46 protein-coding genes (1 of these 46 only partly in view) are annotated in these 57,671 nt (G+C 38.6%); 17 read left to right on the top strand and 29 right to left on the bottom strand.

The annotated features are described in order from the left end of the window. Positions 1-127 precede the first annotated feature (127 nt). From RIB54_RS15715 to RIB54_RS15670, 10 genes are all read left to right on the top strand, one after another. Positions 128-730 (top strand): HD domain-containing protein, encoded by a 603-nt coding sequence (locus tag RIB54_RS15715; protein WP_350101777.1) that lies wholly within the window; start codon positions 128-130, stop codon positions 728-730. Further along, on the top strand, positions 727-1,470 hold the full coding sequence (locus RIB54_RS15710) for a glycosyltransferase (RefSeq protein ID WP_350069288.1): 744 nt from the start codon (positions 727-729) through the stop codon (positions 1,468-1,470). The genes RIB54_RS15715 and RIB54_RS15710 overlap by 4 nt, the downstream gene beginning before the upstream one ends. Next, the gene (locus RIB54_RS15705; protein WP_350101776.1) at positions 1,470-2,120 is read left to right on the top strand and encodes a lipid-A-disaccharide synthase N-terminal domain-containing protein; all 651 of its coding nucleotides are present in this window, start codon (positions 1,470-1,472) and stop codon (positions 2,118-2,120) included. The genes RIB54_RS15710 and RIB54_RS15705 overlap by 1 nt, the downstream gene beginning before the upstream one ends. Next, entirely contained in the window at positions 2,117-3,097 is a 981-nt protein-coding gene (locus RIB54_RS15700; protein WP_350101775.1) for an NAD-dependent epimerase/dehydratase family protein, read from the top strand. Before RIB54_RS15705 ends, RIB54_RS15700 begins: the two co-directional genes overlap by 4 nt. Then, positions 3,081-4,685: an ArnT family glycosyltransferase gene (locus RIB54_RS15695; RefSeq protein ID WP_350101774.1), complete on the top strand. Its 1,605-nt coding sequence runs from the start codon at positions 3,081-3,083 to the stop codon at positions 4,683-4,685. The genes RIB54_RS15700 and RIB54_RS15695 overlap by 17 nt, the downstream gene beginning before the upstream one ends. A gap of 240 nt (positions 4,686-4,925) precedes the next feature. Beyond that, positions 4,926-5,594 carry a response regulator transcription factor gene (locus RIB54_RS15690; protein ID WP_350069299.1) on the top strand — a complete coding sequence of 223 codons (669 nt, stop codon included), beginning with the start codon at positions 4,926-4,928 and terminating at the stop codon, positions 5,592-5,594. Then, entirely contained in the window at positions 5,591-6,967 is a 1,377-nt protein-coding gene (locus tag RIB54_RS15685) for a sensor histidine kinase (RefSeq protein ID WP_350101773.1), read from the top strand. Before RIB54_RS15690 ends, RIB54_RS15685 begins: the two co-directional genes overlap by 4 nt. A gap of 75 nt (positions 6,968-7,042) precedes the next feature. After that, entirely contained in the window at positions 7,043-11,371 is a 4,329-nt protein-coding gene (locus RIB54_RS15680) for a CusA/CzcA family heavy metal efflux RND transporter (RefSeq protein ID WP_350101772.1), read from the top strand. Between the two features lie 2 nt (positions 11,372-11,373). Then, a complete protein-coding gene (locus tag RIB54_RS15675; RefSeq protein ID WP_350101771.1) occupies positions 11,374-12,549 on the top strand; it encodes an efflux RND transporter periplasmic adaptor subunit in 1,176 nt (391 codons plus the stop codon). Between the two features lie 2 nt (positions 12,550-12,551). Beyond that, a complete protein-coding gene (locus tag RIB54_RS15670) occupies positions 12,552-13,028 on the top strand; it encodes a hypothetical protein (RefSeq protein WP_350071318.1) in 477 nt (158 codons plus the stop codon). A 148-nt stretch (positions 13,029-13,176) separates the two neighbouring features. Here RIB54_RS15670 and RIB54_RS15665 read toward each other — a convergent pair whose 3' ends face one another. The 15 genes from RIB54_RS15665 to RIB54_RS15595 form a co-directional block, all read right to left on the bottom strand. Further along, entirely contained in the window at positions 13,177-14,106 is a 930-nt protein-coding gene (locus RIB54_RS15665; RefSeq protein ID WP_350101770.1) for a DUF6607 family protein, read from the bottom strand. Further along, complete coding sequence (locus RIB54_RS15660) at positions 14,106-14,540, bottom strand: DoxX family membrane protein (RefSeq protein ID WP_350101768.1); 435 nt, start codon at positions 14,538-14,540, stop codon at positions 14,106-14,108. Before RIB54_RS15660 ends, RIB54_RS15665 begins: the two co-directional genes overlap by 1 nt. Before the next feature lies 1 nt (position 14,541). Beyond that, a complete protein-coding gene (locus RIB54_RS15655; protein WP_350101767.1) occupies positions 14,542-15,921 on the bottom strand; it encodes an HmuY family protein in 1,380 nt (459 codons plus the stop codon). Then, entirely contained in the window at positions 15,918-18,176 is a 2,259-nt protein-coding gene (locus RIB54_RS15650; RefSeq protein WP_350101766.1) for a TonB-dependent receptor plug domain-containing protein, read from the bottom strand. The genes RIB54_RS15655 and RIB54_RS15650 overlap by 4 nt, the downstream gene beginning before the upstream one ends. A 360-nt stretch (positions 18,177-18,536) precedes the next feature. Beyond that, the gene (locus RIB54_RS15645) at positions 18,537-18,722 is read right to left on the bottom strand and encodes a hypothetical protein (RefSeq protein ID WP_350071333.1); all 186 of its coding nucleotides are present in this window, start codon (positions 18,720-18,722) and stop codon (positions 18,537-18,539) included. Beyond that, entirely contained in the window at positions 18,719-20,440 is a 1,722-nt protein-coding gene (locus RIB54_RS15640) for a hypothetical protein (protein ID WP_350101765.1), read from the bottom strand. Before RIB54_RS15640 ends, RIB54_RS15645 begins: the two co-directional genes overlap by 4 nt. Further along, positions 20,433-22,670, bottom strand: a complete 2,238-nt coding sequence (locus RIB54_RS15635; RefSeq protein WP_350101764.1) for a hypothetical protein — start codon at positions 22,668-22,670, stop codon at positions 20,433-20,435. Before RIB54_RS15635 ends, RIB54_RS15640 begins: the two co-directional genes overlap by 8 nt. Beyond that, the gene (locus RIB54_RS15630) at positions 22,667-23,920 is read right to left on the bottom strand and encodes a BatA domain-containing protein (RefSeq protein ID WP_350101763.1); all 1,254 of its coding nucleotides are present in this window, start codon (positions 23,918-23,920) and stop codon (positions 22,667-22,669) included. The genes RIB54_RS15635 and RIB54_RS15630 overlap by 4 nt, the downstream gene beginning before the upstream one ends. Then, positions 23,920-24,816, bottom strand: a complete 897-nt coding sequence (locus tag RIB54_RS15625; RefSeq protein WP_350101762.1) for a DUF58 domain-containing protein — start codon at positions 24,814-24,816, stop codon at positions 23,920-23,922. Before RIB54_RS15625 ends, RIB54_RS15630 begins: the two co-directional genes overlap by 1 nt. Positions 24,817-24,824: 8 nt before the next feature. Beyond that, positions 24,825-25,838: an AAA family ATPase gene (locus tag RIB54_RS15620; RefSeq protein ID WP_350065859.1), complete on the bottom strand. Its 1,014-nt coding sequence runs from the start codon at positions 25,836-25,838 to the stop codon at positions 24,825-24,827. After that, on the bottom strand, positions 25,835-26,287 hold the full coding sequence (locus RIB54_RS15615) for a GNAT family N-acetyltransferase (RefSeq protein WP_350101761.1): 453 nt from the start codon (positions 26,285-26,287) through the stop codon (positions 25,835-25,837). The genes RIB54_RS15620 and RIB54_RS15615 overlap by 4 nt, the downstream gene beginning before the upstream one ends. 11 nt (positions 26,288-26,298) lie before the next feature. Then, positions 26,299-26,445: a hypothetical protein gene (locus RIB54_RS15610; protein WP_350101760.1), complete on the bottom strand. Its 147-nt coding sequence runs from the start codon at positions 26,443-26,445 to the stop codon at positions 26,299-26,301. A 3-nt stretch (positions 26,446-26,448) separates the two neighbouring features. After that, positions 26,449-27,081: a DUF4159 domain-containing protein gene (locus RIB54_RS15605; RefSeq protein WP_350101759.1), complete on the bottom strand. Its 633-nt coding sequence runs from the start codon at positions 27,079-27,081 to the stop codon at positions 26,449-26,451. A gap of 254 nt (positions 27,082-27,335) precedes the next feature. Beyond that, entirely contained in the window at positions 27,336-28,652 is a 1,317-nt protein-coding gene (locus tag RIB54_RS15600; RefSeq protein WP_350101758.1) for a TldD/PmbA family protein, read from the bottom strand. Positions 28,653-28,684: 32 nt separating this feature from the next. Beyond that, positions 28,685-30,325, bottom strand: coding sequence for a TldD/PmbA family protein (locus RIB54_RS15595; RefSeq protein WP_350101757.1), 1,641 nt, complete (start codon positions 30,323-30,325; stop codon positions 28,685-28,687). A 147-nt stretch (positions 30,326-30,472) separates the two neighbouring features. Between RIB54_RS15595 and dinB the strand changes: the two genes are divergently transcribed. The 3 genes from dinB to RIB54_RS15580 all read left to right on the top strand — a co-directional run bounded on the left by dinB (position 30,473) and on the right by RIB54_RS15580 (position 33,925). Continuing rightward, complete coding sequence (gene dinB / locus RIB54_RS15590) at positions 30,473-31,546, top strand: DNA polymerase IV (RefSeq protein ID WP_350101756.1); 1,074 nt, start codon at positions 30,473-30,475, stop codon at positions 31,544-31,546. Between the two features lie 19 nt (positions 31,547-31,565). Beyond that, on the top strand, positions 31,566-33,368 hold the full coding sequence (locus RIB54_RS15585) for a hypothetical protein (RefSeq protein WP_350101755.1): 1,803 nt from the start codon (positions 31,566-31,568) through the stop codon (positions 33,366-33,368). Positions 33,369-33,481: 113 nt separating this feature from the next. Continuing rightward, complete coding sequence (locus tag RIB54_RS15580; protein ID WP_350101754.1) at positions 33,482-33,925, top strand: hypothetical protein; 444 nt, start codon at positions 33,482-33,484, stop codon at positions 33,923-33,925. A gap of 52 nt (positions 33,926-33,977) precedes the next feature. Here RIB54_RS15580 and RIB54_RS15575 read toward each other — a convergent pair whose 3' ends face one another. The 3 genes from RIB54_RS15575 to RIB54_RS15565 are packed head-to-tail and all read right to left on the bottom strand — an operon-like array spanning position 33,978 to position 35,639. Further along, positions 33,978-34,439 (bottom strand): GNAT family N-acetyltransferase, encoded by a 462-nt coding sequence (locus RIB54_RS15575; protein ID WP_350101753.1) that lies wholly within the window; start codon positions 34,437-34,439, stop codon positions 33,978-33,980. Next, positions 34,436-35,167 (bottom strand): class I SAM-dependent methyltransferase, encoded by a 732-nt coding sequence (locus RIB54_RS15570; protein ID WP_350101752.1) that lies wholly within the window; start codon positions 35,165-35,167, stop codon positions 34,436-34,438. The genes RIB54_RS15575 and RIB54_RS15570 overlap by 4 nt, the downstream gene beginning before the upstream one ends. Then, positions 35,157-35,639 (bottom strand): DUF4442 domain-containing protein, encoded by a 483-nt coding sequence (locus RIB54_RS15565; RefSeq protein WP_350065878.1) that lies wholly within the window; start codon positions 35,637-35,639, stop codon positions 35,157-35,159. Before RIB54_RS15565 ends, RIB54_RS15570 begins: the two co-directional genes overlap by 11 nt. A gap of 80 nt (positions 35,640-35,719) precedes the next feature. On the opposite strand from RIB54_RS15565, the gene RIB54_RS15560 reads away from it, so the two are divergent. The 4 genes from RIB54_RS15560 to RIB54_RS15545 all read left to right on the top strand — a co-directional run bounded on the left by RIB54_RS15560 (position 35,720) and on the right by RIB54_RS15545 (position 41,723). Next, on the top strand, positions 35,720-36,154 hold the full coding sequence (locus RIB54_RS15560; RefSeq protein ID WP_350101751.1) for a peptidylprolyl isomerase: 435 nt from the start codon (positions 35,720-35,722) through the stop codon (positions 36,152-36,154). Positions 36,155-36,293: 139 nt separating this feature from the next. Further along, complete coding sequence (locus RIB54_RS15555) at positions 36,294-37,367, top strand: efflux RND transporter periplasmic adaptor subunit (protein WP_350101750.1); 1,074 nt, start codon at positions 36,294-36,296, stop codon at positions 37,365-37,367. Position 37,368: 1 nt separating this feature from the next. Further along, positions 37,369-40,428 carry an efflux RND transporter permease subunit gene (locus tag RIB54_RS15550; RefSeq protein WP_350101749.1) on the top strand — a complete coding sequence of 1,020 codons (3,060 nt, stop codon included), beginning with the start codon at positions 37,369-37,371 and terminating at the stop codon, positions 40,426-40,428. 5 nt (positions 40,429-40,433) lie between these two features. Further along, complete coding sequence (locus tag RIB54_RS15545; protein ID WP_350101748.1) at positions 40,434-41,723, top strand: TolC family protein; 1,290 nt, start codon at positions 40,434-40,436, stop codon at positions 41,721-41,723. A gap of 348 nt (positions 41,724-42,071) precedes the next feature. Here RIB54_RS15545 and RIB54_RS15540 read toward each other — a convergent pair whose 3' ends face one another. From RIB54_RS15540 to RIB54_RS15490, 11 genes are all read right to left on the bottom strand, one after another. After that, the gene (locus tag RIB54_RS15540; RefSeq protein WP_350065888.1) at positions 42,072-42,212 is read right to left on the bottom strand and encodes a hypothetical protein; all 141 of its coding nucleotides are present in this window, start codon (positions 42,210-42,212) and stop codon (positions 42,072-42,074) included. Positions 42,213-42,353: 141 nt separating this feature from the next. After that, a complete protein-coding gene (locus RIB54_RS15535; RefSeq protein WP_350101747.1) occupies positions 42,354-42,962 on the bottom strand; it encodes a hypothetical protein in 609 nt (202 codons plus the stop codon). Positions 42,963-43,085: 123 nt separating this feature from the next. Then, positions 43,086-46,682, bottom strand: coding sequence for a DUF7149 domain-containing protein (locus tag RIB54_RS15530; protein WP_350101746.1), 3,597 nt, complete (start codon positions 46,680-46,682; stop codon positions 43,086-43,088). An 811-nt stretch (positions 46,683-47,493) separates the two neighbouring features. Beyond that, positions 47,494-47,841: a 50S ribosomal protein L20 gene (rplT, locus tag RIB54_RS15525; protein WP_155183478.1), complete on the bottom strand. Its 348-nt coding sequence runs from the start codon at positions 47,839-47,841 to the stop codon at positions 47,494-47,496. Between the two features lie 94 nt (positions 47,842-47,935). Continuing rightward, positions 47,936-48,130: a 50S ribosomal protein L35 gene (gene rpmI, locus RIB54_RS15520; protein WP_350065892.1), complete on the bottom strand. Its 195-nt coding sequence runs from the start codon at positions 48,128-48,130 to the stop codon at positions 47,936-47,938. 26 nt (positions 48,131-48,156) lie between these two features. Then, positions 48,157-48,720, bottom strand: a complete 564-nt coding sequence (infC, locus tag RIB54_RS15515) for a translation initiation factor IF-3 (RefSeq protein WP_350065902.1) — start codon at positions 48,718-48,720, stop codon at positions 48,157-48,159. A 115-nt stretch (positions 48,721-48,835) separates the two neighbouring features. Continuing rightward, positions 48,836-50,761, bottom strand: a complete 1,926-nt coding sequence (gene thrS / locus RIB54_RS15510) for a threonine--tRNA ligase (protein ID WP_350101745.1) — start codon at positions 50,759-50,761, stop codon at positions 48,836-48,838. A 12-nt stretch (positions 50,762-50,773) separates the two neighbouring features. Continuing rightward, the gene (locus RIB54_RS15505) at positions 50,774-51,877 is read right to left on the bottom strand and encodes a tetratricopeptide repeat protein (RefSeq protein WP_350101744.1); all 1,104 of its coding nucleotides are present in this window, start codon (positions 51,875-51,877) and stop codon (positions 50,774-50,776) included. A 1-nt stretch (position 51,878) separates the two neighbouring features. Beyond that, positions 51,879-54,374, bottom strand: a complete 2,496-nt coding sequence (locus RIB54_RS15500) for a DUF5686 and carboxypeptidase-like regulatory domain-containing protein (RefSeq protein WP_350101742.1) — start codon at positions 54,372-54,374, stop codon at positions 51,879-51,881. A gap of 100 nt (positions 54,375-54,474) precedes the next feature. Further along, positions 54,475-57,180: a DNA gyrase/topoisomerase IV subunit A gene (locus RIB54_RS15495; RefSeq protein ID WP_350101741.1), complete on the bottom strand. Its 2,706-nt coding sequence runs from the start codon at positions 57,178-57,180 to the stop codon at positions 54,475-54,477. Between the two features lie 12 nt (positions 57,181-57,192). Beyond that, positions 57,193-57,671 carry the 3' end of a DNA topoisomerase IV subunit B gene (locus RIB54_RS15490; RefSeq protein ID WP_350067968.1) on the bottom strand. It continues 1,423 nt past the right edge of the window, so the window shows 479 of its 1,902 coding nt (coding positions 1,424-1,902); its start codon lies off the right edge, out of view; it ends in the stop codon at positions 57,193-57,195.

The following is a 57,671-nucleotide window of genomic DNA, read 5'->3' as shown; positions in this document are numbered from 1 at the left end:
ACAAAAAATGGTTGGTCGGAGAAATATTTATTTTTTTAAACCAACCATTTATCAGTATTCGAACGTCTCGGTTCAGATTGTAATGATTAACATCCTACTTTATTTTAATCAAATATAAGCTTATAAGATGCAAGAATCGATTTGCGAACTATCTAAAAAGTATATCACAGACCTGTTTCATGATAGGATTGCAGCAAAACTATATTTTCACAACCTGGGGCACACCACTACAGTGGTATATGCTGCCGAATTGATAGGTCAAGAGCTTGGCCTTAAGTCCAGCGAGATAAACATTGTTAAAGTAGCTGCATGGTTTCATGATGCCGGCATGTTGAAAAGTACAAAGGACCATGAAACCGCTAGCGCAGATTTGGCCGAAAAGGCATTGCAAAGCTGGGGTGTTAATACTACCGAAATCGAAAAAGTCATAGGCTGCATAAAGGCAACCAAACTGCCGCAGTCACCCACTTCATTACTTGAAGAAGTAATATGTGATGCTGATCTCTACCACCTTTCTCAAGCAGACTACTGGCATAGAAACACACAACTGAAACAGGAATTCGTGGCCATGGGAATTTGCGGTAATTCAAATTTTGACTGGCTGAAAAACAATGCCCGCTTTTTAATGTCGCATGAATACTTTACACCATTTGCCAAATCAGTACTTGAACCTTTGAAACAGAAACATATCAAAGAGAACCTGATAAGGCTTAACCAAATTGTGAAATGAAAGATATAACGCTGATAGTTCCGGTATTCAATGAAGAAGAGTCATTGGAAAAACTAAAGGAAACCGTAGACGAATTTATTGAAAAGTCTACGCTTTCAGTCACTGTCCTTTTTGTAAATGATGGCTCCACAGACCGCAGTTGCGAAATAATACAAAACATTATCAGGTATGATGCTAATTATACTTCCATTTCGTTGGATAAAAATTGTGGCTTAAGCACTGCTATAAAGGCAGGCATTGATATTAGTGAAACGCCTTGGATTGCATACATGGATGCCGACATGCAAACGACACCTCTAGACCTCATTAATTATTATCCTTTTATGCCTGATTATGATATGATCAATGGGATAAGAAGGAAGAGGAAAGACAGCTATATCAAGAAAATATCTTCATTGATAGCCAATACTTTCAGACGCTACATGATTAAAGATGGCATTGAAGATACTTGCTGTCCCCTTAAGCTGATGAAAACCGATGTTGCCAAGTCCATACCTTTCTTCAAAGGTATGCATCGGTTCATGCCTGCATTGGTTCAATTGCAGAACAAAAGTGTAAAACAGTTAGAAGTAAAGCATTTTGAAAGGTATGCTGGTACTGCCAAGTACCATCTCTGGAACAGGCTTACAGGTCCGTTTTTAGACACACTGGCCTTTGTTTGGATGCGTAAAAGATATATCAATTATACCATTCTGACCGCAGAGATGAAAACCAGTTTCAAAAAAGAAAAAGTAGCTTAATGAGCGAATCATATTGGATATATGCTGTCGGACTAGCGGCCCAACTCTTATTTAGCGCAAGACTAATAATACAATGGATAAGGTCAGAACAATCAGGAAGGGTACTCTCTCCTACCATATTTTGGCAACTAAGCCTTGTTGCCTCCTTTTTGTTAATTGCTTATGGAATCTTAAGAGATGACCCTATCATCATTTTCGGCCAGGTGATTTCATATTTCATTTACATCAGAAACCTCCAATACAAAGGTGCCTGGAAATTGATTCCACCTTATTTTAAGGTTATTGTTTTACTTTTTCCAATCGCTACCATTTTATGGTTGGCCGGTTCAACGGAGCATAGCTGGAATGATGTTATTGGCAACCCTTCCATTTCCAATGTTTTGCTCATATGGGGAGCCCTGGGCCAAATAGTCTTCGCACTTAGGTTTGTGTATCAATGGTACTTCTCAGAAAAACTGAAAAAGTCGGTCTTGCCTCTTGGTTTTTGGATCATAAGCATGGTCGGCTCACTACTCATAGTTTCATACGGATTTTTCAGGTATGACCCCATACTTATTTTAGGTCAGGCATTTGGCATAATTGCTTACGCTAGAAATATACAAATTGGACTGCAAGCTAAAAAAATCAAAATGGAGGCAAAACCATTATGAAAAATACAATTTTAGTTACCGGATGTGCAGGGTTCATTGGCTCACATGTAACCGAACGACTCATAAAGGCAGGCCATTCGGTAGTAGGCGTTGATAATTTTGATCCTTTCTATGACAGAAGCATCAAGGAAGATAATTTACTGACCATCAAGGATTCAGCAAACTTTCATTTTTACGAAATTGACCTTGTTAAAGATGACTTAGGCAAAACCTTGTCAGCTTTTGATATCGATTGTGTTATTCATTTAGCTGGCAAAGCCGGAGTAAGACCATCTATAGAATCCCCTCAGGCCTATATTGACAACAACATCACAGGCACCTTAAACTTGCTGAATTACATGAAAGACCGAAAGGTCAACAAAATGGTATTTGCTTCATCTTCCTCTGTATACGGCAATGGCACACCTCCCTTTGCAGAAGATATTAATGACAACAAACCCATTTCCCCTTATGCTTTTACCAAAAGATCCTGCGAGTTGATGAATCATACCTATCATTCATTATACCATATTGATTTTGTCAATTTGAGGTTTTTTACCGTTTACGGCCCACGACAAAGGCCTGATTTGGCCATTAATAAATTTGTTCGTCTTATCAATGAAGAATTGCCAATACCTTTTTACGGAGATGGCTCCACCATGAGGGATTATACTTATATAAGCGACATAGTAAATGGGATTTTACTATCAATGGACTTTATTATGAGTAACGAGAACATATTTGAAACTCTCAATATAGGAAATAACAACCCTATCAGCTTGAATAATCTTGTTACAACTATCGGCCAAATTTTAAATAAAGATATTTTATATAACCTGTTACCAAAACAGGCCGGGGATGTTGAATTGACTTGCGCAAATATCACTAAAGCTACCGCACTTATTGGTTATCTCCCCAAAGTAAGTATTCAAGAGGGGCTGACTAAGTTTATTGGCTGGCAATTAAATAAAAGTTTAGCGCATGCAGTTAAAATATAAATTACTGGTTGTTGCCTTAGTCTGTGTAATAAATTTCGGTGTTAATAATCAATATCTGAGCCCTGACATAATGGAAGCCAGAAATCTGATTACCGCAAGGGAAATGGCGGCAACAGACAACTGGCTTAACCCCACCATGAACGGCTACCCAAGATTGGCCAAACCACCCCTACCTACCTGGGTCAATGCGGCAATAGCCAAGTTCTTTCCTGTTGATAATTTGGCAGCGCACAGAATACCTGCGGCAATTATGGGTTTTTTGATGGTTCTTGCAATTTTCTTTATCGCTAAATCAATTTCAGGAGATGAGAATGTGGGTTATTATTCTTCCTTGGTTGCTGCTTCCAGTTATTATCTAATTTTGATGAGTCGTCAGGCTACCTGGGATATTTATTGTCATTCATTAATGGCTGTAGCCATAGCCTTTTTAATAAGCAACTGGCAAAATAATAAGGGTAATCTATGGTCATATTTAATGGCCGGAATCTTCATGGGTTTATCATTTATGAGCAAGGGGCCAGTATCATTTTATGTAATCCTACTGCCTTTTCTGGTCAGCTGGTTTTTATTCATTGAAAAGAAAAGCCCAAAAGCCCAATGGAGGGGCATTTTAATAATGACTGTGGTCTTCTTAGTAGTTGGTTTTTCCTGGCCTTTCTATCAATTGATTACCAATAAAGATTTGTTGTTAAAAATAGTTAACGCAGAAAGTACAGCCTGGACTGAGCGGCATGTAAAACCATTTTATCAGTACTGGGGGTTTTGGTCGCATGTGGGAATTTGGTCATTGTTCGCCTTGGCTAGTTTGGCATATTCATTTATGAAATCAAGGATATCCCTAAAGGAATATAAATTTCTCCTTTGGTGGTTAGTTATTATGGTGGTTTTACTTTCTATACCTGGTGAAAAGAAAGAAAGGTATTTGTTGCCAGTGATTATTCCCCTCTCCTGTTTAATTGGCTATTTAATCTATTATTTACGTCAAAGTCAACTTAACAATAATTTATCAATGTCGGACAAAAGACTGATTAGAGTAAACATTTTATTGCTTTTAATAATCAGCCTGCTATTTCCATTCACAGACTATTTTACAACCAGCCAGCCCCATGTTTCCATTATCACCTTTATAATTTTTTGGAGTACAGCTGTGGGTTTGTTCTTTGCTTTTAAATCTCTAAAAATAGCCCATATGATGGTCTGGACAATTGCACTAATGAGTGCTGTTACTATTTTTGGGCTTCAAAAATTGGAGCCAGTAACCAATCAACATTATGATAATCTGGCAACAGTAAGGGAAAAGTCATTTTATACTAAGGACTTTTATGCCACAAACCTCAATCCTAAAGAAATATTGGCCATCGGTAAAACAGTAGATACCCTTAAAATTGAAAAAGGCGCAATTCTAAACCCTCGAAATAAAGAATTTGTTATTGCCTCTTACTATCACATGGATGAAAATGAAATCACTACAAAGGTTAGTACATTTCAACTTATGGATTCAATAGCATTTGATAAGAAAAATGACAAAAATCTGCTTTATTTCTATCTGGTGAAGGTCGAAATTCCTCATTTACAATATCACAAATAGTTGGTTATAGCACTTTCCAGCCTCCTGTTGTCCCAGTTCTTTTATCTTGATCCACAAAAGCAGATAATTTGTCTTTGGAGAGGTATCAAAGTAGTAAATTTAAAATGTCAATTAACAATCATCAAATTGACATATGGGTAGGATGACGAGTCTTGATTTTATCAAGTCATCGCAGGATTTTAAGCCAATTTTAAGAATACTTTAATGGAAGTTTTATTGACAATGCCCAATATTTGAATAATGAGAGTACTTGTAGTAGAAGATGAACCAGGTATTGCAGCATTCCTTAAACAGGGCTTAGAGGAAGAGGCCTTTGCTGTGGATGTGGCAGATGAGGGCAAAAAAGGCCTGCAACTGGCATTGTCTGGTGAGTACGACTTATTACTTTTAGATTGGATGCTACCTGGAATGAGTGGCATTGAGATTTGCAAGCAATACAGAAAAGTGTATCCTGACACTCCAATCATTTTTTTAACTGCAAAAGACACCCTTGATGAAACAATTTTTGGTTTGCAATCAGGGGCAAATGACTACATTAAAAAACCCTTTCATTTTGAAGAACTATTAGAAAGAATCAAAGTGCAGCTGCGTCCAAAATCCGGTGGCCATTCATTGTTCACTTTAGGAAATATTACCCTCAATACGGAAACACATCAGGTTCTTAAAGGAGATCAGGAAGTTAACTTGACTCAAAAAGAATTTGCATTACTCGAGTACCTGATCCGTAATAAAGGCAAAGTATGTAGAAGAACCCGAATAATCGAAAGTGTATGGGACATTCATTTTGACTATAACACAAGTGTAATTGATGTTTATATCAATGCCTTGAGGAAAAAGCTTCAACTATCGGAAGGAGAAAACTATATCCAAACCATTCGGGGAGTCGGATATATCGCTAAAGAAATATGAACCTGAGTTTTAGAAATAGAATCGCCTTTTACTATATGATGGCAACAGCCATTATTATGGCCGTTGTATTTGGCGCCATTTTCTTTACCGTAAAAGAAACGGTATGGCAAAACCTTGATAATGATCTTTCATATGAAGCAAAAAAACATACTGGAGAGATTCAGTTGATTGGAGATAGCATCCTGTTTATGAATAAAGCAGAATGGGAAGAACGCGAACATCGGGAAATACAGGTAAACCCAGTATTTATTCAGCTGATTGATAAGCAAGGCAAATTAATGGATAAGTCCCCCAACTTAAAACTTGATCAATTGCCTTTTAAAGCTTCAGAATTTGGTGGCCATTTTGACACCAAGTTAAATGACAGGGCCATAAGGCAGGCACAAATGCCGATAGAACGGAACGGAAAAATCAAAGGATACATCCTCGCTGCGATGTCATCAGAGTCTGCTTTTTCAATAATTTTAAAACTTAGGAATGTCCTCTTGATATCCTATTTCATTGTCTTAATTGGGTTGTACTTCGTATCACGATTTCTGGCCGGCAGAAGCATTATTCCTGTTCAAGGAATAACCAATACAATAACCAGAATTACCAAAAACAATCTGAAAGAACGTGTAAGCCTGCCACAAAATCAGGACGAGATATACGATCTGTCATCAAGCTTCAATGCCCTTCTTCAACGTATAGAAAAGGCCATGGAACGGGAAAGACAGTTTACCTCTGATGCCTCTCATGAACTAAGGACACCCCTTGCGGCCCTTAGAGGCACCCTGGAAGTGCTCATTAGAAAACCAAGAACCCAGCAAGAGTATGAGGAAAAAATCAATTATAGTTTAAAGGAAATTGAAAGAATGACTGAAATTTTGGAACAGCTGCTTCTACTTGCCCGTTTGGAAACTTCGCCTGGTGAGAATGGTGCAGTCACAAGTCCTCTTTCTGAGCTTATTGATGAATCTATATCACATTTTAAAACTCAAATTGACTACAAAAAACTCAAGGTAAATGTTGAGTTTGATCAAACTGAGAAAGCTCTTGTACCTCACTATTACAGCAATATAATAATTGACAATGTAATAAGTAATGCAATTAAGTATTCTAACCAGAATGGAAAGATAAGTATTGTTACAGGAATGTATGATAATCAAATTATCTGTACCATTAAAGATGAAGGAATAGGAATTAAAGAAGCAGATTTAGCTCATATTTATGATAGTTTTTATAGATCTGATGCTTTGAGCCACAAACACATTACCGGCAATGGCTTAGGGCTGTCAATAGCGAAAAAATGTGCAGATGCTATTCATGCCCAATTAACCATTGAAAGCACTTACGGTGAAGGAACTAAAGTTACCGTTGCTTTTTTAAGCTAATCTTAAGAATGGCTTGAGAAAAGCCTTAGCATACCCCTTCTATATTTGATGAGTCATTAAAAATATACCTCATCAATGTTAGACAAAATCATACAGTACAGTATTCACCACAAGTTGATTGTACTACTATTTTCAGCTAGTATCATAGGTTTTGGACTATACTCACTTTCCCATATTCCGATTGGGGCGGTTCCTGATGTTACCAACAATCAGGTACAGATCATTACCACCTCCAGAAACCTGGCCACAGAAGATGTTGAGAAATTTCTGACCTATCCTGTAGAACTGGAAATGGCCAACTTACCTAATGTAAAAGAAATACGCTCCATTTCTAAATTTGGGCTTTCGGTAGTTACTGTGGTTTTTGATGATAAGATTGGTACATACCTACCCAGGCAGCTCATTGCAGAAAAAATAAAGACTGCCGAAGAAAAAATCCCGGCTGGGTTTGGGAAACCGTTCATGGGGCCTATCACAACTGGCCTAGGGGAAATTTATCAATATGTTATAGAAGTTGATTCAGCGCATCGCAATGACTATTCATTGATGGATGTGCGCACCATACAAGACTGGGTTGTAAAACGTCAGCTTTCTGGTATTCCAGGTGTAGTAGAAGTAAACACCTGGGGCGGCTATCTTAAACAATATGAAGTAGCAATAAATCCAGAAAAATTAAGAAGTCTTAATATATCCGTTCCTCAAACATTTTCGGCACTAGAGAAAAATAATAGTATAGCAGGTGGTGGATACATTGAAAAAACAAATCAGACCTATTTTATAAGGGGCGAAGGACTGGTGGGTTCATTGGAGGATATTGAAAACATTGTAATAGAAAACAGAAACGGAACACCCATATTTATTAAAGATGTTGCTACCGTTGGTTTTGGGCATGCCACACGCTTTGGTGCTATAACAGGAAATGGTGAAGGCGAAAAGGTTTTGGGTCAGGTGATGATGTTGAAGGGGGCAAACTCCAAGGCTGTGATAGATGCTGTCAAAGCAAGGGTGGCACAAATCTCCCCTAGTCTTCCTCCAGGCATAAGTATCAATCCCTTTTTGGAGCGCAGCGAACTTATTGACAAGACCACTTTTACTATTGTAGAGAACCTGATACTCGGGTGCTTAATTGTAATTTTCGTTGTGGTATTGCTGCTTGGCAATATTCGCTCAGGCTTGGTGGTTGCCTCAGTAATTCCATTGTGCCTGCTTTTTGCCCTATCGCTGATGTACATTTTTGGTGTAGATGCAAATTTGATGAGCCTGGGTGCCATTGACTTTGGGATTATTATTGACGGAGCTGTGATCATAGTTGAGTTTATTGCTTTTAAAATCACCGCAGAACGTACTCAACTGTTGGCATTACCAAAAGCTGAGAAGCAAAACTTCATTGATAATATAACACACTTAGGTGCAAGCAAAATGATGCATTCTGCTGTCTTCGGACAGCTCATTATCATCATTGTTTTCATTCCAATTTTATCATTAGTAGGTGTTGAAGGTAAGATGTTCAGACCGATGGCCTTGGTATTTACCTTCGCATTGATTGGAGCCATGATCTTATGCTTCACCTATGTACCCGTAATGGCGTCTTTATTTATAAAACCATCAGACCCAAACAAAAAAACGATCTCTTCACGCCTTATTACATTCTTGGAAAATAAATATACCCCCACCATGACATGGGCTTTAAGAAGTAAAAAAACCGTTATAAGCCTGGCCGTAACACTACTGCTTTCAGTTGCTCTTCTCTTTACCCAAATGGGCGGTGAATTTGTGCCTACACTTGATGAAGGTGATTTTGTGATCCAACCTGTATTGAAAACAGGAACATCTTTGAGCAATACGGTCATGGCCACTACCAGGATTGAACAAATCCTCAAGAAATTCCCAGAAGTAGAACAAGTGGTAAGCAGAATAGGTGCGGCTGAGGTGCCAACCGACCCCATGTCTATGGAAGAGAGTGATGTAATCATCAAATTAAAGCCTAAGAAAGAATGGGTTTCCGCTGAAAGCAAAGATGAGCTGGCTGATAAATTTAAAGAAGCATTGGCAGAAATTCCGGGGGTGGATTTTGAGTTTACCCAACCAATAGAAATGCGCTTCAATGAACTAATTACGGGTGTACGTGCCGATTTAGCAATCAAGATTTTTGGAGAGGACTTAGACATCCTTCATAAAACTGCTTTGGAAGTCGAAAGAGTCATTCAAAATATTGAAGGTGCTGCGGACATCACCGTTGAAAAAGTAGCAGGACTTCCTCAAATGTCTGTAAAATATGACCGACAGAAAATTGCCAAATATGGATTAAATGTAGAAGACCTGAACAATATCATCACTATGGGTTTTGCAGGAAAACCAACCGGAACAGTCTTTGAAGGTGAAAAGCAATTTGATCTGGTGGTTAGATTTGATAAAGCCCACCATCAGGACCTTCAGGATATAGCCACTGCCACCATTCAACTTCCTAATGGTAATCAACTCCCTTTGAGTGAATTTGCCACTATTTCCTACACCAAAGGGCCAGCAAAGATATCAAGAGACAACACCAAGAGAAGAATTGTTGTTGGAGTAAACGTACGAAAAAGGGATTTGGAATCCGTAGTAAAAGATGTCCAGGAAATTATAGACCAGGAAATCAAACTCCCGGCAGGTTATACTATAGAATATGGTGGCCAATTTGAGAACCTCAGAACAGCAAGGGAGAGGCTTATGGTTGCTGTACCTATTGCGCTCATACTCATATTTATCCTCCTTTACTTTGCCTTCAATTCTGTAAAAGAAGCGTTGATCATTTACAGTGCCATCCCCATGTCGGCTGTTGGTGGGGTCATGCTTTTATACATCCGTGATTTACCCTTCAGTATTTCTGCTGGCGTAGGGTTTATTGCCCTTTTCGGTATTGCTGTATTAAATGGCATTGTGCTAATAGAAGAATTCAAAGAACTCAAGGCAAAAGGTGTTCACGACATTAACAATCGTATTTTAATGGGAACAAAAAACAGATTAAGGCCTGTATTGCTCACTGCTGCCGCTGCTGCGCTGGGCTTCTTACCGATGGCCATTTCAACTTCGGCTGGAGCAGAAGTTCAAAGGCCTTTGGCCACCGTGGTGGTGGGTGGTTTAATTTCAGCTACGGCACTTACTCTCATAGTTTTACCTGTTCTCTACGCACTTTTTGACAGAAAAGGGCACTATCCCAAAATTAAAATTCCAGTCAGCACGCTACCAATTTTGATACTCATTACATTGCCTATTCTTGCACATGGTCAAGATCAAAAAATCAACGTAGATCAGGCTGTAGAGATTGCTTTGAAAAATAATCTGGGCTTAAAGGCATCAGCCCAAAAAGTTGATCAAAGCAAACAACTCATAGGAAGTTCCATTGACATCAACAAGACAGAACTTTATTACAATAAAGACAATAATAACATTGCTCCTAACAACCTCCCGCTCAACGTTTGGGGAATTAACCAGTCGCTCCAATTTCCTACTGTATATGGCGCCCAAAGAAAAGTAATGGAAGGCAAATCCCAATTAGTGAAAGATCAGTTTGCCATTGACAAGTACATGGTAGCCAAAGAAGTATCAAAGGCCTATTATCAAGTTGTCTATTGGAGGCAAATGCTGGACAATTATAATTATCTGGACAGTTTATACGCTGTTTTTGCACATGCCGCTTATAGAAGGTTTGAGCAAGGTGAATCCAATTATTTGGAAAAATTGACAGCAGAAACCAAAAAGAAAGAAGTTTCTCTCCAGCTACATCAAATAAGGGAAAGTATTCAAAAATCCCATATCCATCTCAATCAATGGCTTCAATCTGATTCGAGCTATTTGGTGAAGGACAGAATCCTTAACCGCATTGCATTAACACCACTTGATACACTTGCACATCCTACACTTCTCTACTATTCAGATGCAATAAGCCTTTCTGATAGAGCTCTGGTGTTAGAAAAACAAAAATTACTGCCTGACCTTAATATTTCAGTTTTTCAAGGCACCAACAACGGTACCGGAACACGGTCCTACTCAGGTTTTCAGTTAGGTGTCGGTATTCCATTGTGGTATGGAGCGCAAAAATCCAAAATAAATGCTTCAAAAACCGAAGCCTTCATTTTAGCTACTGAAAGTGAAAATTATAAGATACAATTACTTTCTAAGTACCAGACGCTACAATCGGATTTGAGGAAGCATGAAGAAGGGCTAAACTACTATGAATCGACAGGAAAAAAGCTTTCAAAAGAGACCCTTTTCCACGCAGTGCAGGCCTTTCAAAATGGTGAAATCAATTTTCTTCAATATACTCAGCTACTGGACAACGCCAAGTCCATTGAAGTGAATTACCTCTCTACTCTTTTTCAATACAATATGACAGTAATAGAAGCTAACTATTTAATGAACTAACAATGGCAAACAAGACTAAAAACCTGATAAAAAATAAAGCTTTCAACTATCTGATAGCCGCCTCTCTTTTGATATTGTCATCTTGTTCATCCAAGACTGACACAGAAATATCTGTGGAAGGTAAAACACAAAGTATAATTGAAGATGCCTATCATCTTACCACAAACCAATTTCTGTCTTCAAAAATGGCATTTGGAAAAATGGTGCCGGGATCATTTCACGAAGTGGTAAAGGCCAATGGAATGTTTGATGTGCCGCCAGAAAATCGAGCTTATGTAAGTTGCTATTTTGGAGGTATTGTCAAGGACATACGGCTACTGCCAGGTGAAAGAGTAAAAAAAGGTCAGGTGCTTTTTACATTAGAAAACCCTGACTATGTACAAATGCAGCAAGACTTTCTTGAAGCAAAAGGGCAACTCGTTTACTTAAAATCGGACTACGAAAGACAAAAAAATCTTGCACAAGATAATGTCACTTCACAAAAAAACTACCTCAAATCTGAATCTGATTATACTGTTACCAAAGTAAAGGTTGAGTCTTTGAGTAAGAAATTAGGTCTGATGAATATTAATCCAAACACACTTACACTAGAAAATATGCGTACCACTATTATTGTTATGTCCCCCATCAGCGGATACGTAACAGAAGTGGCTATTTCAAGAGGAGCGTTCTTAAACCCTTCAGAATTGGCTGTTTCTATAGTGGATACAGATCATTTGCATTTAGAACTAAATATTTTCGAAAAAGACCTTTCCAAAGTCAAAATTGGGCAGCAGATACAATTCAGGACTCAAGGTGATGAGAGCAATTTCAAACAGGCTACTGTCTATCTGGTAAACAAAACCGTGGATGCAGAAAAAAGAACAATTGGGTTACACGGCCATTTATCTGATGAAAAGCCAGCCGACATGTTTAACCCAGGCATGTATGTAGAGGCTGAAATTTATACCTCTACTTCCTCTAAAATGTCATTACCTCAAGATGCCATAGTAGATATAGATGGAAAATACTATGTACTAGTACTGCAAGATAGTATTGGCGACAGTTATAATTTCATAAAAAAGGAAGTTAAAACAGGACTTTCCAATAATAGTCAAGTTGAAATATTGAATGCCTATGATTTTAAAGAAGACACAGAGTTTCTAGTCAAGGGAGCCTTTAACTTAATAAAAGAATAATTATGAACGATGCACATTTTCACTTAGCAATTAATCATTTGCCTATTGTAGGCTTACTGATTGGAATACTGACACTTTTAACGGGACTAATCCTTAAGAAGGAAGACGTTAAACTTACAGCACTGGGAATTTTTATCTTTAGTGCTATTACTTCTATTGTGGCTTTTTATACTGGTGAGGGAGCAGAAGAGGTGGTGGAGAATATAGCAGGCGTCAGCGAAACACTCATTCATGCACATGAGGAGTATGCCGAGTCATTTTTCACTCTTACACTTATTTTGGGAGGCCTGTCGTTAATTAGTTTTGTAGTGGAAGTCAAAAAACTCAAGCTCTCAAAATACCTGATGCTAGTGTGCCTATTCCTGGCTATTGCCGATGGAATTCTAGCCAAATATGTCGGTACGAGCGGAGGCGAAATCAGACACTCAGAGATAAGAATTGATGCGAAAACGATTCCTTTAGAAGAAGTTGACGATTGATGCCTTGCAAAAAAAAGTGTTCATAGGCATATCGTTATCCCTGTAGGCCAAATAATGCTGATTTTTTTTTAAATTATTTAGGTTTATAGACCAAAACATTTCTTGAGAACTCCGTCTCAAGAAATGTTTTAATTTCAACTCTTAAGACTTAGTTGCTCGCTAAAGCCACATCCCCCTTTAGGTAGGAATTAATAGTCTCCTTAATTTTTGCGATTGATTCAGCACTATTATAGCCATCTTTCAAAGTTTCTTCCTCCAAAGTGAACAACTTCATAAAAAGCACTTTATCATCTATTTTACCTTCTATTTGCACGGTTTTCTTTTGAGCAAACAGTTCGTTCCAAACCTTTCTTACATCGTTCCAGTAAGCCTGCTTATCATTCCACCAGTCTTTTGCTGCCTGGCACTTGCCAGCATCGGTCTTTTTGTATTCATTAAAACCCTTTTCATGAGCTAAAACAGTATCATCGGTTTCGCGCAATACCTTGGCATTGTCTTGCTCATGCACCCAACCATCAGCAGTAATTTCCTGACGGTTTCTTCGCACCATCACATTGTAGTCACTGCGCTTGCTAAATTCCCTTCTGGGTAGGGGTGCATCAGCAGTATTTTCCCAATAGCTGCGGCCATCAACATGCACCCAGCTGGAAGAGCCTTCATAACGTGGTCCGTCATCTACCTGATAGACTTTCTGTGTCCACTGCCCTTGCACCTCATCGGCAGACTTGCTCTCATACTTCCATGTATTGTCTTTATAGAAGGTATGAAAGTCTGTATTTTCATAAATCCAGTCCTGTCTCCAATGCTTGATAATCATATTGTCACCAACAATAAGCAAATGCTGCAAAACAATTTTATCCTTTGATTCTTCGATAGGAAAAACATACTCCAGTCCCCCTGAACGATAGTTGTCATGAAATTTGTAGTCCTTGTTTGGTGAAAATGTTTCGGCAAAATTAAAAGACACTTCATAGCAGCCACACATCGCTTTGATAGCATCAATGTCCTGCTTTTTCTTCTTTTGTGCCTGCACTGTACCTATCGCAAGACAGAAAGCAAATAGTAATAAAGTTCTCATTAGTATATGGTTTTAAAATTTAAGAAAATAGGTTTAAGTCTTGGGTAATACCAGGCGATAACGGTCAGATTGCCAAGTAGGTAAAGTCCTGTCATGATCAGTTCGCCCGTATCATGAGGCTCTAAAAATGCATGGAACAGGAAAATATTTAGCGTGACCGGCAGCAATATTACGGCTCCCAACAAGGCTAAAAACTGGCTTAGCAAAAGGATGCCACCAACAATCTCAGCAACACCAAGCATTGGCCAGAAATAATCTGTCTGTTTTAATCCACCAATGTATGCTCTAATTTTAGCGACATGTGGTGGCACCTCAACAGAAGCTTCAGTCTGAGGCCTTGGTGGTTTTGGTATAAACTTTTGAATACCAGCGTACACGAACAGGCCACCCAGGCCTATTCGTAATACAATCAGTGCAATTTGTAAACCTTTCATACTAATCCAGTAATTCATATTTATATTCAGGATAACCACGCTCGTCTCTTGCAGTAAGGCTGGTAAACTTTAGCTTATAATGATTTCCCTCCGAGTCTTCAATCAGGTAAAACACATCTGTTTTAAGAACGAGAGCAAATCCCTCTAATCCTCGCCAGGTATCACCTATCACGAAGATATTTTCGCTGTCAAGCGTTTGGTTGACCATGTCCTCAGAAGAAAAGTTATCATAGGTAATTTCTGATGTCTCCTCAATTTTTACTGCGCTAACATTTGAACGATTAAGCACCACGATGTCATTGAATGCAATACCCAACCAAACACCATAATTTGCGACACCAGAGTATGTGCTGTACATCAAATCCCAGCTTTCTTTTTCTGGCTCTACTGAGGTAACACCATTGTCAAGATCAGTGTGAATGAAATTGAAAGCTTCATCTTTGGTAATGGTTAGCTCCTCATGGGTACTTGCGGCTATATCAGCATACTGAAGCACGTAATCACTACCGCTGCGTAAAATTCTTACTTTCTTCCAGTTTCGGTCATCACCATCTCTTTTAATGATATAGACTTTGTTTTCACTATCGGTTTCAGAGATAGTACTAATGGCGGTCTCATCAAAACTTCCATTTTGGTTATCAACCCATTCAGATGCTTCTGTATCATAATAGTTGGAAATGAACATTTTACTGGCAAATCCAGTAGTATCATTGGCAGTTACGGCATCAATATCTGTAACATCCAGCGGCCTCGCCATTACAAAAGCGCTGCTGTTCAATACAACAGCAAATTCATTTTGGTCAGAGCTAAAACCCAGATCCCACGAGTATTTGTCAATTTTCGCTTGCGTTTGCTTGCTCAGATCAATAAAAACCTGAAATGGTTGGGCAGCGCCTCCGCCATCTATTTCAACAGTGGCTCCCTTAGAAATAAAATTTTCGGCAAATTGCACACTTAACTCCGACTGGTTACCCGTTATGAAAGTGTTGTCTTCATCTTCCAAAATAGAGAAAACAATGGTTTTATCTTCTTGTAATGCCGCTGCCGAACCAGAGTGTACGGTAAAAGAAACATTCTCGTCTCCCGACTCAAAGGCAAGGGCAATTACATTTTGTTCTGGTGTTACAGAGGTATAGAAATCATTATTTTCACCATAAGCAAGGTCGTTTGGGTTTAGTGATAATTTAACCTCTCCCGCTGTAGAACTAGGCCTCGAAAACACCAGTACAATTTCTGTAGAAGGTGACTGTGGTGAAATGCCCGCCTCTGAACTACTGAAGCTTACAGAAAAAGGCTGTACGCTGTCATCGTCATCCGAGCAGCCTGTAAATCCTAACAAGGCCGTCAATAGCAATAATGTGATGTATTTAGTTTTGATCATTTGTTTTTTATAGTTAATTGATAATTGATTCGTAAAAAATAGCTTCGGCCATAGCCAACGGATGTGCTTCCAGAAGAGCCGCCATGACCTCCCCCGCTTGAAAAGTTGTTGTCAATGGCGGTAATATCAAATAGGTTTTTGGCGCCCGTACCCACTGTGAAATGTTTGCCTATGGGCTGAGTAATAGTTAAATCGAGCCAGTGATAGCCTTCAATACCCTGAAGTTCAGGGGTAAACTCCCCATCCCCATCAAGGTCGACAAGGCGATAATCTTCCAAAGGGCCATTGTATTTATAAAAAGCAGAAATGGAAGTCTTTGATTGTGGCACCGTGTAAGTGGCATTTGTATTGGCTTCCCAGTTGAAAACAAAACCAGGCACATCTACTTCTTCATCCAATAGCTGGTACCTACCTACATAGGAAGCTCCTACATTTAACCTGATGTTGGCAATTTTCAAAGAAAGGTTGGCCTTTGTGCCTGTAGACTTAAACTTGTCAAGGTTGAGGTAAGTGGTAGCTCCATTGCTCTCCTGAGGTGTAAAGAAGGTGATACGATCTGTTATATTATTGTAAAAACCAGAAAGTGATAAACTGACATTATCATCGAATTGTCTTGTAATATCGAGGTTGGTATTATGGGAATATTCCGGTGTAAGCAGCGGATTGCCCAATATGTTATGATTGGCATCGATGAATTCATGATACAATTCCCTGAGCGATGGCACTCTATACCCTCGGCCATAACCTAGCCTTAATTGTGTTTTGTCCGTAATATCATATTTTACATTAACTGAAGGAGCAGGCTGAACGTCATATAGGTTATGATAACCGTACCTTACGCCCGGACGCAGGTATAAATTGGGCAAAACACGTATTTCCGATGAGGCAAAAACATAAAAGTCTTCTGAGTATTTATTTCCAAAGCTCAGGCTGGAACCGCTTCCTTTTTCGATAGTAGATTCTGCACCTAGCTGAATGCTTCCCCATTTAAATTCAGAATAGCTGGCTGTATTCCTGAAAAAGAGCGTTTTATAGGCAGTATTATTGACTTCATTTCGGCCAAATTCCAGATCGCTGTCAACATAAGTAGTAAAGTTTTCGGTAACGCGTTCATAATCTGAAAAGGAAACAACAGGGTGCAAGAACCATTTACCAAGATAACCTTCGCCCTGTAGCTGGTGCATGAAACGATTGGATATAAACTCCTGATCACTGCTATATGGTTCGCTGTTAGGATCAGAGTTATTGATTGCGCCAAAATTCTGAATCGTTTCATTCAGGTAGTCGCCCCGATAGTGAATAGAAAAGTTTTTATAATCATAACGCAAAACACCGCTTCCAAAATACTGCTGTTTAGGGTACCATTGACGATTGCGATCTGTATAAGTATCAGGGTTACCAATCCAGCCGCCAAAGGTGTTTACCCTGCCCTCTAGTTGCCCCGAAATACGGTCTGTAATGGCACCGCTAATATTCAGCTGAGCATTATGGATTCCCTCGTCAAAATATTCAAATTCCCTCTCAACCGACTCTTCCTGAAGAGTGAGGACTGCCAAAATCTTGTGATTATCCTCTTTCTTTGTAATTAAATTAATAACACCAGCTAGCGCATCTGCACCAAAATTTACGGCCATAGGCCCCTCCACAATTTCTATTCTATCAATACTGTTGATATTGATTTGATTGATATCAATTTCATTGCCCACCCCACTCCTTCCCGTAATTGGTACTCCGTCTATTAATACCTTAACATTCTGCCCCGATATGCCTTGTAAGGATATGCCTGAAGTACCCAATGCATTATCACGGCCGAACCTGATGTTTAACTCATTTGACAGGATCTCCTGAACATTAGTGGCCCCTTGTGCCTGAATCCTTTCCTTAGAAATATTGCGGATTTTATACACTGCATTTTTTGCCGATTGAGGACTATACTGTCCCGTAACCACCATTTCTTCCAACAGAATAGTTGAAGGAAGTAATTTAAGGGTAGTTGATTCAGTGATTTCAGATTGCTGCCAACTTTGATAGGATACATGTGTCACACTAAGGCTCAAGGGTGGTTCAAGGGTAGTGACTGCAACCCCGGTATCATCGGTTATAAGCAACTGAGATTGATGATGCTTGTTTTCAACCTTTATCTGAGCCCCTTCAACAGGAAGTTCTGTATCAATATCAACAATAGTTATTGTCACCTGCGCTTGCAGTAGGCCTGTTGATATTATTAGTAAGAGTAGCGTTATCTTTTCTTTCATTATTTAGATTAATTCTAAACAATGCAAAGCTATGTGCATACAACTCCTCAGTCAATCGCTATATATAGTGATTTTGACTCACTATATATAGCTAGTGGGTATCATTACAAGTAGTGATAATACCTTTAATTAAGAATGATTATTAGGTATTTTGTAATGAATTGAGTTATTACGAAGGCCGAAAACACAAAAGCCTATAAACCAAAACATCCCTTGAGAACCTGGTCTCAAGGGATGAATCGTTGTCTATAGTTGGCTTTATTGATACTAATATACTACCATTTCTTTCAAATTCAAGCGTTCAAACGTTTAATTGAAGAAATATTCCGTCCAAATGCCTGAATATACTGCCGAATGGTATTAATTCACTTTAACTGAATCGACTTTGGTGCTGTCTTTAAGCTCAAGTTTATCTTTAATTCTCTCCTTTAATTGCGGTTTTGAACCTGGAAATGTAGTTCGGGAGGATATATCATACCCTATATAAATCATTACAACGAAGAAAAGAACGGCAAATACCAGAAATATTCTTTTTGAGTTGCTCATCTAAATTTTGGTTGAAGCCACAAATATGCCATTGAAATGGCAAAAATTATATAAAACCACCATAAAGATATGTCAACCTTATTATTGATAAGTGCTGTTGCAGCTATGTTACTTTCATTGGCAAGTTTCCGGTTAGCCAGGATCCTTTTTGTCATTTGGGCAGTTTCAAAGTCGGTAGGTTTGCGAACATAAAAGTATTTTCTATTCTCACTGTTACCGTCAACATCCACATAATTCCAACCAAGACTATTAGGCCACATGTCACTCTCCCACTTGTCACCAACAAACATATTTTGTTTGAGTGCAATATCATTCGAGCCATAAAGAACTCTGGACAAGGTGTCAATTCTGAATTCAAATTTCAATGGCCTATGAACATAATTATGCTCTGACTGAAACGACCACTGCTCTGATTGAGGCCTAAGGCAGCTCTCAACCAAATTTTTCCACAGGTTTTGATATGCTTCTTCATATCCTGCTAAGGAAAGTTGATAGGTGCTTAAAAAAGAAGATAGTACAACTTTGCCCAACCCGTAAGGCCTACTTTGAACTATAGATCCCTCAGCATCGGAATAAATAGCCTCTGATAGCGCACTTGGCACAAAACGATAGGTAGAAGTTCCTAACTCTAATTCATTGTTATTGGAAGAAAGTATAAACAGATCATTCTTTACTTTTTTATAGTCTGCGTGGGCCCATGGAGGAAGTTTGCCCACTAATTCTCCATCTCCCGCAACGATCAAGATTCCGAGGCCCTCATTTTGAATAGCATTGGACAGGGCCTCCTGCTGACTCCTTGGTAAAGCAATAAGTTGAGCGGCATTAATAATGATAACGTCAAAAGGTTTTAGATTGGCTTCGCTAAGCCGGGTCAATTCGTTTATGCTCGTCCCTTTGCTTTCATATCTGTATCTGTCAGTTGAAATTTGGCTTCTTATAAAGTAATTGTGACCTGATGATTCGAGGAATTGTTTCAGAAACCGACTCTCAAAAGTGGGGAAAGCATTAATGAGCAAAACATCAAATTTCTTTGCCGGAGTTACAATAAGAGGAATAGATTCTGCTTTAACTAGCTGACCCTTAGCATCAAACAGACTAAGTGCTAGTACATACCTACCCACCGCCTTGAGTTTACAATTAAGACTGACAGTATTTAAGTCATCAATTATTATGGCTGAATCATACTTCTGCCCTAGTCCCTGAAGTACTAGTTTTTGACCATTCAGACCTTTTACCTTTACTTTTATTTCGACTTCTTCACCTTCACCAACTTCACTAGGGTACTTAACATCAACAATTCCTGATGGTATTTCGGGTTGAATGAAAGCAACATTTCTGTCAGCTACCTTCCAAAGGTCATGTTCAGGAATACCATAGCCATCTACTATAATATTTGGGCTTAAATGATTTGCTTGAACAGTATCTGACCAATCAATAAAACGAGCATTAGGATGAGCTAGCCTAAGGCTATCCTGATTGGTGCTTCCATTGGAAAAGAGTACCGTTAAGTCATCTGTATTTTCGGTTAAATAAAAAGGTTTAAGTGCTATTAAAAACAAGGAAGCAATCGCCAGTACAACGGCTATTATTCGCGTTAATCTCTGAGATTTATCTTGCCTTAATAGTTCAATCCAGATTAACAAAACCAACAATAACAGTCCTCCAACAAAGAAAAACTGCCAATTATCCAACTGCCTCACTCCCAACCTCTCAATCATTTGCAGCTTTATTCAATTGGTTAAGATATAATTTGGTAAGGGCATCTTCACTACTGGCTTTAGCATTCGGTGTTGGGAGATTATCAGGAATTGCCTGATGCAATTGATTTTGAACCTTAATAAGTATCCTGGGAAGCTCTTCTTGTTCAACTTTCCTTAAAGACAACTTCTGCAAATTCTGAAGTGCCTCCAAATACTTCACTGGTGCCTCAATGGCAATACCTGCCATCTCATCACCTGCTTTCTTAAAAATTGCAGCGTCATAATCGATAGTTAAAGACGCTTTTAATTGCTCTATATAGCTTAATGCAGCTAGTATAGCTGGGTATTTAATCTCCTTATTCTCGTTTTCATTATATCTGGTGAGCGTTTCTACTTTTTCTAAATCGCCAGTCAATCGCTTTTCTTCCTTTATAGGAGGCGGATCAAAACCCATACGGTGCACATAAATTCGGGCATGGTTTTTTATCTCTTTGATAAGCTCTAAAGCCTTATATTGGTAGGGTAATGATTTTTCAGGTTCAAATAACCTCAGATAAAGCTCAGCATCCCACATTTCATTCATTGCCGCTCTTAGTTTCCCTTTTATAGATGCTATATATAAAGTTGTTTCCTCGGGGTCATCATGATCGTGCACATAGGCTTTTAGAGGGTCATCTTCATCCTCCTCTGCCTCTTCTGGCACAAGATTATGTTCATTTTCTGTATCATGGGCATGTGAGTACGCAGCCAAAGGATCAGTTTCTTCATGGTCTTCTCCCATTTCTTCTTCAACTGCTTCATGGGTATCTTCTGTAATGCCTGTTTCAAACTCCTCACCCATAAACTGACCATATTTTAGCCTGAGGGCTTTCTGGTCAAAACCTAGTTCATTGCTGGTGAAGTTAAAATCCTTCTTAGCCAAGGATGGCTTATTTTTAATCAGCTTCTCTGTGTCAATGATCAACTGCCGCTGACTTCTGAAATAGTCAGGCATGAGGTCAACACCTAAAGATCCTTCAAGTGTAAATTCAATCTCTGTAGTATCTCTTATGCTCACAAAATAGGTTTCTGTTCTGGTGCGATTAGGCTTAGGCTGCTTGATATCAAAAACCTCTACATAAAAATACAGTTCATCCCCAGGCTCCATTTTCAGGTCATCAAGATTGATCGATTTCTTTCTAACAGCAGATTTAGCACCCATTTTTAATGGTTTATCAAATTCAAGCTGCTCCTCCCTAAACTTCACCGATTCTCCTGAACCCTTACTTACTGTAGCAATGATTGACGCAGCTGCCAGTCCATAATCATCACGCATTTCCGTGGTGAAGGCAATATCCTTAGGATCATTAATTTCCAGTTGAGTAAACCTGTCTAGATCAATAACTTCGGCAACTGGCACCTCATCTTCAACCACAATAAGTTGGTAAATATCTGATTCGTATCTGATGTCAAAATCATCAAAAAAAACAAACTTGTAAAAGCCTGATTCTTCTAACGCAAGGCTGACTTGATAACTATTATTGCGTTTTGTGAAATTGAATTGGCTACCACCAACTGTTTCAATTAGCACTCTGTTAACTGGCTGACTGAACTCCAGTGACCAATTGACCCCGGACCCAACCAACCCGGATATATTCATCTGGGAAGAGGTTGTTGTTTTCAACCCAGTGTATGCCGGTGGTCTGATACTAACAGTTTGAGATAAAATTTTTGCTGGTTCTTTTTTTGAAGTTGTGTCTGCAGTACTGAAATTAATTGGGCTATTCTCAATACTGTTTTGGGGCTGTAAAGAGTCAAATACTGGTGAAATATTGATAATCCAGCTGACCAAAAGCATAATTACCATCGGGCCTATCAACCTAATAAAATGCAATGGAGGATGGATTTTACTTGACATTTGGGCAATTCTATTGCTTATTTTCTGCTGCTGTAAAGTGGCCAAAAAAGACAGACTGGAAGTATCGATTATTAACAAATAGGCGCTGTTTTCAGCATCAGCCAGTTTTACATCAACCCATTGGGCACTTTTTTTAATATCTACCCTCCAGGGGCTGAAATATAAAAGCAACAAAACATATATGGGCAATGACAACAATCCTAAATGGAAGTTATTAAGTCCAAATTCATATTTCGAATTAACTACCAGAAGAACGGACATCAGACCTACTAGCCAAAGCACACTTTCAAGTACCAAAAGCCCACGCCACTGGTTCTTTAACCGGTTCAATATTTTGTATCCTGCACTCATAAGGCCTTTTTCATTGATACAAACCTTTCAAATACCAATACAAAAAACAACAATACCCAAAGCCAATATTGATTTCCTGCTTTACTCTGTGCTTGCAGTGTTTCAATATTCACGTTCTTTACCGGATTCAATTGTGAGGATGAAATAATCCTTTGATCATTAGCATCAACAGGTAATGCATAAAACAATTCCAACAGCTTGTTAGAAAGGTCATTGGCCAGCACATTATCATAATTTAATCTGGAGTTTAGGTGATAGCTTCTATCATCAATCCCTTCATACAATAATGGTTTAAACTTATCTTTCTTTATACTTATCGATTTTGCCTCCGCATCAGGGATTTCAGCTTCAGTAAGCCAGATCAACCAATCAAACTCTAAAGTCAATTCTTTTCCCTTTTGTGCAGTCACTTTTATGGGGAAGCCTGTGTATTCTGCTATACCTCTTATTTGAGCGTCCAAAATGGTTTTATCTTTCAAAAACCCTTCCTCATAAACCATGGCCACTTCCAGCGTATCTAATCTCTTTAGAGGCATCCCAGTGAGTTGGTCTTTTAGTTTAACTTCATTATCATCAATTACCACTTTTTCGGGTAATTCAGCAACTACCTGCTTTGTGTAGGTGGTAGAAAAACCATCAGAGCTGCCATAGAACAAGACAAACCTGTCAGCCAATTGGTAAGCAGCTGCCAGGTACCTTTTAGTCTCTAAAGGATCAATTGATATAATATTAACTACCTTATTGATTTCTGGCCTTTTGCCTTTAGTATCAGCTAAGGTTTGGTTTGAAAAAATGATAATAGAGTCCGAATTAAGCTTATTTATGTCATTAGCAAGCGCCCAAAGGTTTTGAGATGCTTGCTCGACCTCCTCTTCAGGGTCATAAACGGGTAGATTATCAATCATTAACCTGATTTCATACCGATCCATCATGCTATCCAGGGCAGTCTGCACTCTGTCATCTTGTAGTACTCTTGGGTCTACAAGCGCAATGTTTTTTGATACCTTATTTTCTTTAATAATTAAACCAGCCATTAGAAAAGAGATAATTCCCAGTATCAGGCACCTTAACAATAGCAAGAACACCTCATTAAGTTGAATACTTTTTGACTGGTTGGAATCCTGAGTGGGTACAAACTGGATGCTACCAATCTTAATTACCTTAGCCTCTTTTTTATTCCATAAATGGATGGCTATCGGGATCAGAAACCCCAATAAGGCAAAAAGGTATGTGCTATTGGCGAAATTCATTAAAGCAGCGTTAACCTTTGTTTTAAGAATAAGTTAATAACCTCTCCAATATTGTCCTTAATGTTAAACATTGTGTAGTCAATACCATTGTGCAACATATCAGATTTAGTCTTTTCAAGATGCTCATTCATGGCCGCCACATAGCTCTCTCTTACTACTGAGGCATCCACTTTAACCCGTTTATGAGTTTCCAAATCCTCAAGAGTAACTGCACCTTTATAGTTCATCAAAAGCTCGTTATCTGTAATAAGATGGATTACTATCACCTCGTTTCGCTTGGTTTTGAGTCTATTTACAAAACTGGTTAGCTCACCATCAGACTCATACATATCAGTAACAAAAACTATAAGTTCTTTATGCCGAAAATCATGTAAGGCATCAGTCGATGTTCTTGAAGAAGGCCATTTTCCCTCACTTTTTATTTCTAACAGCTGATGCAAAAACCTGTTGAGATGCTGGGTCTGTACTTTAGGGTGAAGGGCGTATAATTGATTCTCATTTAAACCAAATAGACCAATGGCATCACCCTGATGTTTGGCTAAATAGCCCAATGTAGCTACCAAAAATCTAGCGTAATCCATTTTAGAAAGCTCCCCATCCGAATGCTGCATAGAGTTACTGGCATCAACAATAAACTTAACGGCAATGTTGGTATCGATCTCAGATTGCTTGATATAATACCTTGAAGAACGCGCCAGCATCTTCCAATCCAACAAGCGTAAATCATCACCGGGCTCATAGCTTCTGTACTGACTGAATTCCATTCCTGCTCCAACCCTTCTACTGGTATTAAGACCTGAGAAATACCCCTCTACTACCACACGGGCAATAAGTTCCAGACCCTTGATTGAGTTTAGTATTTCAGGTTTTAATAAGGATTGGTAATCAGTTTTCACACCATTAATTATTTTTTACCATTAACAGGCAATTGAATACTTTTTAAAAGATTAGTTGTGACATCATCTGAAGTTATTCCTTCAGCTTCAGCTTTAAAATTAACCAATACCCTATGGCGGAGCACAGGATAGGCCACACTCTGAATATCTTCCAATGTCACTCCAAACCTGCCTTTCTGAAGCGCCCTTGCCTTGGCTGTAAGTATAACAGCTTGGCCTGCCCTCGGACCGGCACCCCAACTTACCCACTCTTTAACATAGTCATTGGTTGTGGTTGCTGGCCTGGTGGCTCTTACGAGCTTACTCACCATAGACACAAGGTCATCACTGATAGGAACATCACGTACTAAATTCTGAAGCTTCACGATCTCATCACCGGTCATCACAGCTTCTGGCTGAGCACCTTTTTTACCAGTAGTATTTTTAAGAATTGCTGTCTCCTCACTTTCTTCAGGATAGCCAATTCTTATGTACAATAAGAACCTGTCTAGCTGAGCCTCCGGCAATGGAAAGGTTCCTGCCTGCTCAATAGGATTCTGCGTAGCTAAAATAAAAAATGGCCTTTCTAACTTATATGTCTTTCCTGCATAAGTAACCTCAAACTCCTGCATGGCCTCCAGTAATGCCGACTGCGTTTTTGGAGGAGTTCTGTTAATCTCATCTGCCAACACAATGTTTGAAAAGATCGGCCCTTTGTTGAACTCAAAGAATTTCTTACCCGTAGTATGGTCTTCTTCCAATATTTCAGTACCTACAATATCTGAAGGCATTAAGTCTGGCGTAAACTGAATTCTTCTAAAATCAAGATCAATTGCCTGAGACAATGTCCTAATCATCAGGGTTTTAGCTAAACCAGGCACACCTTCAAGCAGTGCATGACCACCAGCCAGAAAAGTGATTAATAGCTGATCTATTGCTTCCTCTTGTCCAACAATTACTTTAGCTATCTCCTTTTTAAGGGCGCCAAGTTTATCTACCAGTGCTGTTACCTCTGCTTCAGTTTGTACAATTTCTTTGCTCATATTAAATGTAATTTCATGCCCTCATGGCTGGAAACAAATCCCAATTTCTCATAAAATTTAATTGCCTCGGGTCTCTTTTTATCTGTTGTTAATTGCACCAAATGAGCACCTTTATCTTTCGCCAGCTCAATGGCTTTATTTATCATTAATTGTCCTAATCCTGTTCCTTGAAGTTCCTCATGTATTCTAACTCCTTCAATCTGAGCCCTTATCCCACCAGAGTAAGTCAGGTTCTGAATAAAAGTCAGCTGAAAAGTTCCTACAACTTCACCATCCTTCTCTGCTACGAAAACAGCATTATTACGCTCTTGCTTTATTGCATCAAATGCTTTGATATAGCGCTGATCAATCCCTTCACTTCTCTTTTCCCTTCCTGCACCCAATGCGTCATTGTACAAAAGATCAACAATAGTCGGCAAGTCTTGACTTTCTGCTTCTCTAAATTCCATTATTAGATTGCTCACGATTCATAAAAACTAACATTCTCGTCTATAGATTCCGGCCTGTCTGCCGACAAAGGCAGGCTCAAGGCCGGAATGACAACCTGGTCTTGTTTTGTGTCGTAGCATGTTTCACCTACAATCTCTCTATTATTAATAACCTTCATATTCTAAGATGTTAAAGCATACATTACAATATTTACCCCAAACCTGGTGTTGTCTATCTTATACCAGCGTTTGTTTCTAAAGTCGTAATCCCACTCACAGCCATAGTCCTTATTGCTATAAAGCACACCTATCCTCCCATTTACCTCTATAGCCTTGAGGTAGTCATGCACCAGATCATCACCCCAGCCATTTAGCTCCTGCGAAGTGGTGGGCGGCCCATCTTCAAAAGTGAAAAAGGCATTATAGATGTCATGATCGTTAGGTATCTTCTTTAATGCATCAGCACCAAAAAGCTGGGTCATTTGTTCTTCAAATGACTTGGCAAAAAGGCCATCAATATCATGATTGCAGTCATCAACAAAAACAAACCCTCCATTATCAATATACTTCTTAAAGTTGTCCCGCTCTTTAGGAGAAAACTGTACAAGCTTATGCCCAGACAAATAGCAAAATGGGCATTTAAATAAATCGTTACTGCTCAGGGAAATGATATTCTCGTTTGTATCAATCTTCAAGGTAGTATACTCTACCAATGAGTTCAAAAGATTGGAAGGCATCCGCTGATCCGTATCCCAATCCCCTGATTCGTATTGAAGTCTTGTAAAGAAAAATGTACCTGCAGGTCTTTCTGTCATCAATTAAATAGTCTTCTCTTCTATTAAAAACCTAACGATTTATAACTGCAATTTGTGCGGTAATTGCTTCAAGTAGTAACTGAATTACATAAGTGGTCTCCATTCATGGTCTTTTGATACTGATTATCAATTATTTAAACGTTTTCATAAAAACACTGGCAATGGGCATCACATACAATGAAAAAAGGTCACTTACTGTTAATTAAGTGACCTTTTAAATAAGTTAACTCAAGTTAACTTACCGATTGCAAAGTTTAAACGGCATCAGACAAACTTGTAAATGTAAAGTCTCGCACCTTCATGTAAGGGATAAGGTTTCCATCAACCCGTTCTTGCTGGCCCAATGTTTCCAGATTATTTAGCATGATAATCGGGCTTTCATTAAACCTGAAGTTTTTGATAGGATACTTGATCTTGCCATTCTCAATAAAGAAAGTACCATCCCGTGTAAGGCCTGTATATAATAACGTTTGAGGATCAACCGTTCTGATGTACCACAACCTTGTTACCAGGATTCCTTTCTTAGTGTCTTTGATCATATCTTCCAAAGAAGCATCTCCTCCAGCCATAATTCCATTACTTGGAAATGGCACGGGATCAACACCCTTTTGCTTGGCCCAATATCTATCGTAAAACAAGTTCTTCACAACACCGTTTTCAATGAAATTCATTTTCTTAAGTGCCTGTCCAGAACCATTCCATGGTGAAGATGGAACCTCCTCGTTTAATGGATCGGTCCATAAATTCACTCTTTCATCAACAATCTTTTCACCCAGCTTTGTGCCTCCACCTTCTTTGGACATAAAACTTCTGCCTTCATCAGCATTTCGTGCATTGAAAGAAAAAAGCATATTGCCCAGTAGTTGGCTTGAAGCTGATGGTTCCAGAATAACAGTGTACTTGCCCGGCTCAATTGCCTGAGCCTTTCTCGACATTAATGCTTTGTCAATAGCTCTTCTAGAAGCCATTGAAGCATTTAATTTGGCCACATCGGTCACATCTCTCGTTGCCCAACCAGAACCAGTACCATCATTAGTACGCATGGTCACTGTGAAGTTGGCATTTGTAGATTTATTATAAGCAAATAGGCCTTTAGAGTTCATCATGGCACTAAAGCCATTAGAATCATCCAGAAAACCTGCTGCCGTTACATCTTTTGCAGCTGCAGGATTGATACTATCAGCAGCTACTTGGGCTCTAAACTCAGGAGTTATGTTAGCCGTAGCATCCACATAAGTTTTAGATTCATCATATTGCTGAGGGCCTAAAGGCTCCATAAACTCCGGGTTTTCAGGAGACAATTTTGCCAATTCCTCTGCCCTGCGCACAACTTTCTCCAACGATGCATCATCAAACTCATCAATAGTTGCGGTGCCCGATTTTAAGCCAAAACTCGATTGAACTACCAGGTTTTGGTTTGAGCGATAACCGGCAGTGGAAACTGTATTTCTTGCATATCGAATATTTCCACTCTCGCTACCACTTAGATTTACTTCGCACGTATCAGCTTTAGAAAAAGACAAAGCCTTTTCCATAATTCTGCGTGCATCTTCTTTTGAATATATTGCCATTGTATTAATTCAATTTATGGTTTAACAAATCATTAAATGGTTCTGCCGGTATTAATAACATTAACGCCATCGAAGCGAGTAGTTGAGCTTCCATGAGAAACAGCACTTACTTGTGAAGGCTGGCCTTTTCCATCGAAGAATGAACCAAATAAACGATAATCGTCTTTATCGCAAATCTTAGAACATGAGTTCCAAAATTCTTGCGTATTAGATTGATAGGCCACATCATTCAACATGCCTTCAACCTTACCATTTTTAATTTCATAGAATGCAGTACCGCCAAACTGGAAGTTGTAACGCTGCTGATCTATAGAATAGGAACCTCTACCAGCAATATAAATACCCTTCTCAACATCCTTGATCATATCATTGATGGAGTACTTTTCTTTGCCTGCCTCAAGGGATACATTTGGCATTCTCTGGAACTGTACGTCATTCCAGCTCTGTGAGTAGCAGCAGCCATGAGACTCGTTTTGGTCAATCATGTGTACCTGATCCCTGATGGCCTGGTAGTTAACCAAGATACCATCCCTTACCAGATCCCACTTCTTACATTCCACTCCTTCATCATCATAACCTACGGCACCTAATGAACCTTCCTGGGTTTTATCAGCAATAAGGTTCACCTTGTCGCTACCATATTTAAAGTCTCCGGACTTCCATTTATCGAGAGTAGCAAAGCTTGTTCCTGCATAATTGGCTTCATAGCCTAATACCCTGTCAAGTTCCAATGGATGTCCTACTGATTCGTGAATTGTTAAGCCTAAGTGATTCGGCTCAAGCACCAAGTCATACTTACCAGGGTCAACAGATTTAGCGGTCAGCATTTCTTTTGCCTGCTTAGCAGCCAAAGTTGCATCTTCTACTATATCATAACTCTGACGATAGAGGTTCATGCCTGTTCCTTCAGGGCCAGCTAATTTTTCAGAGTCCAGTCCATCCATGTATTCATAGCCCATACCCATAGGGGCGCTCATGGCCTGGCGGGTTTTGAATTTACCACCACCAATGGCCGTAACGCCAAAAGTTGGCCATATTCTGTGCACATCCTGATCAATATAAGAACCGTCAGTAGAAGCAAAATATTTTTGTTCATTCACCATGAACAATGCCGAATTAACATAATTGGCGCCATTTTCCATGGCCGCTGCATTGGCAGTAAGCAACAGATCTACTTTCTCTGAGATAGGCACATCTTTAAAATCCTTTTTAATAGGCGTTTTCCAACTTACATCTCCCTTACCTTTTACAGGTGCTAATTTTACCGGGTCAGTTTGGATTTTTGAGTTGGCTTTTGCTATAGCTACCGCCTGATTGGTAGCTTTCTTAATACCATCTGGTGAAACATCGTTAGTAGATGCAAAACCCCAGGTGCCATTGGTTATTACTCTTATACCAATACCGAATGATTCGGTATTAACCACATTTTGTACTTTGTCTTCCCTTGTGAACACATACTGATTCAAATATCTACCGATACGCGCATCTGCATATGTTGCCCCAAGTGATTTTGCTGTATTGAGTGCCACATCAGCCATCATTTTCTTCTGAGCCACGTCCATTCCTGGTGTAAGCAGCGCATCAGCAGAAATTGACTTGCCCATTAATGAAGTTGGTAGCATCATTGCTCCAGCTCCAAGACCGGCTAACTGGACAAAATCTCTTCTTTTCAAGTTCCCTCCTTTTTTTAGTTTGACTTAATATTTTAATTTGAGTACGACCTCAACTTTTAAGCTCACTATATTATTGGGGATATCAAAAGTCATTTATTTAAACGGTAAAATATTACGGTGTCAGGTGCAACTTTAGAAACAACAGAAATGAGGAAAATCATTCATATAGATATGGATGCTTTTTATGCTTCTGTGGAGCAGCGTGATAACCCGGAGCTACGGGGAAAGCCTGTGGCTGTTGGTGGCTCCGCAGAACGCGGTGTTGTGGCTGCGGCAAGCTATGAAGCCAGGCAATTTGGGGTAAAGTCTGCAATGCCCTCTAAAATAGCTGCTTCCAGATGCCCCCAATTGATCTTTGTAAGACCTAGATTTGATGCATACAAAGCCGTTTCACAACAAATAAGATCGATATTTTATGATTATACTGATTTGGTAGAACCTCTGTCACTAGATGAAGCCTACCTTGATGTGACCTCTAACAAGAAAGGCATGCTATCAGCAACCAGAATAGCTGTTGAGATTAGAAAGCGAATTTTTGAAGAGACACAGCTTACAGCATCTGCGGGGATATCGTTGAATAAGTTTTTGGCTAAGACCGCCTCAGATGTTAAAAAGCCGAACGGACTTTTTTTAATACCGCCAGATCAGGCTGAAGGATTTGTTGAGAAAATGCCAATAGAGAAGTTCTTTGGCATAGGAAAAGTCACCGCTGAGAAGATGCATAAAATGGGCATAAGTACCGGCAGGGATTTAAAGAAGTGGACCGAACTTTCTCTTGTTGACAGGTTTGGCAAATCAGGTCATTATTATTACCAAATTGCCCGAGCCATAGACAACAGAAAGGTAAATCCCAACAGAATCCAAAAGTCATTGGGTGCAGAAAACACTTTCTCTTCAGACTTAATGAGCTATGAATCGGTAAGAAGGGAGTTGGTAGAAATTAGTGAAGTACTGCACAGAAGAATGGAGCGATCCAAGACTGTTGGCAGAACGCTTACTGTTAAAGTAAAATACACCGACTTTAGAACCGTAACAAGAAGCAAAACCATCGACCAGTGGATCGAGAACATTGAACAAATACAGGTAATCTATGAAGAATTATTACCCTCTATTCTCATCGAAGATGGCATCCGACTTTTGGGGCTATCTTTAAGCAATTTAAACCATGAGGAACAGGAAGAAGAACAGCCAAAGGTTCTTCAGATGACGTTGGAGTTTTGAATAATTACTATTTTTAGCTGTGGCGAATAATTTCTTAACTAACCTGAGCGAGTTAACTGACGTAGATAGTAAGCTTCTACGTACAGCTTTTCATTTATTTATAAAGCCGCGGCAAGTTTTAGAAGATAAAACCGGGCACTATTCCTCATCATTAAGGTATGCCCTAACTCTAATTGGAGGTTTACTGTTTCTTATCATATTAGCAGATAGTATTTTCTATGAGGAAGGTTATGCCAACTATTGGAGAGTACCATTAAGGCTTCAGGAGCACCTTGAGCTTAGATCCGATATTGAGGATGACTTCTCATCTGTAATTCTAATGGTCGGAGTAATTCCGGCCTTTTGGTTGCTTAATAAACTGCTTTTCTATAAGAAGAGATCTTTGTCCTACTTTTTCAACCTTTCCCTCTACCTGCTAACCCAAATAACTAGTATTTCGGTAATCTTTTACTTTATGTCACTTCTATTTGAAAGTGAACTGTCCTTGTTTTTTGTAGCTGTCAATACCATCTACTTCTTCTATTTTACGGTAAGCATAAAAATAGATCGATGGTATTTAAGTATTGCTAAATTCGTGATATCAAGCGTGGTTGGGCTTGTTTCATTTAATTTCATTTCTCCTTATGTTCATAATTTCCTCACTATTCTTTTCAATTATCCAGAGAAAGAATATTCCATTGAATTAACAGATAAATCGATATTCATAAGTGTAAAAGAACAGTATACTGATTTCAAAGCCTATGCTGATATTATCTGCGCAGGAAGCAAATCATTCTATTTTATTGACAACTACCAATATGGCGTAGGTTTCTTTGACTTTGAAACTAATGAAAGCTGGCATCAGGAAATCATTAAAAATGATGAATATCAAAAAGTAGTTAGTCTCCTGGCTTCTCAAGAGAACGACATTTTAGTTGTTACCGGTGAGTCAGAAAATCAGTTAGAAGGCAATAAATTCATAAAGCTCTACTCGAAAACCGGTGAAGAACTGATTGATTTTAATTTAGATAACGATGTGCTTCTTTTGGATATTCAACTAATTGAATCCCGTGAAGGCCTTTTTGATTTGTTGATTCCCTCTCAAAAAAATGGCCAAAATAGCTATGAGTACAACAGAATGCACTTCTCGAAAAACAATAACCAATGGGGTTATATCATAGAAAATTACCTAAATCTTAGCCTGCCTTTAAGTAGTATCACCACAATTGACAATCATATAAAGGTTGGTGCTGTGGTGGCTAAACCTGACATACACTATGCCTATTTTGGAATTGTGCGTTACGACTCGGCCTGGAATTTAAAGTGGCACACTAACATTTACGATAAGTCTAATCCTTATGACCCAATTGTGACTCTTCAGTATGTAATTAGTGAAAAGAACAATGAAATATTGACGCAACATAGCTTATCTAATGATACTGCTGTTTTTTGTATAATAAAAAGCCTAAGTCTTGATGATGGTGCCATTAAATGGATCAAAAAAATTAATATCCCTGCTGACTTCACTGAGTTTCACACCCTGGATTATGACAGTGCCTTTATCTATTTGGCAGGTGAGAGTCATAAAGAGATAACAAAATGGCCTTGGAAGCCAAATTTTCATGCAGGCTTTGTCGCTAAACTTGATCGATATTCTGGAGAGTTAGTCAGCTACAAGCATTTTGGTAATAAAAGTACGGGTGGTCATACACGCTTAAGCACATTTGTGCAAACAGATTCTTCATTGCAACTTATTGGTGTAGAAGAGATGAACAGTATATTTGGTTTTGAATCTTCTGAAAGAAAGCATTTTATCTGGGAGATTAGGAAAGAGGATATTTAATTATTTAGCTAATAATCAGTCTATTCATACCAATATAAAACCTATTATTCTTAATTCATTTTAATTGGCATGAAACTTGAATATTTTAAGTTTTTAACCTGAATATTTCTGCTATGACCAATTTAAACCAACTTAAAAAATCAGTATTCCTTTCGATTATTTTACTCTGTCCAATACTTCTAAACTCTTGCGAGGATGACGAAGAACAACTTCTCGAGATTAGTCAAAGGATCAGTGCTATATGGATAGTACAAAACTATACCGTTGAGGGTAAGACATCTGCTGGACTAGGTGCTCAACTATACTTCAAACCATGTTCAAATTTATCACAATGTAGTGGAAGTTATTGGGGGGTTTCAACAAGTGCTGATTTCTTATATCAGTTGAAAGATGAAAATACTATATTGAACATTGAATATGATGACGTTGAAGAGCACAAAAAGTTTGAAGGCGATTGGACTATTGAAAGGTTTACCAATAATGATTTAAAATTAACTAGAATTAGTAGTGTGGGAACTGATGAAATAAGCCTAACAACTTCCTTCAAACAAAATTGAATATCCAAGCATTTAAAATCTACTCTAAAGCCGCTCAACTTAAGCGGCTTTTCTATTTTTCCCAATAGACCTTCACAGCCGAAAGCCTATCACCCTTATAACGTTCTTCTTGCACAACTTCAAAACCCATCTTTTCATAAAAAGTAATAGGCGAATTATAAGGCTCTCCATTAGTCCTTTTATAGTCTTCATGATCTACCACCCAGCCACAGAGGTGTTCTTCTTCAGCCTTTATTAGTTCTATGAGCTTTTTGCCTATTCCTTTGCCTTGCTGACTGCTATCAACTATCACAGAAAACCACCTTTCCCCTTCCCTGTCAAATGTAGCAATCCAGCCAACCAGCTTATTACCATCAAGTAACAAGTTATGCTTTGGTCTACCCATCTTTAACAAAAACCCGTCAAAGGCATCAAGATTCTTGTAAGCCAGGCGGTCAGGATATTCTTTGTTCCAAAGGTCAAGTACTGCCTTCTTTTTTAACGGTGAAAGCTCTATTCTTTCTTGCAGGTTCATACTCTTCCTAACCTCAAAAAAATTGGAAACTTGATAGTCTTTAACTCTTCTTTCCAATACTTTCTAAGCTCTTTTTCCAAATCATCCACGGGATCAAAACCTTTAGCTTTCTCAAAATGCTTGACCGCAGACCATGTTTTTATGTACCCAATATAATGATCTAGCGACCATTTAGCGGTGAACTCAAATTCCGGGCATGCTATCTCCAGATATGGAAATGGCGTATTCTTGTATTGTTCATCAATATACTTTCTCTCTTCATCCCAATAAGGCCCTACAATGTCATAATAAAAATGGTGCATCAACTCATTTACCTTCTCATCAACAGCATGTAACCCGTAACCAAATAGAGCAACTGTCCCGCCAGGCTTTAGCACTCTTTTTGCCTCATTATGAAATCGATCGAAATCAAACCAATGATAAGCCTGTCCTACCGTAATAAGCTCAATGGAATTGTCATCAAAGCTAGTTTGCTCTGCCACTTGAACGGAATAGTGAATATTGCCCTTTCGCATTGCATTATCAATCTGTTTTTCACTCAGATCTGTAGCATAAACAGTTCTGAAATGGCTTGACAGTTCTGAGGCTACCTGCCCATTGCCGGTGGCACAGTCCCAGGCAAGCTCCCTACCTTCAGTATTTGCCAAAATGAAATTATACAGTGTTTCAGGATATGCTGGTCTAAATCTCGCATAATCGGCAGCATGCCCTGAAAAATTATCCTTCATTGTCTTTGTTTAATTTATCCCAATCAAAATCCTTTTTACGGACATATACCACCTTCTCCACCTCTGTCACTATTTCCCCTTCCTTGTTTTTTATCTCACAGGTAAAAGAGTAGTCATTTTTGCCAATAGATTCAATCTCGTTCTTAATTGCCTCAATCTTTTTTTCTGAAATCTCAAAAACGCAGGTTAGTGTTCCCCGGCCAGGTTTTAAATACCGAATGCTGGCTGCTTTGTCCATAACCAGATAAGGACTTCCCAAATTGGCGGTGAGTATAAACATATACCAAGGATCGCACATAGAATATAAAGAACCACCATAATGAATGCCTATCAGATTCTTATTGTACCATCTCAATTTCATCGACACTTCAAACTTTCTAAAATCATCGCTCACATAATCCAGACTGATGCCCGTTCCAAGCATGGGTGGCCACCAGTTAATGAGCTTCATTTTCATTTTCTTACTAAGCATACATCAAATCTAAATGATCGTAAAATATAACCTAGAATTTTGATAGGTTTGCTTATTGATTACTAATAGATTTTGAATTTATGAAGACAGCAGAAATAGTAACCGCCAAGGGAACAATGAAGGTGGAATTCTTTGACAAGGATGCTCCCAATACAGTAGATAATTTCATCAAGCTATCAGAAAAGGGATTTTATGATGGCTTAACATTTCATAGGGTGATACCAAACTTTGTTATTCAAGGTGGCTGCCCAAATGGTACTGGTGCTGGTGGTCCCGGATACGCTATTGATTGTGAGCTGGATGGTGAAAACCAATACCATGACCGTGGAGTATTGTCTATGGCACACGCTGGCAGAAATACCGGAGGAAGTCAATTTTTTATCTGCCATAGCCGTGATAACACTGCCCATCTGGACAGAAATCACACCTGTTTCGGAAAAGTGGTAGAGGGACTTGATATTATTGACCAAATTGCACAAGGTGATACCATTGAAAAAGTGGTTATAAATAAGTAATAGTCCTTATTTCACTTTAAAAAGCCATTGGTAACACCACTGGCTTTTTTTGTTTGTAATGCCTCCATTTGGGTTAATTTATATGAATGGTTAAACATTAACAGCTACTTATGCATTACTTTGCAGTCAACTTATACTTATGAATACTACTGGAAAAACTGTCATCATTGTGGTTATAGTACTGTCTGCTCTCGGGTTTATTTTCTACCCAAATTGGTCAGGCTCTGGTGATGAACCGACACTTACGCAAACAACTTCTGCACCATCAAAATTGACTGTTAATGCATTGGTTGTAAAAAAACAAAAACTTGACAATGATTTACGGGTAACGGGCTCATTGATAGCCAATGAATCTGTAGTCTTAAAACCTGAAGTTTCTGGTCGAATTACACAGATAAACTTCAAAGAGGGACAGCCCGTGAGAAAAGGTCAGCTCCTTATTCAATTGAATGACTCTGAAATTAGAGCAGAGATTGAGAAGCTAAACTACACTAAGAAGCTTAACAATGACAATGAGTTCAGGCAAGAGCAATTATTAAAAAAAGAAGCGATTAGCCAGGAAGAATATGAAACGGCATTAACAACCCTTAATACAACACTGGCGGAAATAAAAGTACAGGAAGTGCAACTTCAAAAACATCAAATAAGAGCACCTTTTGATGGTATAGCAGGTTTAAGGAGCGTAAGTAATGGCAGTTACATAAGCTCTTCTGACGAACTTGTGACCATCTACAGCATTAACCCTATAAAAATCGACTTCTCTGTGCCGGGTAAATATGCCGCTGAAGTAACTGTTGGTGATGTCATAAAATTTCAAATTGACGGGTATGAAAATGAGGTTTTTGAAGGGAAAATATTTGCTATAGAACCGCAGATAGATCCGGAAACAAGATCTATAAGCATTAGGGCCCTAAGCGAGAACGAAGAAAATAAATTGCTTCCAGGTCAGTTTGCTAAAATCAATTTGACCATATCTACTTTTGAAGAGGCCCTACTCATTCCGACTGAAGCAGTTATACCTGAACTGAATGGCAAAAAAGTTTTTGTCAGAGTAAACGGTAAAGTTGAATCCAAAAGTATTGAGACCGGAATTCGCATGGCGGATAAAATTCAGGTTACTAGCGGTCTGGTTAGTGGAGATACCGTTATAACAACAGGGATATTACAACTTCAGCCAGCTATGGAAGTTGACTTAAACATAATTAGCAACTAGCATGAGTAGTTTATCCAATGTAAGTATTGAACGTCCGGTATTGGCGATTGTGATGTCATTGCTCATTATTATAATGGGAGTGGTAGGATTTAACTTTCTTGGTGTACGTGAATACCCCAGTGTTGACCCTCCTGTCATCTCCGTGTCTACCTCCTACCCGGGTGCAAATGCCGAAATTATTGAAACTCAAATAACAGAGCCCCTTGAGGAGTCAATTAACGGAATTGCAGGTATAAAGTCACTCACTTCTACTTCAAGGGATGGAAGAAGCACTATTAGAGTGGAATTTAGCATAGACAGCGACTTAGAGGCCGCTGCAAATGACGTGCGCGACAAAACATCAAGAGCAGTAAGAAACTTGCCTGCAGATGCCGAACCACCCGTTGTTTCTAAATCTGATGCTGATAGTTCACCAATTATGGGTGTTAGGGTTTTTAGCAAACAGAGAAATCTGTTAGAGATTTCGGAAATCGCTGAGAACTTGTTCAAAGAGAATTTTCAGACGATAGCAGGAGTTAGTCAGGTTGATATTTGGGGAGATAAAAGATATTCTATCAGGCTTTGGATGGATCCTGATAAACTGGCAGCCTATAAAATCACACCTCTAGATATTCTTAATGCCGTTTCTACACAAAACTTAGAACTGCCTTCAGGTAGAATTGAAGGTAGTGCTACTGAGCTTTCGGTAAGAACACAAGGAAGATTAAACAGCCCTGAAGAATTTAACGACCTGATTATAAGAGAGGATCAAAATGGTGTAATCCGATTCAGGGATGTTGGAAGATCTGAGTTCTACCCTGAAAATGATCGATCAATACTTAAAAACAATGGTACTCCTATGGTAATTGTGGTTCTAAGGCCACAACCGGGATCAAATAACCTGGAGATATCTAAAGAATTTTACACCAGGCTTGAGGCAATCAGGAAAAACCTTCCTAGTGACATCGAGACACAAATATCATTTGACAATACAGAGTACATATCTGATTCTATTGATGAAGTTGAGCAAACTATATATGTGGCCTTTGCGCTGGTAGCGCTTATAATTTTTGCCTTCCTGCGCGATTGGAGAACGACTTTTATCCCAATTGTAACCGTGCCCATCAGTTTGATAGGCTCATTTTTCCTAATGTATGCCTTCGGGTTTTCAATCAATGTGCTAACATTATTGGGAATAGTATTGGCCATCGGATTAGTCGTAGATGATGCCATAGTTGTTTTAGAAAATATTTATAGTAAAATAGAAGGCGGTCAAGACCCAGATGAAGCGGCTAAGAATGGTTCTAAAGAAATTTTCTTTGCCGTAATAAGTACCACAGTGGCGCTCACCTCCGTATTTTTTCCCATCGTATTTCTTGATGGGTTAACGGGTCGACTTTTTAGGGAATTTGGTGTAACGGTAGCAGGAGCAGTAATAATTTCAAGTTTCGTGGCCCTAACGCTTACCCCGATGTTAAGCTCCAAAATGCTTAAGAAGCGAGCAAAGAAACAATGGTTTTATGCCAAAACAGAGCCCTTCTTTGAGTGGCTTAATAATGGTTATGCCAATCTCCTGGGCAAGTTCATGAAATTCAGATGGTTAGCTTTTGTCATCATCATTCTGTCGGTAGCGGGTATTTATGCATTAATTAACAACATTCAACAAGAGTTGGCGCCATTAGAGGATAGAGGTAATTTTAGGGTTGTTGCCACTGGTCCTGAAGGTGCCACTTTTGAATACATGGATTTTTATGTAGATCAACTTACGGGCATGCTGTTAGAAGAGATTCCTGAAAACAATTCTATATTAACTATAACCTCTCCAGGATTTGGAGCTTCATCTAGTGTAAACTCTGCCTTTGCAGTTATAAATCTTGTAGATGCGGATAAAAGGACAAGAAGCCAAGAAGAAATTGTTAACTCCCTTAAGCCCAAAGTAGCTGAAAACACAAGAGCCCGGGCATTTGTAACGCAGCCTCAAACTATTGGTGACAGAAGGGGCGGTTTACCCGTACAATATGTTCTGCAGGCTGGCACTTTAGATAAACTGAATGAAGTTATTCCTGCTTTCTTGGAAGAAGCCAACAAAACAGGCGTCTTCGATTTTATTGAGGTTGACCTTAAATTTAACAAGCCCGAGATAAGTATAGATATTGATAGGGAAAAAGCCCGGGACCTTGGAGTTTCGGTCAGGAACATCGCTCAGACACTACAATTATATCTAAGTGGGCAGCGCTTTGGTTATTTCATTAAAAATGGAAAACAGTATCAGATTATTGGTCAGGTTGAAAGGGAAGATAGAAATGATCCTTTAGATCTCAAGTCGATATATGTCCAAAACGATCAAAACCAATTGATTCAGATGGATAATTTAGTGACTTTAAGAGAGCGTACTACCCCACCACAGCTTTATCGTTACAACCGCTTTGCCTCTGCTACAGTTTCTGCATCCCTTATTGAGGGCTATAGTTTGGGCGATGGCATTAACACCATGGACGAGGTAGCGCAAAAGGTTTTAGATGGAAGCGTTACCACAGCCCTTACGGGTAGCTCATTAGAGTTTATGCAAAGCTCAGGCAACTTGTTCTTTGCTTTCGCTTTCGCACTTGTTTTAATCTATCTGGTACTGGCAGCGCAGTTTGAAAGTTTCAGAGACCCGTTAATCATAATGTTTACAGTACCACTGGCATTGGCAGGTACACTCCTATCACTGTACTTCTTTGGAGAAACTCTTAACATCTTTAGCCAGATTGGAATTATTATGCTGATAGGTCTTGTAACAAAAAATGGAATTTTGATTGTAGAATTTGCCAATCAACGGAAAGCACAGGACATGTCTATTGATGAAGCTATTATCGGTGCAGCTAAATCCAGGTTCAGACCAATTTTGATGACTAGCTTATCGACCATTTTAGGCATCTTACCTATTGCTCTGGCATTAGGTGCAGGTTCTGAAAGCAGGGTATCAATGGGTATCGCAGTTATTGGAGGAATGTTGTTTGCAACAATCCTTACCCTGTTTGTAATTCCAGCCATTTACAGTTACATCACCAGCACACAAAAAAGAGTAGCGAGAGTATGAGATTGATGAGCGTATTTATACTGATATTTTTACTTCCTTTTGGTTTGATGGCTCAGGAGGTACTGACCCTGGAGGATGCCATAGAAATAGCACTTGAAAATAACTATGGTATTAAAGTATCAAAAAGCAATCAGGAAATAACCGAAAATAACTACACATTAGGCAATGCAGGTTTTATGCCCATGGTCACCCTGGATTTTAATAAGAGCTTTGGAACCCAGGATTTTGAAAGAACATTAGCCTCAGGTGTAGAGCAGTCACAATCAGGTGCAAAAAACGAGCGTACCTCTTATGGAGCCACACTGAACTGGACAATATTTGACGGGTTTCAGATGTTTGCTTCGTATGATCAACTCAATACTTTCAGATCTCAAAGTGAGGAGTCTTTAAAGGCTGACATTGAACTTATCATTTATAATATTTCTGCTACTTACTATCAGGCTGCGCTTGAAAACGAGCGCCTCAATTTATATGACAGTAACGTCTTTTTTTCGCAAGAAAGGCTTCAGGTAGCAAAAGACAAGTACGAGTTAGGTAAGGCATCAAAGCTTGAGTATTTACAAGCCCAGGTAGATTTAAATGCTGACAAATCGCAACAGCTGACACAGCAACAAACCCTGGAAGCCACGAAACTGGAATTGTCAAGATTGCTAAGTGTGGAGTTGGATACCTTCCAGCTTGAGTATAACCTTGATACCGAGAGCAATGTCAATTTGGAAGAATTGTTGGAAGGTGTGTCATTGCAAAACCCACAGCTAACCTCCTTGAAACAGCAAGAACTCATAGCTCAATACAATGAAAAAATAAGTAAGGGTGACATGCTGCCACGTGTCAATATTTTTGCCGGCTACACACACGCTAAGTCTGAGTCTCCTGCTGGGTTTGCCATTGTAAATACATCAGATGATATCAACTATGGCCTTACTGCCAGTTGGACCATTTTTAATGGTTTTAATGTTAACCGTCAGATTCAGAATGCGCGTATTCAAAGAGACATTGCTACTTATCAATACGATAATCAATTAATAAACTTTAAAACTGCAATCCGACAAGGTTATTCAAATTACACTAACAGTCTTGATCTAATGGCATTGGAGCGTGAAAACCTTGACGTTGCCAGAGAAAACAACGAAATCTCCAAGGAACGTTATAAAATAGGTCTATCGACTCCTTTAGAGTTAAGGGAAGCACAATTAAATTTTCTTAATGCGGAATTACGCTTTCAAAATGCAGCATTCAATGCCAAGCTAGCGGCCATTGAACTCAAATATTTAAGCGGGCAGACGATTAATTAAGTCCTTTCTAATAAACCATATAGGTTTAATTCCATTATAACAATTAACTTATCTAAAGTTTTTTTGCCCTTGCTGGTGTTGTCACCAGCAAGTCTATAAGAATGTAATTTGTTGGTCACAAGACCAACAAAGGCAGGAAAGAACAATAAACTTTTCTAAAGTTTGAAACTTTAGAAAAGTTGTAGAACATCTAGTTGTAAACCTATAAGGTTTTGGAAACCTTATAGGTTTTTGACCTTGCTGCTGTTGTCACCAATGAGTTATGAGTTTGTATTTTTTGGTCACAAGATCGATATAGGCTCGAAGGCCATAACGTTAGATCTCCTCTCGCATAAAAAGTACAATGTATCAAGCGTCATCCCGGTTTCGAAGTATGAGAATACCGGGATCTGATAAGGTAAGAATATATATCATGTACTGTCTGTAGGGAAAGGGAGATTCCTGAATTCCGCTGCGCTGCATCAGGAATGACGGCACGTTAGTAGGCATCAGGTGCCCCTTTTGGTATTATTACAAGCGAGTTTCTTGGATGTATTTGTTGGTCATAAGAACAATAATGGCTTAATGTGACCAATAACCTTTTCTAAAGTTCTAAACTTTAGAAAAGTTGTAGAACATCTACTTGTAAACCTATAAGGTTTTAGAAACCTTATAGGTTTGAAGTTTTTTTAAATCTTTAAAGTCATCAAGGAAAAATTCTTTGATTTCAGCATAGTCTAATGATTCATAATCCAATTGTGAATAATCTGTAACAGGCTGGCCAAATTTCGCAATAAGACGTTCTTTAACGGTTTCATAAGTACAATCTTCTTGAGCCATATCAAGAAAATCACATAGCGGTGTACCTGCGTTATCTGCTAAAAAAATAACCTCCGTGCCTCCCAACATCTTAACCATTTTATAAAGATTTTCCCTAAAATCCTCAAACCAATACAGTCTATAGTTTTCATAGATTAAACTTAGCTTGTAAATAGTAAATAAAACGGTGCTGTGTTCGTACAATGTCGGTATTATGGCAAAAGACCCGTGAAAATCAATATTTAAAGGTGGGTAATCAGGGTCATCTTCTATTTCGTAAGTCCAATCCTTGTTTTCCTTTATGGTTTCTCCCTTTGCGTTCCTATAGCTGGTTTTATCAAAGTTTAACTCCTTTAGTTGTTTTAGGATTATCCCGGCAGTTTTTTCAAGCTGCTTCAGGTCTAAGGTAACATTGGTTATGGCGTGAAGTAGTGTTGACATGTTCTTTTTGTTTTAAACCAAGTCGGTTATATTCTAAAATCAAAATGCGGTTTATTTATCAATAAACTTTCCTAAAGTTTGAAACTTTAGGAAAGTTGTAGAATAATAGCTGAAAACCTGTAATTATAGGTTTGATTCCACAATGGCTATCTCCTCTTCTGTTAAGCCATACAGTTCATACACCAGCTGATCTATCTCCGCCTCCAAAGCACTGGTATCTGCCTTGGGGTCTGCTTTTTTGCAATCGATGATTTGAGTCACCTTGGATTCAATAATCTTTCTACTAGAAATATCATTAGGTATTAAAAGTTTATCAGCATATCCAGGCATGAAATGCATTGTTCTTATTGCTTGGTTATATATGAAGTAGTAAAAATAAAATGAAGTGAAACTAGAATTAATTATCCCAAGTAAAAACTCATTAGAATATTCATCATTTTTTGTACTGAAACACATTATTGTATTCAAACAAAACTGTCCCAAATTATCAATTGATCCAGTAATTTTAATGTGGGGCTTTGGTTTGATAATATGTGCAACTATATCTTGTACAACAACTTTATTTAAGCTTGCTTTAAGTAAATCAGTTTCATTAAGTTCACTTTTATCCATAAACCAAGGATTCGTCAAAGGCTTCATGAAATATCTTTGAACCTCTTTACCTGTGAGGACTTTAATTCCTCGTCCTTCAAAGTTGACCTTTGGAGTCATCCCTCCTTTTCCGTACCAACATTCATAAAAGCAATCAACTGTTTTAGAGTTTTCTCTAACTTTATCAATGATAGATAAACTTTGATCAGGTATTCCAAAGAAAAATACTTCTTCATTATATAGCCTCAATGGTATATAATCAAAATTCAAAAAATCACTGTTGAGAAAACCTGTTTTTACATTTTCTGTTTTTTGATTGCTTGCGACAAAAATCAACATTTCATATGCTGCTTCTTCAAATGACCTACTAGTATCAATTACTTGATTAACGTAAACATCATTTAAAAACATAGCTCTTATTTCAGACCATGACTTGACATAACTAAGTCCCTTTGGCACTATAAATGAAAAATTATAGCTTTTATTTAACAATCCGCTAGAAACCAGTTTTATAAAAAACTCTGCAATATCTCCTGTCGTTCCGTAAATTTTTCTGTTTTTTAAATGAGATTTAATCTTTTCATCAAATCCTAAGTACCTGCCATAAGGTGGATTCCCAATCACGGTATCAAAGCCGACAAAATCCCCATCATCGTTCAGTACTTCCGGAAACTCAAATCGCCACTCAAAGGCATTGTCATAAATTTTGTTGCTTTTTATTTCTTCTATTTCGGCTTCCAGCTTTTTGGTGTCTTTGGTCAGCTTTTCCACACTTTTGTTCCAAACGGTTTTTTCCTTTTTACTCATCTCAAACAGTCCGGTCTGGGTAGTGAGCTTGGCCAGTTCGCCACTTAGTTTATAGAGTTTTTTAACCTTCGGGTCGTTTTTGGAAATTTCGCTGCGGAAGTCCTTTTTTATATCGTTGATCAGCCGATCCATATCGTGCTTTTCTTCCTTGCTCTGGGCATTGCGATAGGCATCTACGGCCATACGGTAGCTGTCAATAGTCCACTTGCTTTTCTTTAAAGCATCTTTAATGTCTGCATCCAAATCAAAACGGCTTATCAGGGAGTTGCCACACTTTATGTTAATATCAATATTGGGCAGTGTTTCCAGTTCTGATTCGCTCTTGTAGTAAGCATTCTTCAAAAGTTCAATCCACAACCGCAAGCGGCAAATCTTTACTGAGTTGGGATTAATATCAACCCCAAAAAGGCAGTTTTCTATAATGGTTTGCTTCTCATGAAACAGTGCCTCCTGTAGCCGTTGGCTCTCTTTATTGTTTATACTGTACTCAAATAGTTCGCCATCATCATCAGTAATCACCAACTCATCGTTGACCACCTCAAGCACATATTCTTTGAGTCGCTTACCATCACGATCCTGGAGTATTTTGAGGTCGTTTTTAATGGCAATCATCTCATTAAGTGCCGATACCAAAAAGTGCCCTGAACCCACCGCAGGATCACAGATTTTTAAAGAATTGATAATGTTATTGGCCTCATTTCTATCCTCTATCTTATCATAGAGCTCTTTAAAACTTTCCGAAAGCTCCAAACTTTCTGAAAGTTGATATCCGGCATCCCTGAATTTTTGCACCACAGACCTACGAATGGTTTCACGGCACATATACATGGTAATGAAACCAGGCGTAAAGAAAGAGCCATCTTTATACCCATTGATTTTCTCAAAGATCAACCCTAAAACAGAAGCATTAATCAGTGTTTTATTATCTTCCTGAATGTCTTCTGCCCCTTCGCTACCAAAGTCATAGGCATCCAGGAAAGCAAAGAAATATTCCAATGCATTGAGTTCACCCGTGCGCTTCTTTCCATTATCATCTTTTAATACGGTAGAAGCATGTATAGGCAGCTTCTTTTCATCACGAAGATTACTAATAAAGATGGTATTGTGTTCGAGATCGTTGGGCTCAAACAAGGAAGAGTTGAGGTAAGGAACTTTAGAAAATCCATCTTTTACATCTTCATTCCGTTCGTTATGCTTTTTTGCCAATACCTGAAAGAAAAGACTATTCAAGTCATCGTAATTACTAATCTTCTTGAAATTCAGGAAAGAATAAGATTCATCACCCTTGTGGTAAGCAATGAGCTGGGCTTCTAATAGTTTCAAAAACAAAATTCGATTTACCCAGGTGATGGCCAGTTCAAGCCCTACATTGAACAACCGCTCTTCCATCGTTTCACCATACTGAGCTGGATTTTCAAGCCGATGAATCTTGTCCAGTGTATCTAATTGAATGACAGCATTTTCGAGTAGGGAGCCTGTATTTCTCTCTCCCTGTTTATTTCTTTGAATTACTTTCTTCCCACCATCCTTGGTTTCTGCCAGCCCAATGACGTGCAATAACTCGGTATAAAATCTCTTGTCTAACGAGTTGCTGTCATTGGCAAAAGGAAGTTTTAACAAATGCTCAGGAGAGAGTAATTTGAAAAGGGCTATTAACTTTTTATCATCATTTTTGTCTTCATTTCTAAGTGGCTTATCATAATCCTGCAAATCGAAGTGTGTGAAGTCTACCGAGCTGCTCAGTTGCTCAACAAACGGTTCTGCAATTTGCTTATAGAAAAAATCGGTCTTTGTGTCGGCCAGTCTTCCTCCTTCAAACTCTTCAAACTGTTTTACCAATTTTTTATTTTGGGCAAAAAGGCGCTCAAACGCTGTAGCATCAAAAATGAACCATTCATTGATATTGGTGGCAACCAGATACTTTATTTCAAGGTTTTTCTGCGTTATTCGTTCCCTTAGATAGTAGAGGATAAGCTCATGAAATGCCTTTTTGTTGAGATTGTCCTTATTGACCATCTCTGCTTTGTTAGTCGGTTTTTTTGCTTCAATAATTACCCCAACGGTAGATTTTGCATCCTTACCATTGTGAATGACAAGGTCATTCCTGCCTTTGGTATTTATAGAATGATCTGGCTCATAATAGGTTTTCTTTAAAAAGTGGGAAACCAGGTTTTTATGAAACTCCTCTGACTCGGTATCATTGGTTTGATCTATTAAGTGAATTAGGTTGGCTTTAAAAGCCTCAATTGCGGATCGGTTTGGTTTAACCTTTAAATAGGCTTTATTTAGGGATTTTCGGGGCTTAAGTCTATTTAAAATCATTAATTCTTATCAGTATTTAAAAGCTGTATGAATATATCCACTTAGTATCATATTAGCACATGAATGATCAGTAATTTTAGTTTTTATTGGATTTTTAAGCAGTTGCTGGTGTTGATTCCTACAGGTTTAAGAATGTATTTGTTGGTCATAAGGTTAATAATGGCAGGAAAAGTAGTGCTGCAATATTCTTTTCATTTTAACCTATATGGCTTTTAACCACATTATTCTTCCTTTGTCTCAATCAAGGATTTTTTCGAATGGATGAATTGCACTGATTTTTCATTACCATAAAAATATCCGGTAAATCATTTAATCTGACTAATCCGTGTTTCAGACTGTTTATAAGCACTTGCTGGTATTGTCGCCTACAGGCCTAAAGAATGTAATTTGTTGGTCACACGAACAACCAAGGCAGGAAACGTTCATTGTCCTAAGCCTCATCCCGGTTTCGAAGTATGAGAATACCGTGATCTGATAAGGTAAGAATATATATCATGTACTGTCTGTCGTGAAAGGGAGATTCCTGAATTCCGCTACGCTACATCAGGAATGACGGAACGATGGTAGGCATCTGATGCCCCTTATAGTAATATCACCAGCGAGTTTCTTGGGTGTATTTGTGGTCATAAGACCAATAAAGGCTTAATGAGACCAGTAACCTTTTCTAAAGTTCTAAACTTTAGAAAAGTTGTAGAATATGTAGCTTTAAACCTTGGAGGTTTTTAAAAACCTCCAAGGTTTACCCTATATAGCAAAATAAAAGCCCTGGCTTTTCAGTCGGGGCTTAATAATACAGATCGTGGTTGGTAATTTATTTACTTACTTTCTTTACAATTGCTTCGAAAGCTTCTGGGTGATTCATTGCTAAGTCAGCCAATACCTTTCTGTTAAGATCGATATTTGCTTTCTTAAGGTTACCCATTAACTGAGAGTAAGACATGCCGTGCATTCTTGCACCTGCATTGATTCTTTGAATCCAAAGGGCTCTAAAATCCCTTTTCTTAGCTTTTCTATCGCGGTAAGCATAACCCCAACCTTTTTCAACAGCATTTTTAGCTACTGTCCAAACATTACTTCTTCTTCCCCAATAACCTTTAGCGGCTTTAAGGATTCTTTTTCTTCTAGCTTTTGAAGCTACGTGATTAACTGATCTAGGCATTTCTTTAATTGTTTTTGGTTAGTGGCGCCCTACTGTTACATAGAATCTTTTATGGCCAATTAACCTGGTGAATAATTTTAACCTTGTTGAATAACTATATATTCAACATTAATTTTACATTTTTCTCGTCAGTCTTGTGGACTACGGTCATGCCAGTAAGATTTCTCTTCTGTTTTGTTTCCTTTTTGGTCAGGATGTGGCTTTTGAAAGCATGCTTTCTTTTAATTTTGCCAGTACCCGTAAGCTTGAATCTCTTCTTCGCTCCTGCTTTAGTTTTTACTTTAGGCATTTTATAATTTGTTTTCGATCTGTATTCTATTTCTTTTTAGTCGAAGGTTTTGGCGTTAAAAACATAATCATACGCTTACCTTCCAACTTTGGTAGCTGTTCAACCTTACCATACTCCTCAAGAGCCTGAGCAAACCTCAACAACAAAATTTCACCGCGCTCTTTAAACACGATTGTCCTTCCCACAAAATGTACATAGGCCTTCACCTTAGCACCTTCCTCAAGGAAGTTGATCGCATGTTTCAACTTAAAGTTAAAATCATGCTCTTCTGTGTTAGGGCCAAAACGAATCTCTTTGATGACAGTTTTTTGCGCTTTAGCCTTAATCTCCTTCTGTTTTTTCTTCTGCTCGTATTTAAACTTAGAGTAGTCAATAATTTTACAAACCGGTGGGTCTGCTTTGGGAGATATCTCCACTAAGTCTAAATTTTGCTCTTTAGCCAACTGAATGGCCTTACTAATAGGGTATACATCTACTTCGACATTCTCACCAACAACCCTCACGCTTCTTGCTGTGATAAGTTCGTTGATTCTGTAGGGCTCTTCTACTCTCCCTCGAAACCCTCTCTTCTGAAATCTTTGTTTACTAATTGTTACCTCCTTTTAGTTTTACCTTGAAAAAACAGTTTGCAAATATGAGTATATATTTTATATATATCAACCCGTACTTGCATTTATCGCCTTTCAAATCTGTGAATTAATTTATTTATAATGCGCTTTTTTGTTCAAAATGACCAATAAATTCCTCGATAGACATAGAGCCCAAGTCTCCTTCACCATGCCTGCGAACTGAAACCCTACCTTCGGCAGCTTCCTTCTCACCTACTATTAGCATAAAAGGCACTTTCATAACCTCTGCATCCCTTATCTTCCTTCCTATCTTCTCATCCCTGTTATCCAGGAATCCCCTAATATCCTTTTCGCTGAGCGTAGTGTACAATGCTTGAGCATAATCGTGATACTTTTCAGAAATAGGCAATATAGCTATCTGATCAGGAGATAACCATAAGGGGAAGTTTCCTCCGCAATGCTCAATTAAAACAGCTACAAACCGCTCCATAGAACCAAAAGGCGCCCTGTGTATCATCACAGGTCTGTGCTTTTGGTTATCGGCACCAGTATACTCCAGTTCAAACCTATCAGGCAATGTATAATCTACCTGAATAGTTCCTAGCTGCCAGCTTCTGCCCAAAGCATCTTTAACCATAAAGTCCAGCTTAGGGCCATAAAAAGCCGCCTCACCTTTAACTGCTACAGTTGACAGGCCTCTTTCATCAGCAGCCTCCTGTATTTCCCTTTCGGCACGTTCCCACAACTCATCTGCCCCTATATATTTTGCCTTATTCTCCGGGTCGCGTAAAGAAACCTGAGCAGTATAGTTTTCAAAACCCAATGCCTTGAACGTATACAACACAAGGTCAATAACTTTAACAAATTCCTCTTTCACCTGATCTGGTCGGCAGAATATGTGGGCATCATCCTGAGTGAAGCCACGTACCCTGGTAAGGCCGTGAAGCTCTCCACTCTGCTCATAACGATAAACAGTACCGAACTCCGCATAACGCACCGGCAAGTCCTTATATGACCTAGGTTTGGATTTATATATCTCACAATGGTGAGGGCAATTCATTGGCTTTAGCAAGAATTCCTCATCTTCATTGGGTGTTTTTATTGGCTGAAACGAATCTGCACCATATTTTTCATAGTGACCTGAAGTAATATATAACTGCTTAGAGCCAATATGAGGGGTTACAACTGGGTCATAACCCGCCTTCACTTGAGCTTTACGCATAAAGTTCTCCAAACGCTCCCTTAAAATGGTGCCTTTTGGCAGCCACAACGGCAAACCAAGCCCAACCTTTTCAGAAAAAGTAAAAAGTTCGAGTTCCTTTCCAAGCTTTCTATGATCACGCTTTTTGGCTTCCTCCAGCAATTCTAAATATTCAGTAAGCTCCTTTTGCTTGGGGAAGGTTATTCCATAAATCCTTGTAAGCTGTTTTCTTTTCTCATCACCTCTCCAATAAGCCCCAGCCACATTCATCAGCTTTATGGCTTTGATAAAACCTGTGTTAGGAATATGAGGCCCTCTACATAAATCAGTGAAATTACCCTGCTGATAAAAAGTTATTGTTCCATCAGCTAGATCATTTATCAGCTCAATTTTATATTCATCGTCCTTTTCTTTGAAATACTTCAGGGCATCTGCCTTACTTACATCTGACCTGATGAACTCGCTCTTATTACGGGCCAGTTCAAGCATCTTTTTTTCTACTGCAGCCAGATCATCTTCACCAAACTCCTGATCACCCAAATCAACATCATAATAGAAGCCATTATCTATAGGTGGCCCTATACCAAATTTCACGCCCGGATACATTTCTTCAAGTGCCTCCGCCAACAAGTGTGCTGACGAATGCCAAAACGTAGATTTACCTTCAAGATCGTTCCATGTAAGAAGTTGTACTGTGGCATCGGTAGTTATAGGTCTCGTAGAATCCCAAACTTCACCATTTACTTTTGCTGACAATACATTTCTGGCTAGCCCTTCGCTAATACTCATAGCAATGTCATGGCTGCTCACTCCTTTTTCAAATTCTTTAACGGAACCGTCCGGTAAGGTAATTTTGATCATTAAAATAGTTTATTAATTATTGATTTCTTTCCTCTCCACGGCAGGTGGAGGGCTGTTTCTGATACTATCAAAGGCCTGCTCCTGCTGTTTCAAACGCCACAAATATGCAACTTTTCTATTCAATATATCCAGTTCTTCTGAAGCGATAACTAAAGTAGAATCAGATTTTACCAAATTAGTGTAAACTTCCTGAGCATCAGCATAATTTCCCAGCTTATCTAATGATCTGGCCTTTAATAATGTGTTGTCAACAAACAAACTATCAATCTCCCAGCTCTTTTCTGCAATGAGTAATGAAGTGTCGTATTGCTGAAGAAAATAATAAGTCATTCCGAGGGTATTTAACACCTCTAAATCTTTGCTTTGCATAGCCTCAGCTTCTTTGAGAAAAGTAAGGGCACTGTCATAAGATTGTCTCGATATTAATAGTCTTGCTTTCTTGATGAGAAACTCCTCATTTTCATCATCGTGCTTAAGAAACGCATCAACATATTGTTCTGCAACGGCTTCATTTCTTTTATTTCTATAAATATCAAATAAGCTTCTATATGGTTTTATCAGATTACTTTGCTGTTCAATAGATAACTTATAACTGTTAATAGCTGCAGTGGTATCTTTCAATTCCAATAAAATATCAGCTTGTAATGACAGGTTCTCACCATTTCTATTAAAATCCAAAAGTCTTTGGATTGATTTCTTGGCATTTTCGGCATCATTTAATTTCAGGTAATTGACGGCCATCAACCGATACAACTCATAATTACGCAGTCCGCGTTGCTCAGCCTGTAGTGCAGCAGCAATGCTTTCCGCAGGGTTATTTCTCTTATCAAAAATAGAGCTCATTAAAAGATAATAATCCGGATCTGTAGATTTAAGGCTTACTGCCTTCTGAACGTCAATCCCGGCCCTTCTGTAATCTCCAATAATCAGGTATACCTGGGCTCTTTTATAATAAACCTGGGCATTGTTCTTATCCCTTTCTATAATATCATTAAGGTAATCCAGCACTTCATCCGCATCCTGAAGTTCTCCTGACTCAACTATCTGGTCACGGGAATATCGCTCGCACGAAAAGAATAACAGAAACGAAAAAAGAAGGAAATATGTGGATTTCAAATTATAATATGAATTGGAAACTGAACTTGATACCAAACTTACTTACATCTGGGTTATCAAGATAGGTTAGTCGATGTAAAAAATCCACTCTTAGTACTTTAAATATATTTTCTACACCATAACCTACTTCTATATAGGGTTTATCTTCTTCTAGTGATCCAATAGACTGAACCGGATTGCCCTCTAAGTCAAACTCAGGAATCAATGCCAAATTACCTTTATCGAGCTTTCCATAAAGTATGTTACCTGTTGCTACTAATCTCCATTTAAGCTTTTTCATCAATGGGATTCTGTTCAAAATAAATCCTTCAAAATAATGGTTGTACCTCAGAAAAGCATAGCTGTCACTGGCAAATTCAGAGAAATTCATCAAATTGAATGCCGCTGTTGTAAAAAAGGTAGATTCATTACCAATATGTGCTTTGAGTAGAGGATAAGGCAAATTCTCAAAGATATGTTCAGCACTGATATTGAAATTTGAAGTACCTAAAAGTCCCATTCTAAGGTCCTTTCTAATATTGATACCTATTTTATTGTATTCAAAATCACTGCCCACAATATCTGCAATACCCCTGGTGTATCTCAAAGTGAAAATAGGCCATTTTTGGGTTCCTAGACTTACCCTTTCATTATCGTTTTGAATGAACAGTTCATCTTTTGCAAAACGTGATTCCAAGGTCACTTCTGCTGTTTCAAACCTTGTTCTAATAGGTGAATCAGTCCGCCCAGGCTCGGTGTAATAAGCAAAATTGTAAATTGGATCGAATGATCGGTAGTTGAATAGAATTTTTTGAGTGTAGCCCTTAAATATTTCCCTTTGGGTAGATAATTTCAATTGGTTGAAGTAATAAGGCCTGATCTGGCGCCCAAATTTAGTGGCCGCCAAAAACACACTATTTCCTATTAAATCATCTGCCGCTAATCCCACCTGATCAATGTCACGGGTATATTGCACCCGAGCAGTTGTCCACCTTTTACGCGACAATATACGCTCAGCAAAACCACTATATTTCCACTCCTGATCGCGCTGGCCATAGGCAGCCCTTGCTCCAAATATCCATTTATCGCTAAAATCAACATTGGTTTTAAAACCTAACTGAAAGCGGTTGCCTTCAACGCTATTGTTGGCATATAAGGCCAAATATGGACCCACATCAATTTTACCAACCTTTTTGTAACCGTTAATAGCAATTTTAAGAATCTCAGTATAAGTTTTAACAACAGGTATATTCCGCAGTGTATCTATCATCCTGTATACAGACATTTCAGAAGCTGATAGCGGTTCATGCCTGTTCTGCGTCCAGAATTCATCATTATTATTGAGTTTGAAATCTTCGGCCACAACAATGGGATGTGCATAAAACTTGGCATCCTGAGGCTCATTTACCTTTATGTTTTTGGTGGAAGTGTAAAACTTAGCCAATACACCAGCCATGTTTTCTGTGATCTCACCGATATCCAACAAAATCCGGTTTTTAACTGGCACCCATGGGCCAGCACTTGTGCGGGCAAGCTCCTGCTGGATCTTAATTTTTTCAATATAGTTAAGGTTAGCAGTCGCACTTACAGTCACATCAATCTGCTTAAGGGCATACTCTTGTTTGGTAATCCACATAGTGCCATTAAACGCCAGATCCTGATCCCTCTTAGGGAAGAAGTCAAGCCTGTAGCAAAAATCCTCGCCAACCATGGCACTGTCAGTAAGATCATATTCATAATACAGCTTCCATCCATCTGCAATAGGAGAAACAAAGTCCTTACTTACAATATTCAGCCAGTTATTATAGAAGTTATATTCCTGAAAAGACGACCCTATGAATTGAGAAACAAGCGAACCGTCTTCAACCCCAACCCCTGTGATCTTTGATTTAAGAATTTTCTCATGCTTAAGTTTCGGATTTTTTCTGAAATAGTATTCTGAAAGTGTTTCAGAAATAAAAACTGGCAAGATTGGTTTCCCATCTTCACCCGCTATCCGCTCGACACTATCGAGTACCTGGGTTATTTTCTTTACAAACTTCTTCTTTTTAAATCTATCTGTGATATTATCAACATCAACCTCAATCTTGGTATAATTATCATATTGGTAAGCATCCAGGCTTGTTTTGTCATTGGCCGATTTATTATCAACCACATTTCTCATAATAGGAAATGCCGGGTTTTCGCCAGCATAAAACACCACCTCTTGAAGACTTGTAACTTCCTCTATTAGTTGGAAATTAAGCGTTTGGGACACTCCTCTTTTAATCGCCTTTGTTTTGGATGAGTACCCTATATATGAGCACAATACAGAATCTACAGGCAATCCAATATCCATTTTATAATTACCTTCAAAATCTGTAGTAGTACCTGTTGAAGACCCTACAAAAATAAGGTTGGCAAAAGGAATTGGGTCTCCGGAATTTGCATCGATTACTTTACCGGAGACTACCGTTCTCTGTGCAAAACCACAAATGGAAACCAATAAGAGTAGAAATGTTAGTATTCTCTTCTGCACCTGAATCAACAATAACGTTTTTAAGTAGTAAAGTAAATTAATCTATTTTGAATTAATACTGGTTAGAACCAACTTTTTAGCAAAATAGTTAACTTTTTAATCAGAAATCTAACTCAATTGTATCACCAATATTGTATCCGCCTTCACCTTCTTTTGGTTTATTAGGATTCGTCTGAGGTCTTACACTTGGAGTTTTGGTTTCTTCTCTTTCAGATGGTTTTTCATCCCCAGAAGTTGCATCAACGTTATTATCTTCTGAAAGTTCCTGTGGCTCTTCAATTTCCTCAGGCTCTTCAGATTTCAACAAGGTTATTTTCTTTACATTATGAGAAGATATCCTGTTGCCCAATGCCTTCCATCCTTTTACATCTATGGCTTCATCCAACAAAATTTCTTCGGTCTCCTTATCCTTGCTTTTACCTTTGGTATATTCTATTTCAACTTTAGTGTTTGGCTTTGTTGACGCTACTATTAATTTAGAACCTGACGCCTCGCTGATAAAGCCAAAACGTTTATCGATTGTAGAGGTTTCAACTTTGAATCTTTTCACCAGATAGTGTTTGCCTTCACCATCATAATGAATGGCAGATATTACTGTATCTGGCTTAAATCTCTCAATAATCAATACCTTATCTGGTTCATATCTATTTGTCAACTCATATGAAGTAAGCTCATAACTTCCATCTTTATAGATGACCAAAATATTGTCTTCTCCATTGAACTTGCCGATATGGATGCCTCTTTCATCCTTGTTGAGTCGCCCGATTGATTGATCATACCAAATATCCAGCCCACTTAAAGTAGACACCCCTTCTGATTTAAGTTCAATCTTTCTTACCGGGTATCTGGTCAGGATATTACCACCTGCTCCTCTTCCTTTGATTTCAATGGTGGAAAAATCAAAATCAAATATTTTTATTCTTGCTTTGGCACCAGAAGTCAGTTTAACGGTGACAATCTCGGCTTCACCGTTCATGTTTGCAGTTAAGTATAACACTTTTGATCCCCTTTCACCTTTTGTAAGGTCATATTCCTTGTCTCTGGTTATGGCGGTAACATTAAACCTCTTAACCATAGACCTGCCTGTTTTTCCATCAAGGTAGATCAAATTATAAGTCATCCGTTCATCACCTTTCTTCCAGACACCAGCATAGAGGATATCTTTTCCCATGAAGGTCTTCTCAGAAATACGGGAAACCATCATCTTACCATCTCTTCGAATGGCAATAATATCATCAAGATCTGAACATTCGGTAACAAACTCATCCTTCCTCAAACCATACCCTACAAAGCCATCAACTCTATTAACATAAAGCTTTTGGTTATTAGCAGCTACAATTGAAGTATCAATGGAATCGAATGATTTGATTTCGGTTTTACGCTCTCTGCCTTTTCCATATTTTTCTAACAACCTGTTGTAATAATCGATGGCATAATCGGTAATATGCTCAAGGTGGTGCAGCGTTTCCTTTAGCTCTTCTTCAAGTCTCCTAAGTAGTTCATCGGCTTTGAAAGTATCAAACTTAGAAATACGTTTGATTTTTATCTCCGTAAGCTTAACAATATCTTCTTCAGTAATTTCCCTGTAAAACTGAGGTTTAAATGGATCGAGACCTTTGTCAATAGTCTGTATTACTGCCTCCCAGGTTTCACATTCTTCAATATCACGATAGATTCTATTTTCAATAAATATCTTTTCTAATGAAGAGAATAATATCTTCTCCATTAGCTCATCGCGCCTGATCTCTAATTCACGGGTTAATAACTCAACGGTTTTATCGGTATTAAGCTTAAGTATCTCATTGACAGGTATAAAATGCGGCTTATCATTTATAATGACGCATGCATTAGGTGAAATAGATACCTCACAATCGGTGAAAGCATAAAGCGCATCAATGGTAATATCTGGCGACTGTCCAGGAGCCAGATCGATCAATATCTCAACATCTTTGGCCGTGTTATCCACTACCTTCTTAATCTTGATTTTGCCTTTGTCATTGGCTTTGATAATGGATTCTATAAGCCCGGTGGTGGTGGTGCCAAAAGGAATGTCCTTAACGATTAAAGACTTTTTATCCTGCTCCTCTATTTTGGCCCTTACTTTTATCTTTCCTCCCCTCAGTCCTTGATTGTACTCAGAGAAGTCTGCCATACCACCTGTTATAAAATCTGGATAGACCTTAACTTTTTTACCTTTAAGTATATCAATACTTGCCTTTATTAGTTCACAGAAGTTATGGGGAAGAATTTTTGTAGAAAGTCCTACTGCAATTCCCTCTACACCCTGAGCCAGCAATAATGGAAATTTAACCGGCAGTGTAACCGGCTCTTTTTTACGGCCATCGTAGGAGAGCTGCCAGTTAGTTGTTTGAGGGTTATAAAGTACTTCCAGGGCAAATTTGGAAGGCCTTGCTTCTATATATCTGGGTGCGGCTGCACTGTCACCGGTTCTTACATCTCCCCAGTTTCCTTGTGTGTCAATTAATAAATCCTTCTGCCCAATATTAACCATGGCATCACCAATGGAGGCATCACCATGAGGATGATATTGCATGGTCTGACCTATGATATTGGCCACCTTGTTATACCGGCCATCATCCATCTCTTTGATGGCATGCATAATTCTCCGCTGCACAGGCTTAAAACCATCTTCAATAGCTGGAACTGCCCTTTCCAGTATCACATAGGAGGCATATTCCAAAAACCAGTTTTCGTACATTCCAGATACAGGAATGACATCATGGATTATATCTTCGTTTTCAAATTTCTCATTTTGCCCTTCTACAGGCTCATTATTCTCTTCCATTCAGCAATGAGATTAATTTTCGGCTAATTGTTCTTCTGTTTCTTCTTTCACTGGAATATTGAGGTCATTCACCTCGTCCTTCTCAATTCGAAGGTTATCGACAATAAAATCTTGTCTGTCAGGAGTATTCTTACCCATATAAAAAGTCAATAATTGGTTTATTGACGTGTCCTTGTTTAAAATAATCGGGTCGAGACGAATGTCCTCGCCAATGAAGTTTCCAAATTCATCAGGCGAAATCTCACCTAATCCTTTAAATCGGGTGATCTCTGGTTTACTTCCAAGCTTTGCTATGGCTGCCCTGCGCTCCTCGTCTGAGTAGCAATAGATTGTTTCCTTCTTATTTCTAACCCTAAACAGTGGTGTATCCAAAATGAATAAATGACCTTGTTTTACCAAATCAGGAAAAAATTGCAAGAAGAAAGTTAGTAACAACAATCTGATGTGCATCCCATCAACATCAGCATCTGTTGCAATAATGATCTTTCTGT

It is taken from the genome of Fulvivirga sp. (assembly GCF_040218215.1).
In the GTDB taxonomy this organism is placed as follows: domain Bacteria; phylum Bacteroidota; class Bacteroidia; order Cytophagales; family Cyclobacteriaceae; genus Fulvivirga.
Note: the sequence above shows the minus strand (reverse complement) of the source record. Positions and strands in the feature narration are given on the sequence as shown.

What these genes read in the sequence shown, in the direction of transcription:
- RIB54_RS15715 (WP_350101777.1), top strand. Translation starts at nt 128, where the DNA reads ATGCAAGAATCGATTTGCGAACTATCTAAAAAGTATATCACAGACCTG.
- RIB54_RS15710 (WP_350069288.1), top strand. Translation starts at nt 727, where the DNA reads ATGAAAGATATAACGCTGATAGTTCCGGTATTCAATGAAGAAGAGTCA.
- RIB54_RS15705 (WP_350101776.1), top strand. Translation starts at nt 1,470, where the DNA reads ATGAGCGAATCATATTGGATATATGCTGTCGGACTAGCGGCCCAACTC.
- RIB54_RS15700 (WP_350101775.1), top strand. Translation starts at nt 2,117, where the DNA reads ATGAAAAATACAATTTTAGTTACCGGATGTGCAGGGTTCATTGGCTCA.
- RIB54_RS15695 (WP_350101774.1), top strand. Translation starts at nt 3,081, where the DNA reads ATGCAGTTAAAATATAAATTACTGGTTGTTGCCTTAGTCTGTGTAATA.
- RIB54_RS15690 (WP_350069299.1), top strand. Translation starts at nt 4,926, where the DNA reads ATGAGAGTACTTGTAGTAGAAGATGAACCAGGTATTGCAGCATTCCTT.
- RIB54_RS15685 (WP_350101773.1), top strand. Translation starts at nt 5,591, where the DNA reads ATGAACCTGAGTTTTAGAAATAGAATCGCCTTTTACTATATGATGGCA.
- RIB54_RS15680 (WP_350101772.1), top strand. Translation starts at nt 7,043, where the DNA reads ATGTTAGACAAAATCATACAGTACAGTATTCACCACAAGTTGATTGTA.
- RIB54_RS15675 (WP_350101771.1), top strand. Translation starts at nt 11,374, where the DNA reads ATGGCAAACAAGACTAAAAACCTGATAAAAAATAAAGCTTTCAACTAT.
- RIB54_RS15670 (WP_350071318.1), top strand. Translation starts at nt 12,552, where the DNA reads ATGAACGATGCACATTTTCACTTAGCAATTAATCATTTGCCTATTGTA.
- RIB54_RS15665 (WP_350101770.1), bottom strand. Translation starts at nt 14,106, where the DNA reads ATGAGAACTTTATTACTATTTGCTTTCTGTCTTGCGATAGGTACAGTG.
- RIB54_RS15660 (WP_350101768.1), bottom strand. Translation starts at nt 14,540, where the DNA reads ATGAAAGGTTTACAAATTGCACTGATTGTATTACGAATAGGCCTGGGT.
- RIB54_RS15655 (WP_350101767.1), bottom strand. Translation starts at nt 15,921, where the DNA reads ATGATCAAAACTAAATACATCACATTATTGCTATTGACGGCCTTGTTA.
- RIB54_RS15650 (WP_350101766.1), bottom strand. Translation starts at nt 18,176, where the DNA reads ATGAAAGAAAAGATAACGCTACTCTTACTAATAATATCAACAGGCCTA.
- RIB54_RS15645 (WP_350071333.1), bottom strand. Translation starts at nt 18,722, where the DNA reads ATGAGCAACTCAAAAAGAATATTTCTGGTATTTGCCGTTCTTTTCTTC.
- RIB54_RS15640 (WP_350101765.1), bottom strand. Translation starts at nt 20,440, where the DNA reads ATGATTGAGAGGTTGGGAGTGAGGCAGTTGGATAATTGGCAGTTTTTC.
- RIB54_RS15635 (WP_350101764.1), bottom strand. Translation starts at nt 22,670, where the DNA reads ATGAGTGCAGGATACAAAATATTGAACCGGTTAAAGAACCAGTGGCGT.
- RIB54_RS15630 (WP_350101763.1), bottom strand. Translation starts at nt 23,920, where the DNA reads ATGAATTTCGCCAATAGCACATACCTTTTTGCCTTATTGGGGTTTCTG.
- RIB54_RS15620 (WP_350065859.1), bottom strand. Translation starts at nt 25,838, where the DNA reads ATGAGCAAAGAAATTGTACAAACTGAAGCAGAGGTAACAGCACTGGTA.
- RIB54_RS15615 (WP_350101761.1), bottom strand. Translation starts at nt 26,287, where the DNA reads ATGGAATTTAGAGAAGCAGAAAGTCAAGACTTGCCGACTATTGTTGAT.
- RIB54_RS15610 (WP_350101760.1), bottom strand. Translation starts at nt 26,445, where the DNA reads ATGAAGGTTATTAATAATAGAGAGATTGTAGGTGAAACATGCTACGAC.
- RIB54_RS15605 (WP_350101759.1), bottom strand. Translation starts at nt 27,081, where the DNA reads ATGACAGAAAGACCTGCAGGTACATTTTTCTTTACAAGACTTCAATAC.
- RIB54_RS15600 (WP_350101758.1), bottom strand. Translation starts at nt 28,652, where the DNA reads ATGGCAATATATTCAAAAGAAGATGCACGCAGAATTATGGAAAAGGCT.
- dinB (WP_350101756.1), top strand. Translation starts at nt 30,473, where the DNA reads ATGAGGAAAATCATTCATATAGATATGGATGCTTTTTATGCTTCTGTG.
- RIB54_RS15580 (WP_350101754.1), top strand. Translation starts at nt 33,482, where the DNA reads ATGACCAATTTAAACCAACTTAAAAAATCAGTATTCCTTTCGATTATT.
- RIB54_RS15575 (WP_350101753.1), bottom strand. Translation starts at nt 34,439, where the DNA reads ATGAACCTGCAAGAAAGAATAGAGCTTTCACCGTTAAAAAAGAAGGCA.
- RIB54_RS15570 (WP_350101752.1), bottom strand. Translation starts at nt 35,167, where the DNA reads ATGAAGGATAATTTTTCAGGGCATGCTGCCGATTATGCGAGATTTAGA.
- RIB54_RS15565 (WP_350065878.1), bottom strand. Translation starts at nt 35,639, where the DNA reads ATGCTTAGTAAGAAAATGAAAATGAAGCTCATTAACTGGTGGCCACCC.
- RIB54_RS15560 (WP_350101751.1), top strand. Translation starts at nt 35,720, where the DNA reads ATGAAGACAGCAGAAATAGTAACCGCCAAGGGAACAATGAAGGTGGAA.
- RIB54_RS15555 (WP_350101750.1), top strand. Translation starts at nt 36,294, where the DNA reads ATGAATACTACTGGAAAAACTGTCATCATTGTGGTTATAGTACTGTCT.
- RIB54_RS15550 (WP_350101749.1), top strand. Translation starts at nt 37,369, where the DNA reads ATGAGTAGTTTATCCAATGTAAGTATTGAACGTCCGGTATTGGCGATT.
- RIB54_RS15545 (WP_350101748.1), top strand. Translation starts at nt 40,434, where the DNA reads ATGAGCGTATTTATACTGATATTTTTACTTCCTTTTGGTTTGATGGCT.
- RIB54_RS15540 (WP_350065888.1), bottom strand. Translation starts at nt 42,212, where the DNA reads ATGCCTACTAACGTGCCGTCATTCCTGATGCAGCGCAGCGGAATTCAG.
- RIB54_RS15535 (WP_350101747.1), bottom strand. Translation starts at nt 42,962, where the DNA reads ATGTCAACACTACTTCACGCCATAACCAATGTTACCTTAGACCTGAAG.
- RIB54_RS15530 (WP_350101746.1), bottom strand. Translation starts at nt 46,682, where the DNA reads ATGATTTTAAATAGACTTAAGCCCCGAAAATCCCTAAATAAAGCCTAT.
- rplT (WP_155183478.1), bottom strand. Translation starts at nt 47,841, where the DNA reads ATGCCTAGATCAGTTAATCACGTAGCTTCAAAAGCTAGAAGAAAAAGA.
- rpmI (WP_350065892.1), bottom strand. Translation starts at nt 48,130, where the DNA reads ATGCCTAAAGTAAAAACTAAAGCAGGAGCGAAGAAGAGATTCAAGCTT.
- thrS (WP_350101745.1), bottom strand. Translation starts at nt 50,761, where the DNA reads ATGATCAAAATTACCTTACCGGACGGTTCCGTTAAAGAATTTGAAAAA.
- RIB54_RS15495 (WP_350101741.1), bottom strand. Translation starts at nt 57,180, where the DNA reads ATGGAAGAGAATAATGAGCCTGTAGAAGGGCAAAATGAGAAATTTGAA.